The organism is Paramesorhizobium deserti (assembly GCF_001558695.1).
In the GTDB taxonomy this organism is placed as follows: domain Bacteria; phylum Pseudomonadota; class Alphaproteobacteria; order Rhizobiales; family Rhizobiaceae; genus Paramesorhizobium; species Paramesorhizobium deserti.
Genome location: NZ_LNTU01000001.1, coordinates 1425001 through 1479410 on the forward strand (window position 1 = coordinate 1425001; position 54410 = coordinate 1479410).

General features: G+C 58.8%; 57 protein-coding genes, 1 tRNA gene, 2 rRNA genes and 6 pseudogenes (1 of these 66 running past the window's edge). 37 read left to right on the plus strand and 29 right to left on the minus strand.

Annotated features, from left to right (window positions below; all coding sequences use genetic code 11):
• From ATN84_RS06770 to ATN84_RS06780, 3 genes are all read left to right on the plus strand, one after another.
• Window positions 1–696 (plus strand): 23S ribosomal RNA (locus tag ATN84_RS06770) (it extends 2108 nt beyond the left edge of the window).
• A 258-nt stretch (window positions 697–954) separates the two neighbouring features.
• A 5S ribosomal RNA gene (rrf, locus tag ATN84_RS06775) occupies window positions 955–1069 on the plus strand.
• A 153-nt stretch (window positions 1070–1222) separates the two neighbouring features.
• Window positions 1223–1299 (plus strand) — tRNA-Met (locus ATN84_RS06780).
• A 71-nt stretch (window positions 1300–1370) separates the two neighbouring features.
• On the opposite strand, the gene ATN84_RS06785 is transcribed toward ATN84_RS06780, so the two are convergent.
• From ATN84_RS06785 to ATN84_RS27445, 4 genes are all read right to left on the minus strand, one after another.
• On the minus strand, window positions 1371–3068 hold the full coding sequence (locus ATN84_RS06785; protein WP_068880738.1) for a recombinase family protein: 1698 nt from the start codon (window positions 3066–3068) through the stop codon (window positions 1371–1373).
• A gap of 16 nt (window positions 3069–3084) precedes the next feature.
• Window positions 3085–3465 (minus strand): helix-turn-helix domain-containing protein, encoded by a 381-nt coding sequence (locus ATN84_RS06790; protein WP_068880739.1) that lies wholly within the window; start codon window positions 3463–3465, stop codon window positions 3085–3087.
• Window positions 3455–3778 (minus strand): type II toxin-antitoxin system HigB family toxin, encoded by a 324-nt coding sequence (locus tag ATN84_RS06795; protein WP_068880740.1) that lies wholly within the window; start codon window positions 3776–3778, stop codon window positions 3455–3457. The genes ATN84_RS06790 and ATN84_RS06795 overlap by 11 nt, the downstream gene beginning before the upstream one ends.
• A gap of 95 nt (window positions 3779–3873) precedes the next feature.
• The gene (locus ATN84_RS27445; RefSeq protein ID WP_068880741.1) at window positions 3874–4083 is read right to left on the minus strand and encodes a hypothetical protein; all 210 of its coding nucleotides are present in this window, start codon (window positions 4081–4083) and stop codon (window positions 3874–3876) included.
• A 478-nt stretch (window positions 4084–4561) separates the two neighbouring features.
• Here ATN84_RS27445 and ATN84_RS06805 point away from each other — a divergent pair, with 478 nt between their 5' ends.
• The 5 genes and pseudogenes from ATN84_RS06805 to ATN84_RS06825 all read left to right on the plus strand — a co-directional run bounded on the left by ATN84_RS06805 (window position 4562) and on the right by ATN84_RS06825 (window position 9456).
• A complete protein-coding gene (locus ATN84_RS06805) occupies window positions 4562–6955 on the plus strand; it encodes a ParB/RepB/Spo0J family partition protein (RefSeq protein ID WP_068880742.1) in 2394 nt (797 codons plus the stop codon).
• Between the two features lie 117 nt (window positions 6956–7072).
• Window positions 7073–7429, plus strand: coding sequence for a hypothetical protein (locus ATN84_RS06810; protein ID WP_068880743.1), 357 nt, complete (start codon window positions 7073–7075; stop codon window positions 7427–7429).
• A pseudogene (locus ATN84_RS06815) lies at window positions 7426–7799 on the plus strand (DUF2958 domain-containing protein). The gene ATN84_RS06810 and the pseudogene ATN84_RS06815 overlap by 4 nt, the downstream one beginning before the upstream one ends.
• A gap of 72 nt (window positions 7800–7871) precedes the next feature.
• Window positions 7872–8117: a hypothetical protein gene (locus ATN84_RS28065; RefSeq protein ID WP_342027670.1), complete on the plus strand. Its 246-nt coding sequence runs from the start codon at window positions 7872–7874 to the stop codon at window positions 8115–8117.
• Between the two features lie 1027 nt (window positions 8118–9144).
• Window positions 9145–9456 carry a DUF736 domain-containing protein gene (locus ATN84_RS06825; RefSeq protein WP_068880744.1) on the plus strand — a complete coding sequence of 104 codons (312 nt, stop codon included), beginning with the start codon at window positions 9145–9147 and terminating at the stop codon, window positions 9454–9456.
• A gap of 135 nt (window positions 9457–9591) precedes the next feature.
• Here the strand turns inward: ATN84_RS06825 and ATN84_RS06830 are convergent, their stop codons facing one another.
• The 3 genes from ATN84_RS06830 to ATN84_RS27230 are packed head-to-tail and all read right to left on the minus strand — an operon-like array spanning window position 9592 to window position 10351.
• Entirely contained in the window at window positions 9592–9975 is a 384-nt protein-coding gene (locus ATN84_RS06830; RefSeq protein WP_068880745.1) for a type II toxin-antitoxin system VapC family toxin, read from the minus strand.
• Window positions 9972–10172 carry a type II toxin-antitoxin system VapB family antitoxin gene (locus tag ATN84_RS06835; protein ID WP_068880746.1) on the minus strand — a complete coding sequence of 67 codons (201 nt, stop codon included), beginning with the start codon at window positions 10170–10172 and terminating at the stop codon, window positions 9972–9974. Before ATN84_RS06835 ends, ATN84_RS06830 begins: the two co-directional genes overlap by 4 nt.
• Before the next feature lie 14 nt (window positions 10173–10186).
• A complete protein-coding gene (locus tag ATN84_RS27230) occupies window positions 10187–10351 on the minus strand; it encodes a hypothetical protein (RefSeq protein WP_161939556.1) in 165 nt (54 codons plus the stop codon).
• 243 nt (window positions 10352–10594) lie between these two features.
• On the opposite strand from ATN84_RS27230, the gene ATN84_RS06840 reads away from it, so the two are divergent.
• The 17 genes and pseudogenes from ATN84_RS06840 (at window position 10595) to ATN84_RS06915 (ending at window position 22049) form a co-directional block, all read left to right on the plus strand.
• Window positions 10595–11437: a DUF932 domain-containing protein gene (locus ATN84_RS06840; protein WP_068880747.1), complete on the plus strand. Its 843-nt coding sequence runs from the start codon at window positions 10595–10597 to the stop codon at window positions 11435–11437.
• A 368-nt stretch (window positions 11438–11805) separates the two neighbouring features.
• A complete protein-coding gene (locus tag ATN84_RS06845; protein WP_068880748.1) occupies window positions 11806–12084 on the plus strand; it encodes a DNA -binding domain-containing protein in 279 nt (92 codons plus the stop codon).
• Window positions 12085–12251: 167 nt separating this feature from the next.
• Window positions 12252–12326: pseudogene (locus ATN84_RS28115) on the plus strand (transcriptional regulator domain-containing protein); the annotation flags it as partial.
• Between the two features lie 49 nt (window positions 12327–12375).
• On the plus strand, window positions 12376–12999 hold the full coding sequence (locus ATN84_RS06850; RefSeq protein ID WP_068880749.1) for a DUF2285 domain-containing protein: 624 nt from the start codon (window positions 12376–12378) through the stop codon (window positions 12997–12999).
• 113 nt (window positions 13000–13112) lie between these two features.
• A complete protein-coding gene (locus tag ATN84_RS06855; RefSeq protein ID WP_068880750.1) occupies window positions 13113–13391 on the plus strand; it encodes a helix-turn-helix transcriptional regulator in 279 nt (92 codons plus the stop codon).
• The gene (locus ATN84_RS06860; RefSeq protein ID WP_082766108.1) at window positions 13391–14251 is read left to right on the plus strand and encodes a replication initiator protein A; all 861 of its coding nucleotides are present in this window, start codon (window positions 13391–13393) and stop codon (window positions 14249–14251) included. Before ATN84_RS06855 ends, ATN84_RS06860 begins: the two co-directional genes overlap by 1 nt.
• 271 nt (window positions 14252–14522) lie before the next feature.
• Window positions 14523–15002: a DUF2840 domain-containing protein gene (locus ATN84_RS06865; protein ID WP_068880751.1), complete on the plus strand. Its 480-nt coding sequence runs from the start codon at window positions 14523–14525 to the stop codon at window positions 15000–15002.
• Entirely contained in the window at window positions 14999–15559 is a 561-nt protein-coding gene (locus tag ATN84_RS06870) for a S26 family signal peptidase (RefSeq protein WP_068880752.1), read from the plus strand. The genes ATN84_RS06865 and ATN84_RS06870 overlap by 4 nt, the downstream gene beginning before the upstream one ends.
• A gap of 35 nt (window positions 15560–15594) precedes the next feature.
• Complete coding sequence (locus ATN84_RS06875) at window positions 15595–15921, plus strand: DUF736 domain-containing protein (RefSeq protein WP_068880753.1); 327 nt, start codon at window positions 15595–15597, stop codon at window positions 15919–15921.
• 59 nt (window positions 15922–15980) lie between these two features.
• On the plus strand, window positions 15981–16934 hold the full coding sequence (locus tag ATN84_RS06885) for a lytic transglycosylase domain-containing protein (protein ID WP_244490986.1): 954 nt from the start codon (window positions 15981–15983) through the stop codon (window positions 16932–16934).
• The gene (locus tag ATN84_RS06890) at window positions 16931–17143 is read left to right on the plus strand and encodes a hypothetical protein (protein WP_068880756.1); all 213 of its coding nucleotides are present in this window, start codon (window positions 16931–16933) and stop codon (window positions 17141–17143) included. Before ATN84_RS06885 ends, ATN84_RS06890 begins: the two co-directional genes overlap by 4 nt.
• Window positions 17144–18892: a relaxase/mobilization nuclease domain-containing protein gene (locus ATN84_RS06895; protein WP_068880757.1), complete on the plus strand. Its 1749-nt coding sequence runs from the start codon at window positions 17144–17146 to the stop codon at window positions 18890–18892.
• Window positions 18893–18938: 46 nt separating this feature from the next.
• Window positions 18939–19223, plus strand: a complete 285-nt coding sequence (locus ATN84_RS06900) for a type II toxin-antitoxin system ParD family antitoxin (protein ID WP_244490987.1) — start codon at window positions 18939–18941, stop codon at window positions 19221–19223.
• A gap of 1 nt (window position 19224) precedes the next feature.
• Window positions 19225–19359: pseudogene (locus tag ATN84_RS28070) on the plus strand (type II toxin-antitoxin system RelE/ParE family toxin); the annotation flags it as partial.
• Between the two features lie 37 nt (window positions 19360–19396).
• Window positions 19397–19525: a hypothetical protein gene (locus ATN84_RS28075; protein WP_342027673.1), complete on the plus strand. Its 129-nt coding sequence runs from the start codon at window positions 19397–19399 to the stop codon at window positions 19523–19525.
• A gap of 119 nt (window positions 19526–19644) precedes the next feature.
• Window positions 19645–21642, plus strand: coding sequence for a conjugal transfer protein TraG (locus ATN84_RS06910; RefSeq protein ID WP_068880758.1), 1998 nt, complete (start codon window positions 19645–19647; stop codon window positions 21640–21642).
• Between the two features lie 5 nt (window positions 21643–21647).
• Window positions 21648–22049: a CopG family transcriptional regulator gene (locus ATN84_RS06915; protein WP_068880759.1), complete on the plus strand. Its 402-nt coding sequence runs from the start codon at window positions 21648–21650 to the stop codon at window positions 22047–22049.
• A 505-nt stretch (window positions 22050–22554) separates the two neighbouring features.
• Here ATN84_RS06915 and ATN84_RS06920 read toward each other — a convergent pair.
• Window positions 22555–22923 (minus strand): Dabb family protein, encoded by a 369-nt coding sequence (locus ATN84_RS06920; RefSeq protein WP_068880760.1) that lies wholly within the window; start codon window positions 22921–22923, stop codon window positions 22555–22557.
• A 760-nt stretch (window positions 22924–23683) separates the two neighbouring features.
• Between ATN84_RS06920 and ATN84_RS06925 the strand changes: the two are divergent.
• Together ATN84_RS06925 and ATN84_RS06930 are read left to right on the plus strand one after the other, a co-directional pair.
• A pseudogene (locus ATN84_RS06925) lies at window positions 23684–24183 on the plus strand (IS5 family transposase); the annotation flags it as partial.
• 2 nt (window positions 24184–24185) lie between these two features.
• Window positions 24186–25407: pseudogene (locus ATN84_RS06930) on the plus strand (IS3 family transposase).
• A 569-nt stretch (window positions 25408–25976) separates the two neighbouring features.
• Here the strand turns inward: ATN84_RS06930 and ATN84_RS26650 are convergent.
• The 8 genes from ATN84_RS26650 to ATN84_RS06960 all read right to left on the minus strand — a co-directional run bounded on the left by ATN84_RS26650 (window position 25977) and on the right by ATN84_RS06960 (window position 32545).
• Window positions 25977–26897: a hypothetical protein gene (locus ATN84_RS26650; protein WP_153020107.1), complete on the minus strand. Its 921-nt coding sequence runs from the start codon at window positions 26895–26897 to the stop codon at window positions 25977–25979.
• Window positions 26898–26938: 41 nt separating this feature from the next.
• The gene (locus ATN84_RS26655; protein WP_153020108.1) at window positions 26939–27292 is read right to left on the minus strand and encodes a hypothetical protein; all 354 of its coding nucleotides are present in this window, start codon (window positions 27290–27292) and stop codon (window positions 26939–26941) included.
• A gap of 147 nt (window positions 27293–27439) precedes the next feature.
• Window positions 27440–27772 carry a hypothetical protein gene (locus ATN84_RS26660; protein WP_153020109.1) on the minus strand — a complete coding sequence of 111 codons (333 nt, stop codon included), beginning with the start codon at window positions 27770–27772 and terminating at the stop codon, window positions 27440–27442.
• A 43-nt stretch (window positions 27773–27815) separates the two neighbouring features.
• On the minus strand, window positions 27816–28169 hold the full coding sequence (locus ATN84_RS26665) for a hypothetical protein (RefSeq protein ID WP_153020110.1): 354 nt from the start codon (window positions 28167–28169) through the stop codon (window positions 27816–27818).
• Between the two features lie 398 nt (window positions 28170–28567).
• Window positions 28568–29638: an ABC transporter substrate-binding protein gene (locus ATN84_RS06945; protein ID WP_082766109.1), complete on the minus strand. Its 1071-nt coding sequence runs from the start codon at window positions 29636–29638 to the stop codon at window positions 28568–28570.
• Window positions 29639–29668: 30 nt separating this feature from the next.
• Window positions 29669–30472 (minus strand): ABC transporter permease, encoded by an 804-nt coding sequence (locus tag ATN84_RS06950; protein WP_068880763.1) that lies wholly within the window; start codon window positions 30470–30472, stop codon window positions 29669–29671.
• A gap of 52 nt (window positions 30473–30524) precedes the next feature.
• Entirely contained in the window at window positions 30525–31403 is an 879-nt protein-coding gene (locus tag ATN84_RS06955) for an ABC transporter permease (protein ID WP_244491011.1), read from the minus strand.
• A gap of 23 nt (window positions 31404–31426) precedes the next feature.
• The gene (locus tag ATN84_RS06960) at window positions 31427–32545 is read right to left on the minus strand and encodes an ABC transporter ATP-binding protein (protein WP_068880765.1); all 1119 of its coding nucleotides are present in this window, start codon (window positions 32543–32545) and stop codon (window positions 31427–31429) included.
• A gap of 231 nt (window positions 32546–32776) precedes the next feature.
• Here ATN84_RS06960 and ATN84_RS06965 point away from each other — a divergent pair, with 231 nt between their 5' ends.
• From ATN84_RS06965 to ATN84_RS06985, 5 genes are all read left to right on the plus strand, one after another.
• Window positions 32777–33469 (plus strand): GntR family transcriptional regulator, encoded by a 693-nt coding sequence (locus ATN84_RS06965; RefSeq protein WP_068880938.1) that lies wholly within the window; start codon window positions 32777–32779, stop codon window positions 33467–33469.
• A 106-nt stretch (window positions 33470–33575) separates the two neighbouring features.
• A complete protein-coding gene (locus tag ATN84_RS06970; protein WP_068880766.1) occupies window positions 33576–34934 on the plus strand; it encodes an aspartate aminotransferase family protein in 1359 nt (452 codons plus the stop codon).
• Window positions 34931–36646: an acetolactate synthase catalytic subunit gene (locus ATN84_RS06975; protein WP_068880767.1), complete on the plus strand. Its 1716-nt coding sequence runs from the start codon at window positions 34931–34933 to the stop codon at window positions 36644–36646. Before ATN84_RS06970 ends, ATN84_RS06975 begins: the two co-directional genes overlap by 4 nt.
• A complete protein-coding gene (gene fabG, locus ATN84_RS06980) occupies window positions 36646–37419 on the plus strand; it encodes a 3-oxoacyl-ACP reductase FabG (protein WP_068880768.1) in 774 nt (257 codons plus the stop codon). Before ATN84_RS06975 ends, fabG begins: the two co-directional genes overlap by 1 nt.
• 24 nt (window positions 37420–37443) lie before the next feature.
• Entirely contained in the window at window positions 37444–38160 is a 717-nt protein-coding gene (locus ATN84_RS06985) for a winged helix-turn-helix transcriptional regulator (protein WP_068880769.1), read from the plus strand.
• On the opposite strand, the gene ATN84_RS26670 is transcribed toward ATN84_RS06985, so the two are convergent.
• Entirely contained in the window at window positions 38136–38369 is a 234-nt protein-coding gene (locus ATN84_RS26670; protein ID WP_153020111.1) for a hypothetical protein, read from the minus strand. The two genes, ATN84_RS06985 and ATN84_RS26670, sit on opposite strands and share 25 nt — an antisense overlap.
• 405 nt (window positions 38370–38774) lie before the next feature.
• Between ATN84_RS26670 and ATN84_RS06990 the strand changes: the two genes are divergently transcribed.
• A complete protein-coding gene (locus tag ATN84_RS06990; protein ID WP_068880770.1) occupies window positions 38775–39014 on the plus strand; it encodes a type II toxin-antitoxin system VapB family antitoxin in 240 nt (79 codons plus the stop codon).
• Window positions 39014–39430, plus strand: coding sequence for a type II toxin-antitoxin system VapC family toxin (locus ATN84_RS06995; RefSeq protein ID WP_068880771.1), 417 nt, complete (start codon window positions 39014–39016; stop codon window positions 39428–39430). Before ATN84_RS06990 ends, ATN84_RS06995 begins: the two co-directional genes overlap by 1 nt.
• A gap of 151 nt (window positions 39431–39581) precedes the next feature.
• Here the strand turns inward: ATN84_RS06995 and ATN84_RS07000 are convergent, their stop codons facing one another.
• On the minus strand, window positions 39582–40493 hold the full coding sequence (locus ATN84_RS07000) for a nucleotidyltransferase and HEPN domain-containing protein (protein ID WP_068880772.1): 912 nt from the start codon (window positions 40491–40493) through the stop codon (window positions 39582–39584).
• Between the two features lie 277 nt (window positions 40494–40770).
• Between ATN84_RS07000 and ATN84_RS07005 the strand changes: the two genes are divergently transcribed.
• The 3 genes from ATN84_RS07005 (at window position 40771) to ATN84_RS07015 (ending at window position 44114) form a co-directional block, all read left to right on the plus strand.
• On the plus strand, window positions 40771–41469 hold the full coding sequence (locus ATN84_RS07005) for a winged helix-turn-helix transcriptional regulator (protein ID WP_068880773.1): 699 nt from the start codon (window positions 40771–40773) through the stop codon (window positions 41467–41469).
• A gap of 147 nt (window positions 41470–41616) precedes the next feature.
• Window positions 41617–42870 (plus strand): 8-amino-7-oxononanoate synthase family protein, encoded by a 1254-nt coding sequence (locus tag ATN84_RS07010; RefSeq protein WP_068880774.1) that lies wholly within the window; start codon window positions 41617–41619, stop codon window positions 42868–42870.
• A gap of 251 nt (window positions 42871–43121) precedes the next feature.
• Window positions 43122–44114, plus strand: a complete 993-nt coding sequence (locus ATN84_RS07015; RefSeq protein ID WP_153020112.1) for a LysR family transcriptional regulator — start codon at window positions 43122–43124, stop codon at window positions 44112–44114.
• A gap of 7 nt (window positions 44115–44121) precedes the next feature.
• On the opposite strand, the pseudogene ATN84_RS07020 reads toward ATN84_RS07015, so the two are convergent.
• From ATN84_RS07020 to trbB, 11 genes and pseudogenes are all read right to left on the minus strand, one after another.
• A pseudogene (locus tag ATN84_RS07020) lies at window positions 44122–44353 on the minus strand (DUF2274 domain-containing protein).
• Window positions 44350–45576, minus strand: a complete 1227-nt coding sequence (locus tag ATN84_RS07025; RefSeq protein WP_068880776.1) for a TraB/TrbI/VirB10 family type IV secretion system protein — start codon at window positions 45574–45576, stop codon at window positions 44350–44352. The pseudogene ATN84_RS07020 and the gene ATN84_RS07025 overlap by 4 nt, the downstream one beginning before the upstream one ends.
• Entirely contained in the window at window positions 45573–46574 is a 1002-nt protein-coding gene (gene trbG, locus ATN84_RS07030; protein ID WP_082766111.1) for a P-type conjugative transfer protein TrbG, read from the minus strand. Before trbG ends, ATN84_RS07025 begins: the two co-directional genes overlap by 4 nt.
• A 38-nt stretch (window positions 46575–46612) precedes the next feature.
• Window positions 46613–47302, minus strand: a complete 690-nt coding sequence (gene trbF / locus ATN84_RS07035) for a conjugal transfer protein TrbF (protein ID WP_068880778.1) — start codon at window positions 47300–47302, stop codon at window positions 46613–46615.
• Window positions 47299–48696 carry a P-type conjugative transfer protein TrbL gene (trbL, locus tag ATN84_RS07040; RefSeq protein WP_068880779.1) on the minus strand — a complete coding sequence of 466 codons (1398 nt, stop codon included), beginning with the start codon at window positions 48694–48696 and terminating at the stop codon, window positions 47299–47301. The genes trbF and trbL overlap by 4 nt, the downstream gene beginning before the upstream one ends.
• Window positions 48689–48994, minus strand: a complete 306-nt coding sequence (trbK-alt, locus tag ATN84_RS07045; RefSeq protein WP_068880780.1) for a putative entry exclusion protein TrbK-alt — start codon at window positions 48992–48994, stop codon at window positions 48689–48691. The genes trbL and trbK-alt overlap by 8 nt, the downstream gene beginning before the upstream one ends.
• A 13-nt stretch (window positions 48995–49007) precedes the next feature.
• Window positions 49008–49793: a P-type conjugative transfer protein TrbJ gene (trbJ, locus tag ATN84_RS07050; protein ID WP_068880781.1), complete on the minus strand. Its 786-nt coding sequence runs from the start codon at window positions 49791–49793 to the stop codon at window positions 49008–49010.
• Window positions 49790–52345 (minus strand): conjugal transfer protein TrbE, encoded by a 2556-nt coding sequence (gene trbE, locus ATN84_RS07055; RefSeq protein ID WP_068880782.1) that lies wholly within the window; start codon window positions 52343–52345, stop codon window positions 49790–49792. Before trbE ends, trbJ begins: the two co-directional genes overlap by 4 nt.
• Window positions 52346–52358: 13 nt before the next feature.
• Entirely contained in the window at window positions 52359–52640 is a 282-nt protein-coding gene (locus ATN84_RS07060) for a VirB3 family type IV secretion system protein (protein WP_068880783.1), read from the minus strand.
• A complete protein-coding gene (locus ATN84_RS07065; RefSeq protein ID WP_068880784.1) occupies window positions 52637–52993 on the minus strand; it encodes a TrbC/VirB2 family type IV secretion system protein in 357 nt (118 codons plus the stop codon). Before ATN84_RS07065 ends, ATN84_RS07060 begins: the two co-directional genes overlap by 4 nt.
• The gene (gene trbB / locus ATN84_RS07070) at window positions 52990–53967 is read right to left on the minus strand and encodes a P-type conjugative transfer ATPase TrbB (RefSeq protein ID WP_153020113.1); all 978 of its coding nucleotides are present in this window, start codon (window positions 53965–53967) and stop codon (window positions 52990–52992) included. The genes ATN84_RS07065 and trbB overlap by 4 nt, the downstream gene beginning before the upstream one ends.
• Between the last annotated feature and the right edge of the window lie 443 nt (window positions 53968–54410).

The window sequence follows — 54410 nt, forward strand, 5'->3', positions numbered from 1 at the left end:
ATGTCTAACTGCGGCCCGTCATCCGGGTCCAGGACAGTGTATGGTGGGTAGTTTGACTGGGGCGGTCGCCTCCTAAAGAGTAACGGAGGCGCGCGATGGTGGGCTCAGAACGGTCGGAAATCGTTCGTCGAGTGCAATGGCATAAGCCCGCCTGACTGCGAGACAGACAAGTCGAGCAGAGACGAAAGTCGGTCATAGTGATCCGGTGGTCCCGTGTGGAAGGGCCATCGCTCAACGGATAAAAGGTACGCCGGGGATAACAGGCTGATGACCCCCAAGAGTCCATATCGACGGGGTTGTTTGGCACCTCGATGTCGACTCATCGCATCCTGGGGCTGGAGCAGGTCCCAAGGGTATGGCTGTTCGCCATTTAAAGCGGTACGTGAGTTGGGTTCAGAACGTCGTGAGACAGTTCGGTCCCTATCTGCCGTGGGTGTAGGAATATTGACAGGATCTGTCCCTAGTACGAGAGGACCGGGATGGACGTATCTCTGGTGGACCTGTTGTGGCGCCAGCCGCATAGCAGGGTAGCTATATACGGACGGGATAACCGCTGAAGGCATCTAAGCGGGAAACCCACCTGAAAACGAGTATTCCCTTGAGAGCCGTGGAAGACCACCACGTCGATAGGCCGGGTGTGGAAGTGCAGCAATGCATGCAGCTTACCGGTACTAATAGCTCGATCGGCTTGATCGTTCTCATTATCAATGCTCATCGCCTAAGCGATGAGCATCAGTTTTGTCTTGTCCTCGCGCCGTAAGCCCTTCGGGCTGGCTCCGGACGGGGCGCGACGGCCAGTCGGCCTTGCGAAGCTGAAGCTTCGGAGGCGATTGTCCGGAAACGATGGAAAAAAGCAGAAAGAAATAGAACCAGCTTCTCATTTTACCCGCATGATCTTATCCGAAAAGTCTGCAACTTTTTGGAATCATGCGTAATGACTTTGCGCTTTGCCGACCTGGTGGTTATGGCGGAGCGGCTGCACCCGATCCCATCCCGAACTCGGCCGTGAAACGCTCCAGCGCCAATGGTACTTCGTCTCAAGACGCGGGAGAGTAGGTCGCTGCCAGGTCTGCTAATCGCAAAGTCAAGAAAACCATCTTCTCATCACAGCAGGCAATCGTCGCTTATGCCTCATGCATAAGCCCCGAATTGCCAGACAATCAGTTCTCGCATAGTGCCATAACAGCATTCAAATCATGCTTCGACTATGCAAACGCTTTATCGCGGGGTGGAGCAGCCCGGTAGCTCGTCAGGCTCATAACCTGAAGGCCGCAGGTTCAAATCCTGCCCCCGCAACCACTGATACCGACACTCCCGTTGCGAAAGCGCCGGGAGTTTTGTTTTTTATAGCATTCGGTAGCTCGTCAGGCTCATAACCTGAAGGCCGCAGGTTCAAATCCTGCCCCCGCAACCACTGATACCGACACTCCCGTTGCGAAAGCGCCGGGAGTTTTGTTTTTTATAGCATTCCCAATGGCTTGCCGCTCGACCCAGTTCAGGATTGTGCCGAGTTCGCCATAAAGCATCGCATCGATCTCGCCACGCTTCGGGCCAGGACGAAGCACGATCTTCTCGATCAGCGCCCGCAGCGCTTCCGCAGCCTCGGTTCGCTCTTCCGGCCGGTTCAACGCCTCCGTCAGCCGGCCGACCTTCTTCGCATAGATCGCAGCCGCGCTCGGCAGAATGTCGGGCTTGTCGTCGGGCGCCTCAGCGAGAAGGGCGGTCAGTTCCAACTTACGCGCCTCCAGCTTCTCCATTCTCTCTTTCAATGTCAGGGGAGGAGCGCCGGCCAGGATGGCATCGACGGCCTTCTCCAAGTCCCGCTCGATCTTCTGCAATTCCACCTTCCAGGCATCGCCGTTCGAGCGCCGCTCGCGGTTGAGGCGATTGACCTCGTCGGCATAGGCGCGCATCGCCTCGGCAGCCACGTCCGGCGACATCATCCGGTCCTTAAGGCCGGTGAGCACCCGCCGCTCCAGCTCCTCGCGTGCGATTGTGGCGCCGTTCGAACAGGTGCCCTTGCTGACATGGTTCGAGCAGGCGAAACGATCCGCGCCGCGCAGCGAGTAGGGGCCGTCGCAGCATCCGCAGAAGATCAGTCCGGAAAGGAGCGACTTCGCACGCCGCACACCGGCAAGCCGGTTCTTTTGATGGTGTCCCCGGACGGCCTCGGTGACGTTCGCATATTTGTCTGCGATCTCGTTCTGGCGCGCCCGTACCACCTGCCAGAGTTCGTCATCGACAATGCGCAGGTGCGGTACCTCCGTGACGATCCATTCGGATTGCGGATTGAGCCGCGACACGCGCTTGCCGGTCGACGGATCCTTGATATAGCGCAGCCGGTTCCAGATCAGGCGGCCGATATAGAGTTCGTTGTTGAGGATGCCGGTGCCGCGCTTCACATGGCCGCGGATCGTTGTGTCGCTCCAGAGCTTGCCCCCCGGACCGGCAATGCCTTCATCGTTGAGCTTTCTGGCGATCGTACGCGGGCCGATGCCGGCGGCGAAATCGCGGAAAATGCGCCGCACCACCTCGGCTTCGCGTGGATCGATCTCGCGGTCACCGCGGATCGGCTCCCCGCGTGCATCCACCTGCTTCACGACCTTATAACCATAGCACAGCCCACCGCCCGACTTGCCGTCTTCGACACGGCCGCGCTGGCCGCGATGGGTCTTGGCGGCAAGGTCTTTCAAGAAGAGCGCGTTCATCGTGCCCTTCAGCCCGACATGCAGTTCACTGATCTCGCCTTCCGCCAGCGTCACGATCGGCACGCCGGCGAATTTGAGATGCTTGAACAGGCTGGCCGTATCGGCCTGATCGCGGCTGATGCGGTCCAGCGCCTCGGCCAGCACAATGTCAAACTGGCCAGCCTGTGCATCCTGCAAGAGCATCTGGATACCTGGCCGCAGGATCACGGTGGAACCGGAAATCGCTGCGTCCTTGTAGCAACCGACGACTTTCCAGCCCCCGCGTTTTGCTTGCTCCCGGCAAATACGAAACTGATCCTCGATCGAGGCTTCGCTCTGATTGTCGGAGGAGTAACGAGCGTAGATCGCAACGCGGGTCATCGGCTGTCCTTTCGCGTCAGGCTGCCTTTTCGATACGGCTTGGCCGGATCAGCACTTCGGCCGATATGCCAAGGCGGTCATGCAATTGCCGGATCATCTCGATGGACAGGCCACGCCTGCGATTGAGGATTTCCGATGTGCGGTTGCGGGTTCCAAAGATCGGCTCGAGATCCTTGCGTGTCAATCCCTGCTGCTCCATCCGGAATTTGATCGCTTCGATCGGATCCGGTGGGTCCATCGGATAATGCTTCGCTTCATAAACCTCGATCAGGGTCGCCAGCACATCGAGACGGTCACCGTCCGGTGTACCGCTCTTGGCACCCCACAAGCGCTCGACTTCGGCAAGTGCAGCGTCATAATCCGCTTCGCTGCGAATAGGCTTCAGGTCAGTCGCCATGCTTCACCTCTGTTACATCGATCCTGTCATATGCCTTGTGTGTGCCGATCCATTTGATCCAGACGATACCTTTCTCGAAATCGACCGACACCACGAGGCGATAGTCATTGCCCTTGATGTTGAAGACGATCCGTTCGGCGCTGACGATGCTCGCCGTGGCGTAAAGCCGCTTCACATCGGCGGAACTTGCCCATTCCGCCTTGCTGACCTCATCAAACCAGGCATCGAGCGTCGCCTTGACGGCCGGCTGATCTTTTTGCCCTGCGAGGCTTTCGACAAATTCCCGCAAGCTTCGACGGGCAATGATCCTCATGAAACGACCCTATAACGATCCCATTCAGGGATCAATGGCAATGTAAGAATATTCTGGCAGGCAATGCCTGTATCGGGATGGGAATAAGCAATCGCTTACGACACCATGTTCCGCGTTCGGGCATTATTCGAGCGACGCTCCAACGCCGTTTTCTCTTGAAACAGCTCCCGCGCCATCTGCCGGCCGATCAGGCGGGCGAGGGCGATGATCGCCTCATCGGCTATTCGCCCCCGAACCGCTTCCTCTTCCAACAGGTCGGAGGGCGGAAGGACGTCGATCCTGATCCTGTCACGTTGCGGTTTCATGGCGTCCCTGGCTCGTATGAGAGTGTTAGCGAAACCATCGAGACTCGATCAGCCCGGAAAGACAACAGGGCGGGCCGCATCGCGCGGCAAAGAGGATACTCCGAACTACAATAAGGACGGTCTGATTGGCCGGTCTAGACCTGCCCGATGAAATCCACGCCTTCCTCATGAAATAAGGAGCGCTTCGCGCACTTTGTTCTGATCGGCCGCGGCTGAAGCCTTGCCGCTCATGAGGGGAAACCAAGGGGTCTTAACCCCTTTCTCCCCTCAAGTTCCGCCTGCGCATGGCAGGGTCGCCTGCTTCTCAGGACGGCCCACTTCTTCCGCCGCCATCATTTCCCAATCCGTCCCGCTCGCCGCGCAGCCCGGCCACGCTCGCCGGCACTTGTCCCCTTCCATCCCCGCGCGCTCACGCGCCCCCGGAAGGCATGTCGGGGGACATGCCTTCGGCATTTGACTTAAGGAAAGGATAGGAACAATGGCAAGGACTGCAAAGAGGACGAAGGCCGTCACTGTCGCGACGGTCGAAGATGCGGCGGAGGTGGTGGCGGCATTGCCGGCGCCGGAGCCGGAAGCCGCCATGACGGCGGAAGTCGAAACCGTGGCGGATGCGGAAGCCGCGACCGGCACGGAAATCTTCATTCCCCTCAACAAGCTAAAGAAGTCGCCGCGTAATGCGCGCAAGACCCCGCATAGCGAGGCGCATATCGAGGCGCTGGCGGCCAGCATCGCCGCCAAGGGGCTCTTCCAGAACCTTGTGGTGGAACCGGAAGTGAACGAGGCAGGCGAAGCAACCGGTTTCTATTTCGTGACCATCGGAGAGGGTCGCAGGCAGGCGCAACTTTTGCGCGTCAAGCGCAAGGAAATCAAAAAGACGGAAGCCATCCGTTGCATTCTGGATACCGCCAACGACCCGCAGGAAATCAGCCTTGATGAGAACGTGACGCGGGCGAACATGCATCCCGCCGACCAGTTCGAGGCGTTCCGTGAACTCGCGGAAAATCGCGGATGGGGAGCGGCGGAAATCTCGACCCGCTTCGGCGTCTCGGAGCATGTCGTGAAGCAGCGGCTTCGCCTTGGCGCGGTCAGCCTCAGGCTGATGCAGCTTTACCGTGATGAAAACCTGACGCTGGACCAGTTGCAGGCGTTCGCGATCACCGACGACCATGCGCGGCAGGAACAGGTTTATGCCGGTCTTGGCTACAATCGCGAGCCGTGGATCATTCGTCGCGATCTGACCCGGACCCATGTGCAGGCGAACGATCGTAAGGCCATCTTTGTCGGTCCCGAAGCCTATACGGAAGCGGGCGGCTATATCGTGCGCGACCTTTTTAGCGAAGATCGCGGCGGCTACTATGATGATCCAGCGCTTCTGGACCAGCTTGTTCTTGCCAAGCTGGAAGGCATTGCCGCCGACATTCAGGCGGAAGGCTGGAAATGGGCGGAAGCCTTTATCGACTTCCCCCACACCCATGGTTTGCGCCGTGTCTATCCGCAGGCAGTGGAATTGTCGGAAGAAGACGAAGCCGCCTATGCCGCAGCGAGGAAAGAGTTTGATCAACTGACAGCGGAATGGGAGAACACGGACGACGAGCTGCCCGCCGATGTGGACCAGCGTTTCGCGGAACTTGAAGCGGAAATGGAACGCATTGAAGCGGAGCGGGAAGGATACGGGGCGGACCAGATTGCCGGTGGCGGCGTGCTTGTTTGCCTCAATCATGACGGAACCGCCCGTATCGAACGTGGCTTTGTTCGGCCCGAAGACGAGGCGCCGGAACCGGAGGAAGACGAAGACGTGGACGGCGGCGGCGAAACCGTCATTGACGGTATGCGCGTCGATGAGGATGGCGAAATCATCGAAGACGGTTTCAGTCCGGACCCTGATGGACACGATGACGAGCAACCGGAAGGAGACGCAGGGCAGCCGATTTCCGATATTCTCACCCGAGATCTGACGGCACACCGGACGCTTGGCCTTCGTCTTACGCTTGGGGAACAACCGGATATGGCCTTGATTGCCGTCACCCATGCGCTCGCTGCACAGACATTCTATCTCGGCGCGAATGCCCATGCCCTCGAAATCCGCCCGATCAGCGCCTATCTCGCCAGCCATGCGGACGGCATCGAGGATACGGCGGCGGCGAAGATGCTGGCGGATCGTCATGCCGGATGGGCTTCGGACATGCCGCAGAACGTGGCGGACCTTTGGGACTTTATTGCCGGTCTGGACCCCGTGAGCGTTATGGCGCTGTTCGCGCATTGCGCATCGTTGACTGTCAATGCCTTGAAGCTGCCGTGGGAGCAGCACAGGCGCAACGCTTATATGGCCGCTGACAGGCTGGCGACCGCGCTTGCACTGGATATGAGCCAGCATTGGACGCCGACCGTCAGCGCCTATCTTGGCCGCGTGGCCAAGACGCATATCCTTGCCGCCATGGGCGAAGCCCTTGGCGACGAGGTGGCGAAACGGCTTTCGGGCATGAAGAAGCAGGAGATGGCGGAAGCTGCCGAGCAGTTGCTTGCCGGAACCGGATGGCTTCCGCCGTTGCTGCGCACCGAGCCGTCCGCAGGGCTGGACGTTCCGCAGGTGGAAGCCGAGGCCGACACCGTTGCGACCGTGCCGGAAGCGCCGGAAACGGCCGAACCGGAGGAACCCCGCGACCTGGAAGCGATGGCTTTCGAGATGCCGGACCCCGACGAGGAAGCCCCCGACCCGGATGCGCCGGAAGCCGATGAGCCGATCCCGGACACGCCGGACCCTGATGCGGACCTGCCCGCTGAACCGGAGACGGCCCCGGTTGGTCCGGACCCCGATGCGGAAGACGGTGGCGAGGACGTTGACGGCGACATCTTCCACGACGCTGCCGAGTGAACCGTCATGGCCGGAGTCGCCATGCGGTTCCGGCCTCTCCCGACAGCACGAGGACAAGTCCGGCCGCGCCGCAACGGCGCGACCGGAACCTCGACCCGGATCACTGGAACCACGACAATGAAAAGCTACTCCGAGCAGCGGGCAATGCTGGCCCGCATGGTGAAGGCTTGCGCGGAAACCCGCAATCACCTTTCCATCATCGAACGGCAGATCAGGAAGCGCGCCGAGCGCATGACGATCACCGCTCGCGTCAAGACCCGCCAGTATGGCCGTATGAAGTTCACATGGACCCCCGCCGATGAGCGTCAGTGTCAGGAGAACGCCGCGCAACTCCGCTTCGAACGGCGCGGCGAGGTCGACGCGCTGACCCGAAAGCTGGAGCGGCAGAAAGGCGCGATCCTCGCCTTTCGTGTCCGCTACCGGATCAACGAGGACGCCGACCTAAGGGATCAAGCAGGGGAGGCGGCGTCATGACAAGGCGATTTCCCCGTACCGAAACCCTGATCCCCGACGATCTGCGCGCTGCCCTGATCGCCAATGGCCGCGCCAGCGAGGAACAAGAGGATTTCGATCCGCGCCCTGTCGTGAAGCTGTTCACGCCGGACGGTTCCGCCACATGCTGATTACCGAAGCATACAAGGAACCGGATGGCGATTTTCGCCTGTTCGGGCTTTGCGATCTCGGGTTTGGCAGTCCGGAACTTGGCTACGTCATGCTGTCCGAAATTGAGGATGTGCGCGGCGGGCTTGGCCTGCCGGTCGAGCGCGACCTGTTTTTCAAACCGGCCCACCGCCTCAGCTACTACACGAGGATGGCCAGCCATGCCGGAAGGATTGTCACCTGAAACACGTTCCGGCGCGTCGGATCCCGATGTGCCGAAGCGGGTCAGTCTAAAGAACCGCAGGGAGACCCCGGAATGATTGCGCTGCTTACATTGTCCGTGGTGTTGATCGTCGCCATGTGTTCACTCGCCTACATGCTGGCGACCTATGCCGTGCCGTTCCTGTTCGCCGTCATGGTAACACGCTTTGCCTTCGCAACCGGAGCCGGGTACCCCGGCGCGGGCATTGTCGGCCTGTTCGCGGGTGTGGCATCGTACGGTTTCTTGCCTATCGCCACGCCAAGTTGCGCTTGCCGGAATTGCGTCTCCCCATCGTCCTGATATTCGGATCCCCGCTGCCATCGCGGGCTTCGCTCTTGTGGATGGTGTCGCTCGCGAAGCCGTACCTTCCAAAGTCTGGCGGAAAGCCTTTTCCCTCATCGGCGGCGCGTTTGTCGGCCTGTCGGCGCTAGCGAGGCTGGCCAATCCCGTTATGTTCCGTGAAGATCGCTGATTGCGTATCCGGGTTTTCCCGAATGGCATGGTATAGGCTGCAGGGAAGATATGGGCGTTGCCCTGTGGGCCGGGCCGTCGGCTTCACCCCCCGGCTTCCATTCCTAACGCAAGGGATGGCGGCGGCGGACATTCGCCCGGAAAAGCCCCACGTCCACGTGGCCGGACCGATGGCCTGTTCAGTCGATGGCACAGCAACATGAAACAGATCAGGGCAGTTCCCCGCTTTCCGCTCCCCGGCCATGCCCGCTATCCAGGGCGACCGAAGAGCAGAACAAGGAATCGTCCAGCTTCACCGAGAAGCAGGGATTGCCCGCGCTGGAGAGGCCGGCTCGTTCCATGCCGCCCCAAACCCGGCTGCTCCTGCAAACAGCAAGGGCGGATGTCCGGCCCGCTTTCGTTTTCACCTCGTGACGACCGTGGGGGAACTTCACCGACTTGACGTTGAGGTTGAGGGGGCTTGCACGGGGAGCCAGCCAAGCCGTTGTCGGCGCGAGAAAAAGTGCTGACCGACAGCAGCCACGCCATGATTTCCTTTTTCCGCGGACCGGACCACGCCCACCGCGATCTCGATTGATTTGGTCTGACCGAAGACCGGCGACGCAAGCGCCGCCTCGATCTCAATCCTGCAACGTCCGGCGACAACTTTTTTCCGCCGCCGGCCAGAAGGCCGGCTTTGCATCGCGAGACAAAAAAGCTGCCACCGGCCGCCCTCCATTTCATTCCGGCCCTAAGGACCACCCCATTGCGCAAGCGCAACGGGGACCCCGGTGGGTGCAGGCCGATCGTCCCCGGTCCATCGACCATCATCGAGACCGCGATGGGCGCGGCCCGATCAGCAGAAGGAAATCATGTCATGGCTACTATCGGCACTTTCTCCCGCACCGACAACGGCTTCGCTGGCTCGGTGAAGACCCTCAACCTCAACGTCAAGTCGGTGAAGTTCTTGCCCGTCGAAGGCGAAACCGAAAACGGGCCGGACTTCCGCGTGTTCGCCGGAGCCACCGAATTCGGAGCGGCATGGAAGAAGCAGTCCACCGCAGGCAACCCCTACCTCTCGGTGAAGCTGGACGATCCCTCATTCCCTGCTCCGATCTATGCGAGCCTGGTCGAGACGGAAAGCGAGGAACTGGCCCTGATCTGGTCGCGCCGCCGCGCCATGAACTGAACAGGCCATCGGCCCGGCCCCGTGAAAGCGGGGCCGCGCCATGCTCATGCCCGCCGCCGCCATCAATCATACGGAGCGCTTCGCGCGCTTTGTTTGATCGGCTACGGCTGACGTCTCGCCGATCATTTCAAAAGGCTAGTTTGTCGTGGTTGCAGATATATGCAAGTTCACGCCTGCTTTTTCAGCAGCCAGTTTCAGGCGCTTGTCGCGCGTCCACAGGCTGGCCCCTTGGTCGAGCAGAACAGACGCCAACAGATGGGCATCGGTATAGCCGATCCCCATGCTGAACAAACCATGACAGTCTATCATTGTCAGGATTTCATCATGTGTCGCGACTGGCGCTTGTCGCTGCACTGCCAGAAATCCGAGCACATTTGCCTGGTCTCGCAGACTGCCAAGCGCAAGTTCACCTGTTACGAACGGATGGCAAAACAGCAAGTCATCCTCGATAACCCTGCGCAACTCCGCATCGGAGTGGCGGAAGTGATCTATCCAGATCGACGTATCGACGAGGATCACCTTGCCACTGCGTTCCGGCGGCGCGGCGCAGCTTGGGCGTCGGGCATCGTTCCGCCCAGCGCGATCAGGCGCTTTCCAGATTCGACGCGCACGAGAGTTTCCAGCGCCTTGCGAATAACGCTCGACGTTTCCTTGGTGCCGGTCAAGGTCCGGGCCTTTTCCATGAGGCTGTCATCGATGTTGATAGTAGAACGCATCGGCTCGTCTCCGTCTAAGCATCATAAATGACATCGTTTGATGCTGATTTCAACGCCTGTATTGAAGTCAACGCAGAAACAACACGCACTTCGCTGCATTCTTGGCCAACGGCCATCATTACAGGGAGCGCTTCGCGCGCTTTGTCCTGATCGGCCGCGGCTGATGCCTTGCCGATCATGTGGGGAAACCAAGGGGGACTTTCCCCTTTCTCCCCACAAGCGCCACCTGCGCATGGCGGGGCCGCCCGCTGCGCAGGGCGGGTCATGGCTTTCATAGCCTTTATTTTCCAATCCGCCCCGCTGGCGCGCAACCCGACCACGCTCGCCGGCACTTGTCCCTTCCATCCCGCGCGCTCACGCGCCCCCGGAAGGCATGTCGGGGGACATGCCTTCGGCAATTACGGAAAAAAGGAATAAGGACCATGAATTACCATCTCGCTACACGGTTTGGTCGCAACAGCCACCAGATCAGCGGACGCGAAGCCCTCGACAATGAGGCGCTTTACCGGCACGTTCCGTCCATATTCGCCCGCGAAGCGCATGACAGCCGGTCGGAGCGTTACGTCTATGTCCCCACCATCGATATCGTGGAGGGGCTGCGCCGGGAAGGATGGTTCCCGTTTTTCGCCGTGCAGGCGGTTCCCCGCGATGGTGACCGTATGGGACACGCCAAGCATATGCTGCGTTTACGCCGCGACGATGGGATCGGTAAGCCGGAGGCGGCGGAAGTCATCATCGTCAATTCGCATGACGGCACTTCGAGTTACCAGATGTTTGCCGGAATGCTGCGTTTCGTTTGCACAAACAGCTTGGTCGCAGGCGAGCGTTTCGAGGAAGTCCGCGTTCCGCACAAGGGCAACATCCGGCATGACATTATCGAAGGGGTCCATACGGTCGCGGAGGATTTTCCGCGCCTGATCGACGCCAGCGAGGCGATGAAGGAAATCACGCTTACGACAGATGAACGCCATGTATTGGCGGAGGCGAGCCTTGTCGCCCGCTATGGCGAAGAAGAAAGCCCGATCCGCCCGGACCAGATCACAACGCCGCGCCGCCGGGAGGACAACGGACAAAGCCTCTGGATGACCTTCAACACCATTCAGGAGAACATGATAAGGGGCGGCTTGCACGGGCAGCGGCGCAATTCCGAAGGCCGTATTCGGCGCAGCCAAACCCGCGCCATCAACGGCATTGATCAGAATGTGACCCTCAATCGTGCGCTCTGGACGCTGGCCGAAGGAATGCAGAAGCTCAAGACCCGTTGACTATAAAAGCCGTGGAGCCGGCTTTCCGGCTCCACGCCTTTACTATCTCGCAGGCTGTTCGCCGTCCGTCGAACCGGATCAGCGCGGCCGCCGCTCGCCGGGCTGCGCCCGGCTCGCGATCCACTGCCCGACAGGCTCATTTTTTAAAGGACGTCTCTTATGGTGAATCCGACGCAGATTGACCGCCATGGAATCTTTCAAGTCCACGGCTGATGGGAAGCGGAGCAAGAGCCACCGCACCAGGAATGATAATCCTATAAGTACATCCGCCATAATACACGAGCGGCGTGTGAGGCCACGATGCGGTCTTTAAAACAACGCCACATTCTTATGACATGTTGCGAAACAGACAGGGGGAGGGAACGACGATGCAGAAACCTGAGCTTGATCCAGACGTTGCCGACAGCGCGCCGGATTCCCCAATCCTCACCGGCTATGATGAAGCGCATCTTGTCACCTATCTGCGCCTGCTCGACGCGGCGGACGACAATGCCGAATGGCAGGAGGTTGCCCGTATCGTGTTGCATATCGATCCGAAAGCAGAGCCGGAACGCGCACGGCGCGCATGGGAAAGTCATCTGGCACGGGCGCGCTGGATAGCGTCAAGCGGTTACAAACATCTGTTGCGAGGCGGTGCTCCCAACTAAATTCGTTTATCAGAAGGTTTTGCTGATATTGTATCAGTGGTTTGCGCAATAGCGATCTGGTTTTCCAATAATTACGTCTCCAATACTTCCGACCTTACTTTGTCCAATAGTAGTAGGAGTCTGGAATGTCCGAGTATGATTGGAAAAATCCCGCCGCTTATGCCTACATGAACGATCACGATGCGGAAGGGTTTGCTTGCGAATTTCTGCATCGTAATGAAGATTTCCACAAGGAATACAAAACGGCGTCTTCCGACGGTCGCGTAACCGATGCGTTTGCGGCAAAGTGGGGTGTTCGATTTTGCCCCCAAGGCCGATATTCGAAGGGAGCCGGTGTTCTGGACCTTCGAAGTCTTTCCTCGTGTTCTTCATCTCGCAATGACAAAGAAGGCCCTGTGGCCGTCCAGTTCGATCCCCATTGCGCGCCTGCCGGATGCCGATTGCCGCCTCGTCGGAAATGACCTTCATATATGCTGGCAGCCGGAAAACTATCCGCACAGGCTGATTGTCGTCAACGAATGCGGTGAGGCATGCTTCAATACCGTTCAGTTGCCGGTGGATGAAGCTTTCGACACTCGGCTCCACGCGGCGGGCCGCTTCTGGCGCCAGTTGAACGGGCGCGCTTCCGGTCCCGACTATGGGGCATTGCCGCCTCACAGCCGCAGGCTTGCCATCCTCACCTTGCGGATATTCGACGGTCGCAAGGCCGGCGCAACCTATCGCGAAATCGCCAATACATTGCTTGTGAACGAAATAATCCAGTCACGGGATTGGCGCGACCATCCCCTGAAACATCGCATTCGCGAGTTTCTCCGCAAGGCAGATCGCATGATTTATGACGGCGGATATCACGATCTGCTGTTCTATCCGCATCGGCGCGGCAAGCCTCGGGGCGGCAGGATCATCAGGGGGTAGGAAAGCACTGCCCCCTGTTTTTTGACATCCCTTTCGTGCCGGCTCTTCCGGCACCGTCCTTTTCGTAGGCCCCGACAGGTCGGGGCCGCATCGGAACGAGACGGAGCCGACATATGACAGAAGTCAGGAAGGAAGCCCCACAGCGGTTCCTCACCACCAAGGAAGCCGCCTTTGTCGTAGGAATCTGCAAAAGGACGCTCGAAAAGCATCGTACCTATGGCACCGGCCCGAAATACCGCAAGATCGGCGGTCGCGTGCTTTACGACATTGACGATCTGCGCGCATGGACCGAGATCGGCGCCCGCGTGTCCACCACCGATCCGATTGACGATTTTATTCGTCCAGCAAAGAGGCACGCAGCGCTTGCGCCGCGTTATGCGGGCAGGAAGTGATGCGCGATTCGATGGTGGGATCGCCACAACGCGAACTGTTTCATGCGCGGCCCGGCCCATTCGTACCGCGCGATGCGCAGGATCTCATGGCATGGCCGTTCTTCTCACTGGCCAAGTCGCGCCGCGTGACGCCGATCGATTTCCACATGGGTGATGTGTCAATCCGCGTTGAAGCCACGGCAGAGCATGGCATGGCGACGATCTGGGACGCCGATATTCTGATATGGGCGGCGTCCCAGATTGTCGATGCGCGTGACAAAGGGTTGCGAACCTCGCGCTTCATGTTCGCCACACCATACGAAATCCTCTCTTTCATCGGTCGTTCCGATTCAGGCGTGAACTACAGCAGGCTGAAAGCGGCATTGGACCGCCTGCAATCGACCACCATCGTTACCTCGATTCGCCAGCCGGACGAACGCAGGCGGCATCGCTTCTCGTGGATTGCCGAATGGAAGGAGCGGCTGGATACGGCAGGCCGGTCCACAGGCGTCGAACTGATCCTTGCGGATTGGTTCTATGCCGGCGTCATCGACGATGCGCTGATCCTGACCATCGATCGTGCCTATTTCGATCTGACAGGCGGGCTTGAACGCTGGCTATATCGTCTCGTGCGCAAGCATGGCGGTCGCCAGTCGTTCGGCTGGAGTTTCGATCTTGAGCACCTTCACCTGAAATCCGGCAGCATGTCTCATTTCCGGCGCTTCCATTTCGAGTTGCGCGCCATTGTCGAGCGACAATCTTTGCCCGGCTATCGCCTCGCGCTGGCTGATGATCCGGTCGGACGCCAGCGGCTTACCTTCCGTCCGGAGCAGCTGAAAGGGGCCATCCGACCACGTATGCGGACAGGAGACCGGCAATGAGCATCACTGCAACTGCCGTGTCGCTGCTGTTCGGTGGACAAGTTGTGGACGGAGCCGATCTATCGGGAACGCTCGAGCCCGTACCATCAGGAACGGGGTTCCCGATCTATCGGGAACGATGCCCCCTTGTAACCGACGGATTCCAAAAGCAGAATCCGGCCCTTTCTAACATTACTAACATCGAATCCTTCGGATTCTTCCTAACGTACCCTCCTGAAAATCACAGTTGTGGAAGAGCATTCGTGTCGCCTTTCGTCGGGAGGGCGAGCCTATGAAGGCAGGTACTTCCTCTCCTCGCACGCTGGTTCATCTGACATGGCGCGAGAAACGGATCGAGCAACGCATCCATTTCGGCCGGGTCGCGGCCGAGCAGCGCATCGACCGCCATCGCCGCGTCGTCAGCTTCGATCCGGGCGCCATCTTCGCCTTCGTCAGATGGGCAGCGAATGATTACGGCACCGTTGTTTCCCGTATCGATATTCTGCGCGCCGTCGCACCGGGAGAAAGCTACCAGACCGTGCCGTTGGTCGACCCTGGCGGTGAAATCCTGTTGCGCGCACATGGCTGGCCAAAGGTCGAAAAAGTGTTGAACGCCATAGACGCCATCGAGCGGATTGGTGTTGATCCGGTCGACGTTTCGCCGGATCACTGGCGGCATATTCACAACCGCCTGATCGTCAACGAGCCATTCAGCGGCTATAGCCGTGAGCAGCATCGCGCATGGTTGCTGCGGCGGGAGTTTCAGCCATGACCGCGCGCCACATGACACTTCTCGCAATGCTGGTCGGTACGGCGCTGATCGCTCTGCCGGTCTGGAACGCTCCCACCATTCGCTTGATCTGGAATGCATCGGCCAGCGTGCCGGTCGGCCTCTACCGGATCGTTCCCGCTGACCAGCTCGATGTCACCGATCTGGCCGTCGTCATGCCGCCCGACGATCTGGCCGGCTTCCTCGACGAGCGCCGCTATCTGCCGAAGGGCCTGCCGCTTCTCAAGCGCGTGCTGGCTCTTGCCGGAACCACCGTCTGCCGGAACGGCGCGGAGATCACCGCCTACGGCATGACCTACGGGAAGGCCCGCGAACGCGACGGCCAGGGCCGTCCGCTGCCCGTCTGGCAAGGCTGCCGGACGCTTCGCGCCGGTGAAGTCTTCCTCATGAATTGGGACTGTCCCGACAGCTTCGACAGCCGCTATTTCGGGCCGCTTCCTCTCACAACCGTTGTCGGCCGGGCGATCCCGCTCTGGACCGCCGACGATCCCGATCCGGCCGCCGAAAGCTCGCGCGAGCCGGTTTCCGACGAGCCGTGACGGCTCGTTTTCTCCAACAGTAGGAGTTTCCCGCAATGGCCCAGATAGGCACCTTCACCCGCAACAATGACGGCTTTTTCGGCCGCATCCGCACGCTCACCCTCGACGCCGAAGTGACGATCCTTCCCATCGATGAGACAGATGCCGAAAATGCGCCGAACCACCGCATCTTCGCCGATGGCCTCGAAGTCGGCGCGGCGTGGGATCGCACCGGCGAGCGCGCGGGCGCGTATCTTTCCGTCACCATCGACGATCCTTCCTTTGTCGAACCGATCCGTGCCCGTATGTTCGAGTCCGACACTAGGAAGGACGTCTGGAATCTCCACTGGACGCGCAAGACGCGGCGCGACGGTGAGGCGTGACGTTCATGCGCTGCCATTCTTCCCGCGAACCTTCAGGCTCACTCCCCTTGATCGATCGAGTGCCGATCACTCCCCTCGACCCGATCGCCCACCGGGCGGCCGGCGCGCGCAGCGGCGGTCAAGGGCGACGGCCGATTTTCCGGATAACGGACAGGTCTCACGACGATGCCCGTCCGGAAAATCCTGGCCGGCGGCGAAGCCTTGCCCTTGGCCAAAGCGAGCACGATGGCAGTCTGATGGACAATCGGGGCGGCGGACTTTGCGCCGCCGTTCCGGCGTTTGTGGCGCTTCTGATCGCCGCTACCATGAACGTCCCACCGTCATGCGCGGGAATGGCCGATCCTCTGGGGAACGATCAACCGTCGGCGCGTTCTGTCGTGGCCGCCGCATCGTCCGATCCGTGGGCCGGTCATATCACCGAAGCGGCGAAGCGTTTCGCCATTCCTAAGCGCTGGATACGCGCCGTCATGCGCGCCGAGAGCGATCATGATCCACACGCCATCTCGCCAAAGGGCGCAATGGGCCTGATGCAGATCATGCCCGCCACATGGACGGAATTGCGCGCCCGGTACGGCCTTGGCAACGATCCCTATGATCCCCGCGACAACGTTCTGGCGGGCAGCGCCTATCTCGCCGAGCTGTATGATCTCTACGGCTCGCCTGGTTTCCTCGCCGCCTACAATGCCGGTCCCGGCCGCTGCGAAAAGCATCTGGTTTCCGACGTTCCATTGCCGGCCGAGACGGTCGTCTACATGGAGAAGATCGTGCCGCTAATCAACGAACATGCCGCCGTTGCTTTTCGCGCGGCTGATCGTTCGACACGCGCTGGATGGTCCGTCGCGCCGCTTTTCGTCGGGCGTGCAGCGGTTCCCGTTGGCGGCAATCAGACAGCAGGCGATCATCCTTCCGACCAACAGGCCGGCATCGGCATGATCATCGATCTTTCGGCGCTCGCGCCGCCGTCCGAGGGCCTGTTCGTGCGCAGGTCTCAGGGGCAGGGGAAGCGGCCATGATTTTCACCATTCAAGGCATGACGGGGCAGATAGGCCAGCGGGAAAGGGAAGGCAGGATAAAGGCAGCAGGGTGCGGACGGTCGGGGTGTGGATTTCATCGTGATTTCAAAGGCTTATTTTCAATCTCACAGGGTGTTGCCTGCCTGGCACCCTTCTGCATCCTGCAACTATCTGTTTTTGCTCAGTTCTTACAGGGTTTTGGGGGCTAAATGGTCAAGGATGATGATTTTCGGGTTCGTCCGGGCCGTATTCGTTCCCGTGGCAGCCAGCGGGGCAAGCCATTCATCGCGCAAGTTCTTGCAGCGTCCCATCGTGCGGGAGGACCATCACCGGCACGCTCGGACAGCGCCTCATCTTCCAAGGGACCGCGCCGAAGCATGGGACGGGGCAGGGCGGCGACTCTGGCCGCCAGCCGCTTTCTCAACAATCGCTCGCGCGGCGTCGTCATCAAGGCCCGCGTCGTACGCAACACGAAAGGCGTCCGTTCGATGGCGGGGCATGTCGCTTATCTTCGCCGCGAGGGCGTCAGCAAGGATGGCGTGGCTGGCGGGCTCTTCGACGCTGATCATGACGATGTCGACGGTCACCGCTTCGCGAAGCGTTGCGGCGACGACCGGCATCATTTCCGTTTTATCGTTTCCCCGGACGATGCGATTGAGCTGGGAGACCTGAAAACCTTCGCCCGCGATCTCATGGCGGAGATGGAGAAGGATCTTGGCACGCAGCTCGATTGGGTTGGCGTCGATCACTGGAACACCGAGCACGCCCATCTGCATATCCTTGTGCGCGGTGTCGCCGACGATGGAGAAAATCTGGTTATCGACCGCGACTATATTCGCGAGGGAATGCGCAGCCGCGCGCGCGACATTCTTACCCAAGAGCTTGGGCCGCGTACCGATCTTGATATTCGCAGGTCGATCGAACGCCAGATCGAAACCGAACGCTGGACACAGCTCGACCGGGCGCTTGTTCGGCAGGCATCCATCGAGAACGGCATTGTCGATCTCCGGCCCGACCCGGATAATCGGCCTGACGAGTTTCATGTGTTAAAGGTCGGCCGCCTTCGCAAGCTGGAAAAGCTTGGCCTCGCCCAACTGGCCGGTGAGGGGCAATGGATTATCGACGACAAGGCCGAGGCGACATTGCGGGAGCTTGGCGAGCGCGGCGACATCATCAAGCGAATCCACCGCGGACTGACCGAAAGCGGAATCGAGTGGGCAGCGTCCGATTATGTTCTGGCCGGGGAGGTGACCGAATGTATTGTCGGCCGATTGGTGGCGCGAGGGCTAGACAATGAACTATCCGGTTCCGCCTATGCTGTAATCGACGGCGTTGACGGCCGTATCCATCATGTACGGCTGCCTGATCTCGATGCGGCCGGTGATTGCGCCCCCGGCTCCGTTGTCGAACTGCGTTCCTATGGAGATCGCGGCGCCCGCCGTCGCATGACGCTGGCCGTCCGTTCCGACCTGTCGATAGAAAACCAGATACAGGCCGATGGCGCCACCTGGCTCGACCGCCAGCTTTTCGGTAATGCCAATGCCGATCTGGCCGACAGCGGTTTCGGAGGCGAAGTGAAGGCAGCGATGGAAGCCCGTGCCGAACGGCTCGTCGAGGAAGGGCTTGCGGGCCATGGCGATGACGGCATTACCTTCCGCCGTAACCTTCTTTCGACCTTGCGCCGGAGAGAGCTTGAGCGCGTTGCCGCAAACCTGTCCGCCGAAACAGGACTGTCATGGAAACAAGCCGAAGCGGGCGACCATATCTCGGGTCTCTATCGCCAGCGCGTGACGCTTGCTTCCGGTCGGTTCGCTATGATCGATGATGGTCTTGGCTTTCAGCTTGTGCCATGGGCGCATTCGGTCGAACCGTATCTGGGCCGTCAGGTCAGCGGTATTGCCCGGAACGGGGGTGGTGTCGATTGGAATTTTGGACGCAAGAGAGGAATCGGCCTTTAAATTGGTGATGCGGACTCGCGGATGGCAATGGAAACGTGATATGATTATGTACGATCAGATCATACAGGAGGACCTCATGGCTCGTAGTTTCACACTCGGAGATCACTTCGATAAATTCGTGGATGCGCAGCTCCAGACCGGGCGTTTTAATAATGCCAGTGAGGTTATCCGCGCCGGACTGCGGCTGCTGGAAGAACAGGCGGAAGAACGGCAATTGCGTGTCGAGGAAATTCGCCGTTCCATCGAGGAAAGCCGGGCCGGTGGCAAGACCATTCCGGCGGACAAGGTATTCGATGCGCTGGAGGCCCGCATAAAGGGCATGGCCGGCTGACGTGGTTTCCTGTTCCCTTCATTTTGCAGCCCTTGCCGAACAGGATCTAACCGAAATCGCTCTTTACATCGCGGCCGATAATCCGGCGCGTGCATTGTCATTCACGGCCGAGTTGCGCGCTCATTGCAAGACGATTGCCGATAATCCGGAAATCTATCGCTTACGCGAGGAATATGGCCAGGGGTGTGCGTGTCGCCGTTCATGGACGCTACCTGATCTTCTACGCCGAACGCGAATCGGGTGTTGTGGTGATCGAACGAATCCTGCACGGCGCCCGTCATCTCGACTGGCTCGATCTGTAAGGCCCCGAGCGAAAATCGCCTGTCTTTGTAGGTCGGAGCGCGAAGCACGATAAAAGCTCCTTGAAAGGGTGTCCGTTAGGCATCCTCTATGTCTCCCGCCATTTTTCGCGGGAGAAGCCTTGTCTGCCACCAAGATCCTTTGGGGTCCAATACTGACAGTCCTCATCATTGTGCTCGCCTCCATCTGGAGCGCGACGCAATGGACCGCGTGGCGGCTTGGTTTCCAGCCCCAGTTGGGCGAACCGTGGTTCGAGATCGGCGATATGCCTGTCTATTCGCCGCCGGCAATTGTCTGGTGGTGGTTCTTCTACGACGCCTACGCTCCTGATGTGTTCATGACGGGCGGGATCATCGCCGCGTCCGGAGGCTTCGTCGCCATCGCTGTCGCAATCGGCATGTCCATATGGCGAGCTCGCGTGGCGAACAATCTCGCCACCTACGGTTCGGCCAGATGGGCGAGCGAACAGGAAATCCGTGGCGCTGGTTTGCTCGGCCCGGATGGCGTGGTGCTCGGCCGCTATCGCGGCGAATATCTCCGTCATGATGGTGTTGAGCACATACTATGTTTTGCCCCGACGCGATCCGGCAAGGGCGTCGGCCTGGTCGTGCCGACGCTGCTGACATGGCCGGGAAGCTGCATTGTCCATGACATCAAGGGCGAGAATTGGGAACTGACGGCTGGCTGGCGTTCCCGCTTCGGCCGCGTTTTGCTGTTCGATCCCACCAATCCGGATTCCGCCGCCTATAATCCCCTGCTGGAAGTGCGTCCGGGAGATGCGGAAGTGCGCGACGTGCAGAACATCGCCGACATTCTCGTTGATCCGGAAGGCATGCTGGAACGCCGCTCCCATTGGGAAAAGACGTCCCATTCGCTGCTGGTCGGCGCGATCCTCCATGTTCTCTATGCGGAACAGGACAAGACCTTGGCCGGTGTCGCTTCCTTCCTGTCCGATCCGAGGCGGCCTATCGAATTGACCTTGCGCGCCATGATGCTGACCAATCATCTTGGCGAGGCTGGTCCGCATCCCGTCGTCGCTTCCGCTGCGCGCGAACTGCTGAACAAGAGCGAGAACGAGCGATCAGGCGTCTTGAGCACGGCCATGTCTTTTCTTGGGCTTTACCGCGATCCTGTTGCGGCGAAGGTCACGTCACGCTGCGACTGGCGTATAGCCGATCTCGTATCGTCCGAAAAGCCGGTCACGCTCTACCTCGTTGTACCACCATCAGACATCAGCCGCACCAAGCCGCTGATCCGCCTGATCTTGAACCAGATCGGGCGCAGATTGACGGAGGACCTGCATGCGAGGGACCGCCGCCACCGCATGTTGATGATGCTCGATGAATTTCCGGCCTTGGGAAGACTGGATTTCTTCGAGAGCGCGCTTGCCTTCATGGCAGGCTACGGGATCAGGGCTTTCCTCATTACCCAGAGTCTCAATCAAGTCGAGAAAGCATATGGGGCCAACAACAGCATTCTGGATAATTGCCACACCCGCGTAGCCTTTTCCACGAACGACGAAAGGACGGCCAAAAGGCTCAGCGACGCGCTCGGCACCGCCACCGAAATGCGGGCGATGAAGAACTATGCCGGTCATCGGCTTTCGCCGTGGTTGGGGCATCTGATGGTGTCGCGGCAGGAAACCGCCCGCGCGCTGCTGACGCCCGGAGAGGTGATGCAGCTCCCGCCAACCGATGAAATCGTGCTCGTGTCCGGCCTCTTTCCCGTCCGCGCCAAGAAAGCCCGATATTTCGAGGACAGGAGGCTGTCGGAGCGCATCCTTCCACCGCCGGCGATTTCGCCAGCTCATCCGGCCAGCGGCGGTTCCGACGATTGGGCGGGCCGCGTCGCATCGGCTCGTTGCGAACCGCCCGCATCGACCGGCGCGGCGCTGTCGGCCACATTGGACGAGAGCGATCCGGACAATTCCGGCATTCGCAGGGAACCCGAATTGCCGCGCCATGAGGACATCGATCCGCGCCAAGCGCCGCAAAACGAATTCGAATTGCTGGAGGACGATCCCGACGACGAGGTGATTCATTCCAGCGCCTTGCGTCGCCAGATGCTTGGCGTGGCGCGTCAGGTCTCGCTCGATCCGGATGATGGATTGGAGTTGTGACCGCCATGAAGCAGCAGCTTTCTGTATACCTCGAACCCGATCAGCTTCGTGCTCTCATCGCCTATGCCGACCGGCACAAGGTCTCGAAATCTGTTGTCGCGGAGGCGGCCATCGCCTCCTTCCTGTCGCCTGACACCGCGGAACGGCAGGAAGCGGCCATCACTCGCCGTCTCGACCGGCTGACCCGCCAGCTGCAGCGCTGCGAACGTGACATTGGTATCTCAGTCGAAACGATCGCGCTCTTCGTTCGCTTTTGGCTGATCTCCACGCCGGCGCTTCCAGAATCCTCGCACGCTGCCGTCCGCGCCAAGGGGCTCGAACGTTACGAGAGCTTTGTCGAGGCTCTCGGCCGGCGACTTGCGAAAGGGCCGCGTTTACAGCAGGAATTACCGGATGATGAGGAATGATCAAACCCGCAGTTGCCGGCAGAGCCCAGGAAATCGTCCGCCAACCTGCGGCCTTCGCCAGAGATTTATGAAGGAATGAGAAACCAGTTTGGCGACAAAGCACCCCGGTCACTTTAGGACCGACATACCTATGGCCGCTGATAGCCTTGCAGCAAGAGGATAAAATATTCTCGGCTTGTTGGTGCAGGTATCGTCACTCATCGATGTTTTATTATTGGTGCTGGGTTGCGATATTGGCCCCCCGCCGCGTCGGTCAAGCCCTTCTGCCAGAAGACAATGAACCGAACTTCAGATTCAAGTGACTAGCGCTCGGTATCGCGTTCGAAACGGCCGCAGCCTTGGCCGGGAATTTGCCTTCACCCGCAGCATCGAGCTTGGACGAGACCGGGGACACATGGCAATGGTCCTGTTGAGGCGTGCCCGGTTTCTACAATTCCACCATCGGCTTGGAAAGGGTGCGTTCCGGAAAAAAACGAGTTCAATACCCAAGAGAATGAGAAGCTTGTCAGACCTCTACTGAATCGAACACGCGGATCTTCACCCAGTTCGGATTGCTCTGCGGGATGAAGTAGTTCACATGCGCGTCGGACATCTGATATTCGTCATGCGCCTGACGGTCGGCCCATACCATGTGGAAGGCGACGTCGAAATTATCTTCGTTGTGGAGATAGGCGACCTGCTTGTGACGCGTAAGGCTATGCGCCAGCACCGTTGCGAAAAAGGATAGCTCACCGGGGTGATTGGTCAGATATTTTCTTCCCAACTCCAGCTGCTTCGCAACGGCGGCAGCACTCTTGTCCTTCAGCGTGATGTAGATGGAATGATGAATATGACCATTGGCATGCGTGCTTGATGTGGTTTTCTTAGCTGCCATGACAGGGCTTATGTCAGATGTAGAGTTCATATGCCATCTCTTTCAAAGAAAAGGATCGGAAGAATGCGAAGCATTAAATACTTATATAGCTGTTTTTTATTTCAGTCATAGAAAGTTTATTCGCAAAAAAATGCAGATGATTGATCCATAATATTAAAATTATTTGCATATCATGCAATAGCAATATTAATAATATATTTATGCTATCGGATTGTATCTTCGCTAAAAGTGGGGCCTGGGATTGCGAGCAGCATATTAGCTGCCCGGAAAGGGGAAGCCTTGTCTGCTTCGGGGAGAATGTCGGAACAAAGACAGGCCTTCAAGGCCATGCCGCTTCGCCGGTGGCGCTTCGCACCAGCGGGCGTAGATCGCGCCCTTCAAATCAGGTCTCCCGTCATCAGGAGCCGTTTGAGCCTTGCTTGGTTCTTTGCGCCTCGAATTCTGACGCCACTGCCTGCACCGTAGACGGGCGAGTTGGACGAGGTGGGGATCCGGCTCGCCGCGCGGCGTGAAGGTCAACTCTGGCGCATCGAGAAGCATCGCTTCGAGCTCGCTTCGCGAAACCGCAGTCTTCGATATGCGTGCTTCCTGGGTCATACTCAAAGAATTCACGCCGAAACCGCAAAAACAACTGAAATCAAAGGCGAACAGGCGGCATCAGCAGGCGTGGATGCGCGCATCACGGAGCATATCAAGCCCTGTTTACAAAGTGGCTTCCCGAAACAGCGGAAGCGTTCAAGACTGCTTTTTAGGGGGCGGTTTGGCTCGCGGCGACCTGACGGATTTGGAACGGCGGTTCATCGAGAGGCTTTTGCCAACGGAGCGCGATAATCGACGATATCTGGACGGCATGCTGCATGTTCTGTGGGTCGGCTGCCCCTGGCGCGACACGCATGAGTGCTACGGAAGTGGAATTCCGTTTATGTGCGCTTCCGCCGCTGGGCTGAACAAGGCGTCTGGGATGCTCTCCTTGAGACCTTCGTTGAGTTGGGGTTGATCAACGACTGGCAGCACATGATCGACAGTACCACAGTTCGCGGCCATTCTCAGGCTGCGGGCGCTAAAGAGGGGGCTTATAAGGAAGCTTTTGGTCGATCACGCGGCGGCTTTACGACGAAAATCCACGCCCGCGCAGACGGTCAAGGACGCCCTCTCGGCTTCATCCTGACCGGCGGGGAGGCTTCGGATTATAACGCCGTTCCTGATCTGCTGACGATACCGGTCAGCAAGCTGAGACTGTTTCTCGCCGAGAAGGGGTACTTATGTCTAACGAGTATCGACGCATTGAAGTGATCACGGGTGACGTTCGCCGCGGACGGTGGACAACCGAGCAAAAGCTGCAGATCATTGAGGAGAGTTTCGAGGCGGGCGAGACGGTATCGTCGACCGCTCGTCGTCATGGAGTTGCGCCCAATCTCCTTTATCGATGGCGCAGATTGTTAAGCGAGGGAGGTGCCGCCGCCGTGGATTCAGACGAATCCGGTCGTCGGCAATTCCGAGGTCAGGAAGCTCGAAGAGCGCGTGCGTGAGCTGGAGCGCATGCTCGGCCTAAGACACTGGAGGCGGAGATTCTCCGCGAAGCTCTTTCCAAAGCGAACTCAAAAAAACAGATATCGCGACCGATCTTGTTGCCGAAGGACGCTTCCCGATGAAGTCGGTGGCTGATGTCCTGGGCGTCTCCCGTTCCAATCTCGCTGAACGTCTCAAAGGCATATTCAAGCCTCGCGGACCATACCTCGAAGCTGACGATGCCGAGTTGCTGCCAACCATCCGCAGGCTGGTCGATGCACGGCCGACTTACGGCTATCGGCGGCTCGCCGCCCTTCTTGATCGGGAAAGGCGAGCCGCCGATCAGCCTGTCGTCAACGCCAAACGAGTTCACCGCATCATGGGTCATCATGGCATGTTGCTGGAGAAACACACAGCGGTGCGCAAGGGTCGCCTCCCGCCTCCACGACGGCAAGGGTCATGGTCATGCGCTCGAACCTGCGCTGGTGCTCGGATGGCCTGGAGTTCACCTGCTGGAACGGTGAGGTTATCCGGCTCGCGTTCATTATCGACGCCTTCGACCGTGAGATCATCGCCTGGGCGGCTGTCGCTAACGCCGGAATATCCGGCTCCGATGTCCGTGACATGATGCTGGAGGCCGGTGACAAACGCTCCGGCGTAACCCGAGCGCCGCATGCCATCGAGCATTTGTCTGATAACGGTTCGCCTTATACTGCGCGGGAAACTCGGCTGTTCGCCCAGGCCCTTAATCTGACGCCATGCTTCACACCCGTCGCCAGTCCGCAGGCAAACGGCATGTCCGAAGCCTTCGTCAAAACCCTGAAGCGAGACTATGTCCGCATCTCAACACTTCCGGACGCGGAAACTGCGCTCCGGCAGATCGATGGATGGATCGAGAACCATAATGAAATCCATCCCCATTCCGCCCTGAAAATGGCTTCGCCTCGCCAGTTCATCAGGGCTATCTCAACCTAAGCCGACTGTCCGGTGAAACGGGGAGCACTCCAAGGACGCTTTGGCCAATTTATCCTATGACGTCGGCCAACCTGCGGCCTTCGCCAGAGATTTATGAAGGAATCGGAAACCAGTTTGGCGACAAAACACCCGGTCACTTTAGGACCGACATACCTATGGCCGCTGACAGCCTTGCAGCAAGAGGATAAAATATCCTCGGCTTGTTGGTGCAGGTATCGTCACTCATCGATGTTTTATTATCGGTGCTAGGTTGCGATATTGGCCCACCACAATCGTTCTCGACCCCAATCGCAAACAGCTCGTGAACCGTCGGCGCCATGTTCGCGGTTGTTACGGGCGTCCTGAGACGTGCAGCCAGAGCTTCAAGATATGCCATTTGGTCACCAATCATCAAAGGAGTGGCTGCAATATCGCGGGTGAAAGTTGTAGTTCGTGCCCAGCCCAACGTAATCATGCCTGCTGTATCAAAAGGCTCCTCTGATGTATCATTGGGGTGATTCAGGCCTAATGCATGGCCTACTTCATGGGCCAAGGTCCGAAAGACCAACGCATCTGCTATAGTTTGCCGGTTATCCGTACCAAATATTTGGACAAACCTCTGAAACTGCTCCAAGATATGCCATTTGGTCACCAATCATCAAAGGAGTGGCTGCAATATCGCGGGTGAAAGTGGTAGTTCGTGCCCAGCCCAACGTAATCCTGCCTGCTGTATCAAAAGGCTCCTCTGATGTATCATTGGGATGATTCAGGCCTAATGCATGGCCCATTTCATGGGCCAAGGTCCGAAAGACCAACGCATCTGCTATAGTTTGCCGGTTATCCGTGCCAAATATTTGGACAAATCTCTGAAATTGCGCATCCGTATGATGCCTCGTCGGCAGCAAAACAATCCCTGGTTGGCGAAAATTTACATACATGTACTCCTCAAGCGCTTCGTCTGGAAGTATCGGCGTTGTTATAGCCGATGACGCATCGTCAGGATCATCCCCAATCATGGCGCGTTCCTGGGCTGCATTCGCTGTGCGAATTGGCAAATTTCCCAGAACAGCTTGTTGCGCTTCGTCTGGAAGTATCGGCGTTGTTATAGCCGATGACGCATCGTCAGGATCATCCCCGATCATGGCGCGTTCCTGGGCAGCATTCGCTGTGCGAATTGGCAAATTTCCCAGAACAGCTTGCTCGGCCAGCCTGACACGCACAGGTATACGTGCCGCTGCCAACTGATCATCCCACATTTGCGCCACTCGTTGCGCAATTGGATGAACATCAACAGGAATAGGGAGACCATCCCCGAAAGCTATATTTACAAATTCCGCAAATACCCCAATCTCTAGCAAATTACCGAACTGTGCCGCCGGGCTATAAATTCGACCATTATATGTTTGAGAGAGCACTTGCGTGAACACGTCAGGGGGAAGCTCAGGAGGATCTTCAGCCAATGATACAGATGAGTAAGATAGAAGAATTACCGATAGAATTGCCCTCTTCATAGTAAATATCCAATCTTAGGAGTTACTTTAAATTACACTTTTCAAGGACGCCAAGGCGAAACAGCAATCCCTGCACCAACCAACTGATTTGTATAGCATCGCATTATTTTAATTTTTGCTTGCGATACCATCGCGGTAAGCAACATGGAATAAGTCCCCTTCCCGATATCGTCATTTACCTGTTTCTTGACGGAAATTGTTGTCAATGAATCCGAATTTTCTGGATTGAAATTAAATGTTATATTTTGATCTGTATTGTCATCTACGCCTAGATAAACAGAAGTTACATATCCAGTCTTGTTAAGATTTGTATCACAGTTTCCAGCAAGAGCGTGTGCGTGATTAGCCGTTGCCACAAAAATGAGAATTCCAAGAATTATTTTTCCTATCTTCACAATTAATCTCCTTTCAAAGATCAGAATCTCACAATAAGTAAATTTAATATAATGAAATATATTTGTCTATTCATTGAATATTATTAATATTTTTTTGGATAAACAGTTTATAAAAGCATATATGATATCTTACAACGCTATGTGTATTTACTTATTGTTGATACGCATCAAAGCCTGTGTGATGGAGCGCGCAGAAATAGATACCTCGCTCGAGTAGAAGCAAGGCCCCTCTCCAAAACCTGTCAGCAAACGAACATCAACAGGAATAGGGAGACCATCCCCGAAAGCTATATTTACAAATTCCGCAAATACGCCAATCTCTAGCAAATTGCCGAATTGTGCTGCCGGGCTATAAATTCGACCATTATATGTTTGAGAGAGCACTTGCGTGAATACGTCAGGAGGAAGCTCAGGAGGATCTTCAGCCAACGATACAGATGAATGAGATAGAAGAATTATTGATAAAAGTGCCCTCTTCATAGTAAGAATCCACTTCTTAGGAGTTAATTTAAATTACAGATTTTCATGGACGCCAAGGCGAAACGGCAATTCCGGCACCAACCAACTGGTTTGTATAGCATCGCATTATTTTAATTTTTGCTTGCGATACCATCGCGGTAAGCAGCATGGAATAAGTCCCCTTCCCGATATCATCATTGACTTGTTTCTTGACGGAAATCGTTGTCAATGAATCCGAATTTTCTGGATTGAAATTAAATGTTATATTTTGATCGGTATTGTCATCTATTCCTAAATATACGGAAGTTACATATCCAATCTTGTTAAGATTTGCATCACAGTTTCCGGCGAGAGCGTGTGCGTGATTAGCCGTTGCCACAAAAATGAGCATTCCAAGGATCGTTTTTCCCATCTTCATAATTCCTCTCCTTCCAAAAATCAGCACCGCCACCATATAAATGAACTTAATATAGCGAAGTATATTTGTCTATTCGTGGATTGTTATTGACGATTTTTGGATAAATAGTTTTTAAATACTTATATGATATCTGACAGCGCTATGTGTATTTACTAATTGTTAACACGCATCAAAGCCCACGTGGTGGAGCGCGCAGAAACAGATACCTCGCTCGAGTAGAGCAAAGCCCTTCTCCCAAGCCCGGTCCAGCAAGCCAACGTAAAGAAGGCAGCGTCTCGCCGATTTTGAGATGATCGAGCGCAACCCCATCAAGAACCTCGGCTTTTCCAGTGGGGTTCCATACAGCTGATCGGCCTCGCGGCGGGTGCCGCCGATCAATGTGCGGAACATGTCGATTGCTAGCGAACCCAGTTGTTCCATCGCTGCAAGAGGCTGGCGGCATTGGCATTGATCCATTGCGCGTCCGGAACAACGATATAATCGCGAATGTCGTCGGCATTTGGCATGGAGCGGCGCGCTTTTTCAGACATCATGGCGATGGCGTCCGTGCTAGGCGGCGTACAGGACAACACTTCGCAGGCTTCGGCTTGCGCAGCCAGGGAGTTTAGCCAGAACGCAATCAGTTTCAGCGCATTGTCATGATGAGGTGCGCCTTTGACTAACGCGATCCTGTCGCCTACCAGGAACGAGGCCTTGTAGGACCACCCGATGGGGAGGCCCTCATTTTGCATGGCCTGGGCCCGCGTCAGCCATATCTGTCCGAGCGAATAATCTCCATTGCGGAAGCCCTGAACGCTCTGGTCGCCGGTCTTCCACCACAAGGTTACATCGGATCGAATCTCGTCGAGCTTCCTGAACGCGCGATCGATGTCCAGCGGGAAGAGCGCATCCTTGGCAACCCCGTCCGCGAGCAGTGCCGCGGCAAGAACGCGCCAGGGGTCGTCGAAATTCGGAAAAGCCCTGCCGCCGGGAAAACGCTTCGTGTCCCACATGTCGGCCCAGCTCTCCGGATGGGGCGTGCCTGCGTCATTCGTCCGGTAGGCAAGCAACGTGGCTGTGGACTGGAGGAGAACGCCGCCTCTCTCGCAGGCATTCGCGGCGAGGTCCTTGCGTCCGGAAAATTGCTTGCAGAAATCCGTAAGGTCCTCGGTAATCTTGCTGTGCGCTTCGGAAGCGGCCTGGATTTCTCCGTCGAGATAGAGATCCCACGTGACGTTTCCCGTTTTGACCATGGCCGTCGCCTTGGCACGCATCTCGGCGTTCGTGGCGACGACCGTGACGACCTCAATCCCGGTTTCCTTAGTAAACGGATCAAACCAGGCTTCTTTCAGCGCCCGATCATAGGCGCCGCCCGTCGAAGCGATTACGATGCGTTCTCCGGCAAGGGATGTTTGCCCAAAATTGAAAAGGCCAAGGAACGTTATTGTCCCGATGAACAGGCGCGTTGCAATAGACGTACGTTTCAGCATGTCGGTTCCCTCTCGTTGTGGTCTTGTTGATTAGCGTTGGGTTCGTGCTTGCGTGAGCGTATGAGCAAGACACATCAGGCCGATCGATATGGCGACCATGAAAGCGGAAGCGGCGGCGATGACCGGCGTCAGGTTGAAGTCGATGTCCTCGAACATCTTGCGTCCGATCGATTTGCCGCCGATATCTGAGATAAAGAAGGCCACGGTTGCCTCGTCGAACGAGGCGAGGAAGGCGAAGGCCGATCCCGAAGCGATGCCGGGCGCGATGTTGGGCAGCATGATCCGGAAAAAGCTTTGCAACCGGCTGGCGCCACAGTTAAGAGCGGCAAGCTCCAGCATGGGGTCGAGACGCTGCAGGGCCGCTATGACCGTTATCAGGACATAAGGTACGGCAAGAACGGTGTGGGCGATGAGGAAGCCGGTGAAACTGCCGGTCAGTTGCAGCGGTGAGAATACGAGGTAGAGCGCGACACCCAGGACGATATGCGGGACAATCATCGGTCCGAGCGATAAAGCCTGCAAGGCGTTGCGGCAGGGCAGATCGCCGCGCACCAGCGCCAAGGCAGCCATGGTTCCGATAATCGTGGCGGAGACGGTCGTGGCAAGGGCGATCTTGAGGCTGAACCAGGTGGCCGCCATCCAGTCCGGATCGGAGAAATACGCCACATACCATCGCAGGGTCAGGCCATCGGGCGGAAACCGGATGTAGTCGGTTTGGCTGAGCGACATCGGAATGATGAGCAGCGTCGGCAGAACCAGAAAGAACAGGATGCTACCGATCGATAAAGCCGCCGCCAGCTTCGCGATGGAGCGGGCGAGTTGGCTGTTGCTCATGGCTTTGGAGACTTCATCTGGGGCGATAAGGTGTGACGGAGGGGAATAGCGGTCAATGAACACTGCCGAACCCTTTTTGAACTGAAAGCGTTTTGCGAAACAGGATGACGACTAGAAGCGTCATGATGAGGAGAACCGTGGATAGCGCCGCCGCAAATGGCCAATCGACAAGAACGGTGGTTTGTTGGCCGATCAGCGTCGGCATGAGCATCGAGCCTGGACCGCCGACGAGCGCGGGCGTGATATAAAAACCCAATGCCAATACAAAGCAGATGGTCGCTCCGGCAAAAACCCCCGGCAGGCTGAGCGGCAAGGTGACGAGGAAAAATGCTCTGGCCGGCCCCGCGCCAAGATTGCGCGCAGCCCGGATGTAATCGTCTGGCAGCGTACGAAGGACCGAAAAGATCGGCAAAATGACGAACGGCAACAGGACGTGGGTCATTGCCAGGGTCACGGCACCCTGTGTGTAGAGCATCTTAATCGGCTGATCGGTAAGCCCGGTTGCTATCAGCAGCGTATTGACGATACCGTTTCGTTGTAAAAGAACGATCCAAGCGTAAGAGCGGATGAGGACTGAGGTCCACAAGGGAACAAAGACGCAGGCCGCGACGATGAAGGCCGTGCGCTTGCGTGCGCGCGCCATCGCGTAGGCGACGGGATAGCCAAGCAAGATGGCGGCCATTGTCACACTTAACGCAACCGCGGCGGTGGTCAAAAGCACGTCGGCGTAAAGAGGGTCATCGAGAAGCCTCCCATATGTTGCCGTGATGCCTTCCGAAAAGCTCAAATCCACAAGTTTCGCCAGCGGATAAAGAAAACCGATGGCGAAGACGGCCAGGAGCGGCATCACGAGCAGCCAGGATGCAGCTGGGCTGAAAACCCGTGCCGACCGCGGCTTGAACAGGGAGGCAAAGCCTGGCAGGGCTTTCATCGAAGTGAGAGAAGAAGAGGTTCTCATGCCGCGCGCCGCTCCTCACCGGTAAAGGCGAGCATCGTTGCGCCATCGAGTTTCACCTCTACAAGGTCGCCGCGTGTAAGCCGCGCGATCTCGCCCGCCGGCCTTTGGACGCGCAGCACCACGTCGGCGCGATCCTTGAGCCGGACCAGCACGATTTGCGCCGAGCCTACGAAAATGGAGGTTTCAACGACGCCGGCGAGCGTCGACGAGTTGTTCTTGTCCCAATGCCCCAAGGCAATGTGTTCGGGACGCACCGCCAGCCGAAGGACGGCGCCCACCGGTTCTCCGGGCGACCGTGTGCCGGACCTTCGGTCGACTTCGATCACCGTGTCTCCCGGTAGCCGAACGACGTCCTTGCCTGCCCTTTCCGCGATCTTCATGGCCGGCACGAAATTCATCGTCCCGATAAAGTCGGCGACGAAGGCGCTGATGGGCTGGCGGTAAAGCTGTTCGGGCGTATCGACTTGCTGCAGGCGTCCCTGATGCATCACCGCAATGCGATCGGACATGGTGAGCGCTTCTTCCTGGTCATGCGTGACATAGATGACGGTTGCCCCATGCCGTTCCTGAATGCGTTTGATTTCAAACTGCATGTCCTCGCGCAGCTTCTTGTCGAGCGCTCCGAGCGGCTCATCCATCAATATGACCGGCGGGTCGAAAACGAGTGCGCGGGCAACGGCGACGCGCTGTTGCTGGCCGCCGGAAAGCTCGTTCGGATATCTTCCGCCATAGTCTTCAAGCTGAACCAGGAGCAGCATCTCTTCCACGCGCGTCTCCAGGGCTCGCCTGGTCAACCGGCTGCGCATTTTCAGAGGGAATGCGATATTCTGCCGGACCGTAAGATGCGGAAAAAGGGCGTATTTCTGAAATACCATGCCGATATCCCGCTTGTTGGGAGCCAGCGTTGTGACGTCTCGCTCGCCGATCCGGATGGTGCCCGCACTTGGCATTTCGAAGCCGGCGATCATCGTCAGAAGCGATGTCTTGCCGGATCCCGACGGGCCAACGATGGAAATGAATTCGCTGGGAGCAACCTGAAGATTGAATTCGCGAACGGCCCACGCCTCGCCATATCGTTTCTCAATGCTCGAAAGAATAAGTTTCTGTCCAATCAAGCCCCTACCTCCTTTTCCATGAATGGCGCGTGTCCACGCGAACGCTGTTTGATAATTTCCCCATTTTGGCGGACGCGCCCATCGGTTGCGGCGCGCAAGCGAAGGCTTGCCGCCCGTGACACCGGTTCGGCGCGCTGTTAGATTGTTTGATGCGACAACTACTTTGCAAAAACTTTGCAATATATTTTTGTTGCATCAAATATCGACGCTGTCAACACGCATGGGATGAAAATGACAACGGAACAGATGCAAGGAGTAGAATCCGGCAAGCAGGCGGGCGGCTTGGGTGATGCGGCCTATCGGGAAATGAAAGAGCGTCTGATCCGTGGGGTATACAGGCCGGGACATAAGATGACCGTGCGCGCCGTGGCGGAGGAGCTGCGGGTAAGCTCCACGCCGGCGCGTGATGCCATAAACCGTTTGGCGGCTGATGCCGCGCTGGTTTATGCCGGTCCAAAAACGGTTATCGTTCCGATTTTAACCGAGGTGGATCTTAAGGAAATAACCCTGATAAGGATTGCGCTGGAGGGGCTGGCGGCCGAACAGGCGGCGCAGCATGGGGAGAGCCAAGACATTGATGGGTTGGGAGAAATCCAGCAAAAGATCAATGCCGCGCTTGATGGGAAGGATTACCGCGCGGCGCTGTGGCACAACAAGGAATTTCACTTCCGCGTCTATCGCATGTCCCGCCTGCCTCATTTGGTGACGATGATTGAGGGGCTCTGGTTGCGGGTCGGGCCGTCCCTCTACAATCTTTATCCGGAATTCGCGGAAGAAAAATACGGGGTCCGCAATCACGAAATGGCAATGGAGGCGCTCTGCGAGCGTGACGGGGCCGCTCTGCGCGCGGCCTTCGAGAACGATATCCGGGATGGCTACAGGCGTCTGCGTCGTGCTGCGCGTGAGAGTGGTGCCGTTGAATAGCGATTATTTTGTTGCATGGGCTTGACGCGTACTCATTTTGTTGCAACAAAAATGTGAAGCTCACGCAAAGACGCGGGCTCGCATTCGCAGCAGAAAGCCGAAGCTCATGTATCTACACAAAACTCGAGGGAGCACGGGCACGACCATTCGTGCACGCTCCGCCCGCCTGTTCAGTCGCGCCCAGCATATCTTCCCGGGCGGCGTTACGCGCACGACCGTCGAAAAGGATCCCGTTCCGATCTATGTCGCGGCGGGGGAGGGGTGCCGCGTCGTCGATGTCGACGGAAACCGCCTGCTCGACCTCAACAACAATTTCACGACGCTGATCCACGGACACGCCTTCGCGCCCGTGGCGGAAGCCGTGGCCAAGGCGTTGCGGACAGGAACATGTTTCGCCAACCCGACCGAACATGAAATCGCGCTCGCCGAACTTTTGATCGGGCGGATACCGGCCATGGAGCAGGTCCGTTTCGTCAACAGCGGGACGGAAGCGGTGATGTTTGCCCTCAAGGCGGCGCGGGCCTTTACCGGAAGGACAAGGATCGCGCGGTTCGAGGGCGCTTATCACGGCGCCTATGATTGGGCTGAAGCCGGGCAGAACGGAACGATCCGCGCCGAAAACAGTGGACGGCGTCTGGCCAGGCCCGGTTATCGTGGCGCGCCACTGAGTGTGGCAAGAAATGTCCTGGTTCTCGACTTCAACGATATCGGGAGCCTGGAGCGTGATCTCGTTCCCCATGCCAGCGAGGTGGCCGCGATCCTGATCGATCCGATGCCAAGCCGGGCGGGGCTGTTGCGGCCGATGCCCGACTTCATCGATGCGCTTACCAATATCGCGCATGAGCACGGCATCCTGCTCGTTGCAGACGAGGTTCTCAACCTGCGGCAAGGTTATCACGGTGCTTCGCCTCTCTATGGCCTTGCGCCGGATATTATCACCGCCGGCAAGATCATCGGCGGCGGTTTTCCGATCGGCGCGGTGGGGGGATCAGCCGAAATCATGGCCGTTTTCGATGACGACGGGGCCCCGCCCCGCGTGCCCCAGGGCGGCACCTTCTCGGCCAATCCCGTGTCGATGATCGCTGGCAAGATAGCCATGGAAATGATGACACCGGAAATGTTCGCCGAACTTGACCGGCTGGGGGAGCGGCTGCGCAATCGGCTCACCAGGGCCGTTCAAAAACGGGACGCGCCATTTTCCATTTGTGGCGCCGCTTCGCTTTTCCGCATTCATCCGAAATGGACCACACCGCAACGCTATTGTTCGACACGTATGGACGCGAAAGAAACCGAATGCATGCGAGCGATGTCCCGGTCTTTCCTGAAGGAGGGAATTCTGTTGCCCTTTGGGGCAGCAGCCTGCCTTTCGACACCGATGACGGAAGCCGACGTCGATGAAATCGCCGATGTTTTCGATGCATTTCTGGAGGGTTACAGCCGTCAGGGTGGGGAGGATATCAAATGAGTTCATTCATGCTGGAAGGAACCGTCGCCGCGCGCATTGCCACGGCGCTTCAGCGTCACGGCGTGGAATTGATCTTCGGGCAAAGCCTGCCCTCCGCCGTCATTCTTGCCGCCGAAGCGCGTGGCATTCGCCAGATAGCATACAGGCAGGAGAATATGGGCGGCGCCATGGCCGATGGCTACGCGCGTCTTTCCGGCAAGGTGGGTGTCGTCGCGGCCCAGAACGGTCCGGCCGCAACCCTTTTGGTGGCACCGCTCGCCGAGGCGCTCAAGGCAAGCATCCCGGTGCTTGCCCTGGTTCAGGATGTCGAACGCGACCAGACGGACCGCAATGCATTCCAGGACTTCGATCAGATTGCGCTGTTTCAACCCTGCACAAAATGGGTCCGCCGCCTGAATGTCGCGGAGCGGGTTGATGATTATGTCGATGCCGCTTTCACCGCCGCGACGTCGGGACGGCCAGGACCCGTCGCGCTGTTGTTGCCGGCGGACCTCCTGCGTTCGACGGCGTCCTCGGCCGCTTCGCGTCGTCAGCACCATCTTGGACGCTGGCCGCTCGATCGCATCCGCCCGGCGGATTGCGATTTGGCTATTGCCGCCGAACACATTGCCAGTGCGCGCATGCCCGTAGTGGTGGCCGGCGGTGGTGTTCATTGCGGCGGCGCGGCCGATGCGCTCGCACAACTCCAGGAGATCGCTTCTCTGCCCGTCTTTACCACCAATATGGGCAAGGGCGCCGTCAACGAGTTCCATCCCCTGTCCGCCGGCGTATTGGGCTCCCTGACGGGGCTGCGGTCGCTTGGCTTCTATAGCCAGGCGCTCTTGCAGGAAGCGGATCTCGTCCTTCTCGTCGGCACGCGCACCAACCAGAACGGGACCGATAGCTGGCGGCAGATTCCAGCCGGAGCCGAGGTTATCCATATAGACATCGACCCTGTCGAGATCGGACGCAACTACGAGGCCATGCGGCTTGTGGGCGATGCGCGGGAAACGTTGCTGGCCTTATGCCGCGTGTTGCAGGGCGAGGACCTGACGCGGCGGCGTGCGCAACGTCCCGCCGTCAAGCATCGGATTGCCGAGTTCTGGCAAAGCTTCGAGGAAGCACGGCGCGTATTCTCCACATCGGACAACGCGCCCATTCGTCCGGAGCGGGTCATGGCAGCCCTGCAGCCGTGGCTGGAACAGGACATCACAGTGGTGGCCGACGCCAGCTATTCCTCCATGTGGGTTCTCGGCCAATTGCGCGCCCGGTGGGCCGGCCAGCGCTTCATCGCGCCTCGAGGGCTGGCGGGATTGGGCTGGGGGCTGCCATTGGCGCTTGGCGCCAAGACGGCAACACCGGACAAGCCCGTTGTCGCGTTAATAGGCGATGGCGGCTTTGCCCATAGCTGGGCCGAGCTTGAAACGATGATGCGCATGCGTTTACCGGTCACGGTCATTGTCCTCAACAACGGGATCCTCGGCTTCCAGCGGGATGCCGAAACGGTAAAGTTCGGCGGCTATACCTCTGCCTGCCATCTTGCAGCCGTCGATCATGCAGGCATTGCCGCGGCCTGCGGCTGTCCAGCTGTTCGCGTTGACGATCCGGATGAGTTGCCCGGCCTCTTCAAACGCGGAATAGAGGGCAGGGAACCACTGTTGATCGAAGTCATGACTGATCCCGAGGCTCATCCACCTTTGTCGCTCTTTGCCAAAATGGATGAGGCAGCCTAATGGAAACGCAAAAATCGAGAGTTGCCGTCGTGACCGGCGGCAGCTCCGGGATTGGTTTGGCAACAGTCTCCACCCTGCTTGGCCGTGGTCATAGGGTCGCATTTTTTGGCCAGAATGAGGAGCATGTCCGCACGGCACAAGAGGAACTGTCGGCGCGGTTTGGCGCCGGCAATCTCCTGGCGCGGACAGTCGATCTGGCAAAAGGCGCGCAGATCGACCAGTTCTTCCAGGCGGTGGAGGACCATTGGAGCGCTCCGGAAATTCTGGTCTGCAATGCGGGGATCTCGCCAAAGGGGCCAGCTGGACCGGTATCTTTCAGCGAAATGCCGCTTGCCGAATGGAATGCCGTGCTTTGTGTCAATCTGACCGGATCGATGCTCTGTTGCCAGGCGGTCCTCGCCAAAATGAGAGGAATGGGATTTGGCCGCATCGTTTTCGTCGGATCCATTGCCGGCCGCACGGTGCCCAAAGTAGCGGGGACGGCGTATGCGGCGTCAAAGGCGGCACTTGCGGGCCTCGCCCGCTCGCTTGTCGCAGCATCCGCCGGCCACGGCATAACGGTTAATGTCGTGGCCCCCGGCCGGATCATGACGGCGATGACCGGGCCGGCGGAGAGCGCCGTCAACCAGGCTGCCCTGGCGCGCATTCCGGCAAGGCGGTTCGGCACGCCGGATGATGTCGCCGCGGCCATTGGCTTTCTGGCTTCCGATCAGGCCGGATTTATCAATGGGGCAATTCTTGACGTCAATGGCGGAGAATTCGCTCCCCCATAGAATGCTGAGGAAGGACCGCCCGCCATGCGCGTGATCGTCCATTCAACGGATGTGCAGCTTTTTCTTCTGCTGCGTCATATCCTGGGATCGGAAGGATTTGCCGCTCATCTCGTCATGTCGCCCGACGAGGCAAAAGCGTTGTGCGGCAAGGAACCCGTCGGACTGGTCATTATCGATGGCTCACTCCCGGGCGTGGATGTTGCCGGATACTGCCATGCCATAAAGGCAATATCTCCTTTAATTGCCATGGCAATATTGTCGAACCGGCCGGTGGGGCCTTACCGGGTTCCGGAGTTGTCGGATTTGGTCGATCTCGTCATCGCTCACCCTTTCGATCCGGCCGTGTTGATAGGTTTTCTCAAGACCAGATGCAAAATCCCGCCGCTGAAAACGGGACGATCTGGCGAGACCGTTCTTCACTATGCGGACATCGAATTGGACATCGCCTCGATCAAGGTCAGGAGACGCGGTCGCGATGTCGCGCTGACCGCTCTGCAATTCAGGCTTCTGCGTTATCTGCTGGCCCACCCCACAATGGTTCGAAGCCGGGATGAACTCATCGCCGCCGGTTGGTCGGAAGGCGCCGATGTGGAGCCGCGGACGGTTGATATCCATATCGGCCATCTACGCCGGGCTCTTTCGCGGCACGGCCCGGATGTGATCCGGACCGTGCGCGGGGAAGGTTACGCGCTGGACGCTGATGCCGCTCGACAAAATCAGGCGTCACCGGGCCCATCTTGAAGCTGCAGGAAGATTTCCGACCAGAATTTGTACTCGTCTTTTTTGTCTTCGCACCATGCAGCAAGCGCGCAACAGGCGACTGCGGTTGGCGCGTTACTGCCGTAGAGCAGAATGGCGTCATCTTTCATTCTTTGTTTGACGCTTTCGCCATGGTCGGCATTTCTGTTTGCCGGAAACGGAAGAAGACGAGAAGCAGGATCATGAGACAAGCGAAACCTCCTGCGTCCGGGATTATAGACGGGAGTGTGAGCCGGACGTTGGAGCCTCTCGAAAAGAGTCACGTCAGCCGATGAGCGGCTTTGTTCGTGTCGTCCCTGGCGGTCGCTTGTCAATGCGATCAATCAGTAAGCATCATGACGGAAATCGTCAGGATGCGCAACAAAAGCTTTAATGAATAAAAAGCCTTAGATGGAATTTGATCGGCAGGTCATTCGGTTCAATTTGATGCGCGGTATAACGCGGCAGCGAGCAAAGCCGCTCCGCGGCAGACTTCAGCGAGCAGCGTGTCAGTTTCGGTGGGCGCAGATCCATATATCGTAGTCTGAACACGCCCGCTCTTGCTTCCAGCAGACAGCATATTATATTCAACATATGCTGCATATGGAAATTTCAATATGGCGATCTATGTTGACAACCCTCAGGTTGACGAGCTGGTGAACCGGCTGGTGGCACTCACCGGCAAGAAGAAGGTGGATGTGGTGCGGGAAGCTCTCGAAGAGGCCGTGGCCCGCCACCGGAAGAAGCCGAGCCTTCTCGAAAGCATTCGAGAATTGCAGGCGCAGACGAAAGCTGATGGCTTCAAGCGCCTGCCGGACGAAAAGGAATTCCTGGACGATCTGTCGGGGGACATCTGATGTTCGTGGACAGCTCGGCCTTTATGGCGATCTTGCTCGACGAGCCGGACGCCACCGATCTTCTGCTGCGCCTCCAGGAGAACCGGCGAAAACCCATCACGTCGCCGGTTGTACGATATGAAGTCGTGGTGTCGCTGGCGCGCAGCCGTGCAGAGGGTCGGCCGATCACGCAAGAGGATCTGGATTTGGCGACAGAGCGATTTGACGCGCTTTTGCAGCTGCTCGACTGCACTGAAATCATGGTGACGACGAAGATCGGCCGTCTCGCAGCCGAGACCGCCGCTATCTACGGAAAGGTTGCTGGGCACCCGGCCAGGTTGAACATGGGCGACTGCCTGAGCTATGCGGCAGCAAAATCGAGCGGCCTGCCTCTGCTCTACAAAGGCAACGATTTTGCGGAGACGGACCTTGGGTAAGATCAATGTCGCCATGATAGTTGTAGCGGCTCACTTTGACGATCGCGCCATCCGATCGGTTGCCGATCGCCTCCACAACGTCACCTGCAGGAAAAAGGTCTCGCCATAAGACCCGGGCATCAAAATGCCGGGAGATAGATTAGCACCGGCCTCAGGTCTCAGCCTGCCGCTTTAGCCTTTCGATATGCGCCTGACAGATCGTCTCTACCTGTGTGATCAGCGCGGCTACCCGTTCTGACAGCCAAAACAGCGCTTCCTGGCTGATTTCGTAGTGCCTCGAATAGCGCGCTTTAACGTAAGCTTCGTTGATGATGTTGAACCACGCAATATAGCGCTGCTGATCGCGCGGCCAGACATCTGCGAGATCCTGCACCTGATCTTCGGCGAGGCTGCGCAGGAATTTGATATTGTGGGAAGGCGGGCTGTAGTTGGTCAGAACCAGAAGCAGTGTCGCATAGGCCTGCTCGATCGACTGGTGAAGCAGGAAGGCCGCCTCTTTGAAATCCCCCTCTTGTGAATAGAAACGAGCACCTTTGGCAAATTTCTCTGCATGCGGCATGCGGTCCTGGAAATAATCGCCGGCCACACGCAAGGCATCCCGTGGCTTCGCGGGATGCGGATTGGCAAGCGGTTCGTCATCGAGCTCGTAAAGCACAATCCCGTCGCGGCGGATATCGACGAAGAAATACTGGCCCTGCTTCAGCGCCGTGTTCACCTCGCGGCGTGAATGCACTATGAAACTCACCGGCGTCTTGACGTCGGGGAGGCGCATCAGCCGGTCGGCGGCCTTGTTCCAGTAGGTGGCGAAGTCCGCCAGCTTGCGGTTGTTGACGATAACCAGAAGATCAAAATCAGAACGATACCCCTTCTTGGTGTGTGGCTCGTCAACGAAGGTGCCGCGCGCATATGATCCAAAAAGAACGATCTTCAGGATACGCCCGCGCTTCTTGAAATCGGCCGTGCCTTCTTTAAGGGCATCCTCGAATTCCTCGTGCAACACCTCGATCACACGGGCAAGCTCCCGCTGTTTAACGGGAGGCAGATGGTCGATGCCGGATTTCATCAATGAGGCGTGGTTTTTTGCGGGCATGGAGCATGCATAACCTTATTTGTATCGCGAATCTACAGCCTGCTTCAACCGTAGCTTGAAATCAAGATAATGTTGCATCAAAATTTTATGAACATAGCCGCATAACAATGTATTTTGTTTAAATGTTGTAGGATTGTAAAAGGATAATTCCATTTGACTCCGAAGTAACATCTTAATCGGCGGTAATTTTGATGCGACATTTTGGTGTGCGATGAGATGATCTGACCGAAGAAAAGAAGGGGCATATGTCATGAAACCGTTGGTGCTCATTTGTTCGCGCAATCCTGACCTCTTCCTTCTGTTCAGCCATATCCTTGTCGCGGAGGGCTTCAGGGCAAGGCTGGTCGATGAAAGCAGCCTGATTGAATCGGTCAAGGGACCTTCCGTATTATGTATCCTTCTCGATACCGAGAACAACGCGAGCGAGGCACTCCATCTGTGCGGCCTGGTCAAGGAAAATCGGGCAAGCGCGCACGTTCCCCTGGTGGCCCTCACGCCTGCCGGCGACCAGGATGGTTATCTGGATTTGCTGAAAGCGGGAGTGGACGAGTGCCTCGTCCGCCCGATTTCTCCGGCGAGAATACTCGGTTATCTGAAAGCGCTCGTTGCGGAAAGGCGGCACGGCGGGGGCCTGGATATCGAACGAAAGGAAAACTTCCAGGTTTGGGATCTCGACGTCGAGGCGGCAAAGCGCCTGATCCGGTACCGGGGACAAGAGATGCAACTCGGCCCGATCGAGTTCAAGCTTCTGTGCCGCCTCCTGGATGCGCCGGGACGTGTGTTCAGCCGGGCGGAACTCATCGAAGCGGGCTGGCCACCCAATTACTACGTCCAGCCGCGCACCGTGGATGTTCATATGGGGCGCCTGCGGCGGCTTCTCGAGCAGATGACCGGGCGCAGCATCATTCGCACGATACGCTCGACCGGTTATGCCGTGGAATTCAGCTGAAAATCATAATTCAGCAAGAAGACATATAGCGCGAACTATTCATTTATCGCCGAAATATGTTCGTTCAAATTTGTCGCGCGCTTTATTGAGAACCGGCGGGAGCGCCTTCAACGTCTGGTCCGCATTGTGATGGACCGGAGTTGAGATATGGAAAAGGAATCTCACGACCCCGTCGATGGTAACGCAAGAGCCGCTTACCGAAACACGGCAAGTCTTATTGAAACCTCATACATGCATTTTGATTCCGCGCACTATCAGGGCGTGATGGCGCTCTATGCGCATCCGTCCGCCGGACGCACGGTCCGGCTCAATTACAATGGAGAGACCGTCGTCGATTTCGTCCGTTGCTCCTATCTGGGCCTTGATAATCATCCGGCCATTGTCGATGGCGCGGTACGCGCCCTCCGTGAAGCGGGCGCTCTCCACTGGTCATGCGCCAGAACACGACTGAATTTTGCCGGACTTGGCGCGCTGGAAGAACGCCTCTCAGAGCTGTTCAATGCGCGGGTCATCACCTACACAACCGTACTCGCCGCGAACATGGGCGCCTTGCCTCTGATTGCCTCTGGTCATCTTACCGGCGGCGTCAAACCGGTGATGGTATTTGACAGATTGGCGCATGCGACGCTTGCCTATCACAAGGGTACGGTTGCCGCGGAAACCCAAGTGGAGACCGTTCAGCACAACGACATGGCAGCTCTTGAGCGTATTTGCCTGGAGAACGAGGCCGTTGCCTATATCTGCGATGGCGTTTACTCCATGGGTGGCAGCGCTGACATAAACGAGCTCGTCCGGTTGCAGGAAAAATATGGGCTGTTTCTTTATGTCGATGATGCCCACGGTGTATCGCTCTTCGGAGAGCGCGGCGAGGGGTTTGTCAAATCGCGGATCGGCGAGCTTGGCGAGCGAACCATTATTGCCACGTCCCTGGGGAAAGGCTTTGGAGCGTCAGGAGGTATGCTCATGCTTGGCACCGCCCTGCAGGAGACGCTTTTCCGCCGCTTCGCCATCGCTCATGCCTTCTCGGCATCCCTGGACACAGCGTCCATCGGTGCCGCCCTGGCATCGGCCGAGCTGCACCGCACGCCGGAACTCAGCCAGTTGCAGGAAACCTTGCAGCAGCGGATCGCCCTGTTCGACAGCCTTATTCACACCGCCCAGCACGGATCATCACTGCCCATCAGAACCGTTCACTTTGATGACGAACTTCTGGCCATCGCGGCGGCGAGGAGCCTTTTGCGGCAAGGGCTTTATGCCTCCGCTATTTTCTTTCCCACCGTCGCCAGAGGACAGGCAGGGCTGCGGATCTGTCTGACCTCGGCCCACAGCCAGGAAGAGGTCCGCGGCCTGTGTTCCGCCATCGACCGCATCAGACAGGAGATTCGCGCCGCTTATGGATAACGTATCGGACCCGCACCCGCGATCCCGCTTTTCATTCCAGGCAGATACGCGCTGAATGGGTGTTCTGGAAAGACTGGGAGGTTTGCCTGGATATAGTTGCCCTGCGCCTTCTAGAATATGCTTATGTGGCTGTTGATCATGCCGGCCCCGCGCCGAATGGGCGAGCGCGACACGTGGAACCACGGCAGTTGGCCTCGTTTCAGATCTCGCCAAATAGCGCAATCATACGGAGAGGGGTCATTGAGAGGACATTGGAACAGGAATGGTTTGGCGCTTCCATTCTATTTTGGAGGTGGGATGGATCAGTCAGCTTCAATGTTGAGGGGAGTGCCGTGCTGAACTACGTCCAGCTATTGCAGCTTCGCCAGGCCCTGATCGCCGCGGAGGAGGGGAGCTTCATTCGTGCTGGCAGGAGACTGAATACGCATTATTCCCAGGTCAGCCGAAGAATCCGGGCATTGGAAGACTCTGTCGGCATCACGATATTCCGCCGCAACGGTAACGGGGTGACACCGACTCCGGAAGGCGCCGATTTCCTTCAGGGCGTTCGCCGCGTGATTGCCGATCTCGAAAGCGTCCTCACTTTGGCCGACACGGCGCGCCGCGGAGCGAACGGAAGCCTTTCCATCGGCCTCTATGTGTCCATGCTGGAAGGTGAACTCTGCGATATTGTCCGACAGTTCATTGGCCTTCACCCCGAGATCGCCCTGCAATTTCTGGAAGCGCCGCGATCGGAATTGTCGGTTGCACTAAACAATCACGCAATCGACGTGAAAATTTCGACATCCCAAGCCAGTGCGGGCGATTCCAGCCTGCCGCTCTGGCGCGAGCGTATCCTTGCGGCGCTGCGCGCCGATCATCCTCTTGCGGATAAATCGGTTATCGCGTGGCAGGACCTTGCGATGGAACGGATCATTCTTCGTCGCCATGAACCGGGCAATGAGTTACGCGACCTGCTGCGCGCGAATATCGGCGCCCATGAAAGCCGGATTGTCCATCATGACGTAGGCCGGGATTCCCTGCTTGGGCTTGTCCGTAGAGGTGACGGAATTGCACTTGTCTATGAGGCGGATGCCGGCATCGGCCATCCTGATATAGTCTACCGGGAAATCCGCGGTAACGAGCGTTCCACGCGGGTCCGTTACCTTGCGCATTGGCGTTCCGACAATACGAATCCGGCATTGAAGAGCTTTCTCGGTCTGCTTCGCGAGCGTTATGTCGCGGTGGCTCACAATAGACCTTGAAGGCGTTTCACAGCCCGGCTCCTTCAGATCTCCTGGCTTTGGAAAAGCCTTTATCGGCCGCCATGAATCGCCGGAGCATCGGCGATGAGCTTGGACGGATCAGGCGATGTCGTGTCACCAGCGGTTTTGGCAAGGATGGCGGCATAGGCTTGCAGGTCGCGAAACACCTCCGCTGGAAGCTCGACGGTGATTTTTACTGGCTTGTCGTCCGGAATTGCTGAGAGCTTCAGCTTCGTCATATACGCTCCTTGGCCGTGCCCCACGGCTGTATTGCTAAATCCCGCTGAACAATCACGCGCACCGGAAAACCCGGCCTGATGGTAAGTGTCGGCTGAATGGTGAGCTGGCGGCGCACGATCTGCTGGCCGATGTCGGAAGCCGTATCCTGCGCGCTTTCGCGGATCGCCTTGGCGATTTCATTCTCGTCATTGCTGGAACCGATTTCCGTGCCGATGCCAAGTAGCGTGGATAGGGCAGCGGCTTTGAACAGTTGGCCCCAATGGTAGTCGACACCGTCCTCAAGACCGGAGAAGCCTTGGGGATCGCCACCCTGAAGGCGTTCTAGCACAATTGATGTGCCGTCCGGCATGATAAGCCGGTTCCAGACCAGGAGAACGCGAGACTGGCCGAACGCGACCTGGCTGTCGTACTGGCCGATCAGGCGGGAACCTTGCGGGATCAGCAGATGGTTTCCGGTCGGGCTGTCATAGACGTGTTCCGTGACCTGCGCGATAATCTGGCCGGGAAGATCGGATTTGATGCCGGTAATCAGTGCGGCGGCAATGACGGTTCCGGCCTGCACAACGTAGGGTGACGTCTTCTCCTGCACGCGGCCGGCGCTGACGGTGCGCCGGTCAGCCTCGGCGTTGACGAATGCCAGCTTGCGGTCCTGCATGTTCTGCGCCGAACCGGAATCGAGCGGCGAGGTTTCGGCGCGAAGAGGGCCCCCGGTCGCCGGATCAACGCCGGAGCCTGTCGGCAACATCGCGGATGCAACCTCGTGATTGCCCGTTGTCCTCTCTCCCCGGCTGTCGGTGAACAGCTTTGCCAGCCGCGCCGCTTCGATCTCAGCAAGGCGGCGCTGTTCTTCCGGATCGATGCGGGGCGTCTGGATATTCGGCGCGGCAACCGGCTTGCCCTGTTCCCGCGCCCGTAGGATCGGGCGGCCAAGATCGCCCGGAAGGGCAGGCCCGAGTCTCGGGATATTGGTGTAGTCCTTCGGCAGACCAGCCAGCCCATCGGCAGGCGTCTTATTATCGACGTTGTAGAGTTCCGTCGCGGACTGGCTGCCGCGCCTACTGGTGTCGAGCGCCCAGAACAGAGCGCCTGCAATGACGATGCCCGCCACGCCGCCGGCACCGATCAGGACTTTCCGTGAAAGCCGCGTGACACGCGGCGGTTCTGGCCGCAGGCGCAATTGCGCGGCAATGTCCGTTTCCGGTGATTTCGTCGTCCCGTTCATCGGTTGCTGCTCCGCGAGAAGAGAGCCGTCCGTTTCGCCGCCACCGGCCGGCCATCGGTGCGGACGATGCGAACACGCTTCTGCGTGTCCTTGTCGCCAAGGCGCAGTTCCGCGGCCGCGAACAGGCGGTCCACGACATAGTAGTTCTGGCGGGCGCGATAGTTCACCAGTTCGGAATTGCCCGATCCGCCGATGACAAAGAGCGGCGGCATTTCGCCCTGCCCGATGCCGGATGGAAACTCGATATAGACCTTGCTTCCATCATCGAAGGCCCGCAGCGGCCGCCACGGCGTGCTGTCACCCTCGATCCTGTACCGGAAGTTCAGCTTCGAGATGTCCACGCCGCTGGCAACAGGCTGAAGCTCCGCCGCCCACGCGTTCTGGCGGCGCAGCGCAATGAGCTGGTCGGCTGGATATTGCCATGAGACGGATGCCATGTAGGTGCTTTCCGTCGAGCGCAGTTCCAGGTGATAGGTGCGCCTGTCGGTGTTGATGACAAGGTTGGTCTGGAGATCCGGCCGCGTCGGTTTCACGAGGATATGGACCTGTTTAGTGGTACCCGTCCCGCTCTCGGTGTCGCCGATGATCCAGCGCGCCGTGTCGCCGGCCGCGACTGGGCCGGAGCCGACCAGGGTTTCTCCGGGCTGAAGCGCGATATCCGTCACCTGACCGGGCGCGGCATAGACCTGATAGAGCGCGCCGACGGCGAAGGGATAAACCTGCACGGCGTTGATGAAACCGTTGCGGATCGGCTGCATTCGGGCCGCCTCGTTGGCGGCGCTGATCCGCGCCTTCGGGTCGGCCGCTTCGGCGGTCTTCTTGCTGCCATCGGCCGGCTTCAACTGTCCGGGCAGCGGAAGCGTTTTGGGAACCTCGACCACCTTGACCGGCGCAACCGGATCGGTTGTCCGTATGGCCGGAGCCGCGTCGTCATAGTCGATTTCCGGTGGGATATATTTCTTCGCGCAACCGGCAAACGCGGTTGCCGATACCAGCATTACCGCCAGCACGAATGCTCTTTTCCTGTCTGCCCCTCTCACTGTCCCATCTCCTTTGACCAGTTGATTGCGTTGACGAACACGCCAAGCGGATTGGCGCGGAGTTTTTCAGCGGTGCGTGGCGGCTGGATCACGACGGTCAAGATGGCCGTCCAGCGTTCGGTGCCGGAAAGCTGGCCCTTCTCGTAGGTGCGCTCCACCCATGCAACGCGGAACGAATCCGGAGAGGCGCGAATGACGCTGGAAATCTCCACCGAGATTTGCGTCTTGCCGACTTTCGTGAACGGGTCGTTCGCCCGCGCAAAATCGTTGAGCGCGATCGCACCGCGATCCGTGGTAAACTCGTAGGCGCGAAGCCAGTTCTGCCGGACGATCACAGCGTCAGCCGGAATGCCGCGAACCTGTTCGATGAAACGGGCCAGATGCCAGGCGATCTGCGGATCGGTCGGCCGATAGTCGGCCACGGCGGAGGCCACGGCCTGTGCCTCGCCGAAGCGGTCGATCTGCACTACCCACGGAACCACGGTGCCGCGCGTGGACTGCCAGACGAGGGCAGAAGCGAATCCGGCCGTAAGGATCAGCGATCCGAAAGCCATGAGCCGCCAGTTCCTCGCCTGCACGCGGGCCGAACCGATCCGTTCGTCCCATGCCTGTCCGGCGCGCTGATAGGGTGTTTCGGGTTCGGGCGTGCGGGCATAGCGCACGGAAGGACGCTTGAAGATATTCATGTGCGATCATCCTGATTGAGGGAAACGGACATTGAACCGCCGCCGTAATCGCCGGAACGGACCGTGTGGGCGGCAGTGCTGACGCCATGGTTGATGGTGCTGTTGCGCTTCATCCGCTGCGCCCAGTCGGGCGCTGATGCGGATTGCGGAGAACTATTGGAGCCGGAAACGACCCTTGAGTATTGGGCCCTGGCATGGTTCGGATCATTGGCCGCGGCGCCGCAGCCGCCCGGATCGACCTCGTTCTTGCCGCCGGTAGCCTTCCATGCAGCGGCCTGACCGGAACGGTAGCTGGAGTGCAAGGATTCACCGGCGCGAGACGCCGCATCCCTGCCCTTGTTCATGGCAAGGCCGGTACCGGCCTGTGCGATCGCCGCGAAACCGGCAGCACCGCCGCCGGTCCCGGTCGATCCCGCCGAAGCATCGCCGAGACCGTAAGCGGTCCTGACGCCGCCGGCCAAGGCAGCACCACCACGGGCGGCTCCGCCGGCCCCGCTTACAGCGGCACCCAAACCGGCCTTTCCAGCCATGAAACCGGCAGCACCGATACCGGCGACGGCAAGGCCGGTCCCGACCGCCGCACCCGCGCCGAGCTGCGGCGCACCGGAGACAAGGCCGGTGGCCATGCCAGTGCCGAAGATCGACAGGCCCATGAGTGAGAGCGCGCCGAGCACCAGCGACAGAGCTTCGCTGATTGTCGGCTGTTCGGAAAAGCCGGCGGTGAACTCGCTGAAGAGGCCGGAGCCGATGCCGACAATCACGGCGAGAACCAGAATCTTGACGCCGGAGGCGACAATGTTGCCGAGCACCTTTTCGGCGAGGAACGACGTCTTGTTGAACAGTGCGAAGGGGATCAGCACGAAACCCGCAAGCGTCGTCAGCTTGAACTCTATCAGCGTCACGAAAATCTGGATCGCCAGGACAAAGAAGGCGATCAGCACAACGATCCATGCCACCAGCAACACGAATATCTGGATGAAGTTCTCGAAGAAGGAAATGTAGCCGGTCAGTTCGCCCACGGCGGTCAGGATCGGTTCGCCGGCGTCAAGGCCGACCTGCGCCACGCGGCCGGGCTGCAACAGTTCCGATCCCGACAGGCTGGAACCGCCAGCCTTCAGGCCAAGCCCGCTGAAAGACTCGAATACAATCTTTGCCAGGTTGTTGAAGTTGCCGATGATGAAGGAGAAGAAGCCGATATAGAGGGTCTTCTTCACGAGCCGCTGGATAATGTCCTCGTCGGCGCCCCACGCCCAGAACAGGCCGGCGAGCACAATGTCGATGACGATCAGCGTTGAAGTCAGGAACGCAACCTCACCGGACAGGAGGCCGAAGCCAGTGTCGATATAGCTGGTGAACGTCTCAAGGAAACGATCGATCACGCCGACATTATTCATGCCCAGCCTCCACGCTCGCCCTGGGCGGCGTCGGCCGATCCGGCCTGTTGAACTGGAAGAAGCGGTGGCGGTTCTCCGCCCATGCCTTGTGGCAGGCGGCGTCTGCGCGTGCCGCAGCGCCCAGGTCACGGCAACGAATGAGCTCGCTTCTGCTGGCGGGGTCGCCGCCCGGACGCGCGATGCGGGGGGCTCGCACATCGAACCTGTCTTCATCGTCATGCAGGGCCGTGATGGCGGCGGTCAGCCCCGCGCCGATGGCGAAGACGGCAATCATCCGGGCGGCGATCTTCAGGTCCATCGTCTGAAGCTCCTCAATCGTGGAACATGCGGACGCTCGACGACGAATAGGCAGTGCCGCTCATGAAGCGCGAGAACTGCTCGCGGGCCTGTTCCTGTGCCGCGGCCTGCCGTGCCTGTTCGAGCGCGCTGGCGCGACCCTGGGCTGCCAGCATGGCGGTGAGGTCGGAAATCTGCCTGGCCTGTACGGCGAGAAGCTGGTTGCCGGCTTGCGTCGCCTGAAGCACGCCGACTGAAGACTGGCTGGCGCTGACAAGCTCGCTGGTCTGTGCTCTCGTGCCTTCGATATTGCCGACTGCGACGGCGCCGACCTTCAGGGAATGCTCGAGGGCGGAAACGGACTGCTGCCAGCGCTGTTGCGCCGAAGAGACCAGTTGCGATGCGGTACGGTCACTGGTCGCGAAATCGCGATAGCTGGCGTTGAACTGTGTCTCGATAGTCTGGACATTGTAGGCGAGCTGGTCGGCCTCATCGAGAAGCGACTTCATTTCGGAGAAATTGCCTTCGATCTTCGACAGGAGCGAAGTCGGTAGACTGGTCAGGTTCTTGGCCTGGTTGATGAGCATCTGCGCCTCGTTGGCGAGAGACGTCACCTGATTGTTGATCTGCTCCAGCGCGCGGGCGGCGGAAAGCAGGTTCTGGGAGTAGTTCGTCGGGTCATAGACGATCTTCCACGCCAGCGCCGGAGCCGCCCCGAACGGGATGACGACCAGCGGCAGGGTGACGGGAAGCAGGATCGCGGAAGCACTCACGGCGCAGGCCAGAACGCGAGTATACGGGGAACGGGCGCTATTCCTCATAGCGGAAACTCCTCTTCGGGTGACGGATCGTTTGCGGCAGGGTCATTGCCCGCCCATGCAGGACCGTCCTCATTGGCGCTGGCCGGACGGGTTGTACCAGCCGTGCTGGTCGCACTGGCGGTGACGTTGGTGAGGTCGGGAATGAGATCGGCCGCCCAGCGCAGGCCGTTGGCCTCAAGCCACGCTTCGAGGAAATACGGCCTCGCGCCGTCCTTCATGAGTGCGTCGATCAGCGCATGGGCGGTCTTGTCGGATGCGGCGCAAAGCGTGAGCGCGATAGAACCAAGGCCAAGCTCGAACAGGCGGTTGCCGCGCCGGGACTGGCAGTAATAATCCCGCTTCGGCGTGGCACGGGCGATAATCTCGATCTGTCTGTCGTTGAGGCCGAACTGGCGATAGACGGCGGCGATCTGCGGTTCGACGGCCCGTTCGTTGGCGAGGAAGATGCGGGTTGGGCAGCTTTCGACGATCACCGGCGCGATCGGTGAAGCTTCGATGTCGGCGAGCGATTGCGAGGAAAAGATGACGGAGACGTTTTTCTTGCGCAGTGTCTTCAGCCATTCCTTGATCTTTACCGCGAAACCACCATCGTCCAGAGCGCGCCAGCCTTCATCGATAATGAGGAGGTCTGGGCGACCGCCGAAGCGGGATTCGATCCGGTGAAACAGATAGGAGAGCACTGCCGGGGCCGCTCCGGTTCCGACCAGCCCTTCGGTCTCGAAGGCTTGTACCGACGCGGAACCGAGCCATTCCATCTCCGCGTCGAGCAGATGGCCATAAGGACCGCCGATGCAGTAGGGGCGAAGCGCCTGCTTGAGGCTGTTTGATTGCAGCAATGCGGCAAGGCCGGAAATGGTCCGTTCCACGACCGGCGTGGAAGCAAGAGATGTGAGCGCCGTCCAGAGATGTTCCTTGACGTCGGGCGTGATCTCCACGCCTTCGCGGGCGAGAATATCAACCAGCCAGTCAGCCGCCCATGCCCGTTCCGGTGTGTCGTGAATTCCGGCCAGCGGCTGGAGCGACACAGTGTTGAGGAGCGCCGTGTCGCCGGTGAGCGCGCCGCCCAAATCCTGCCAGTCGCCGCCCATGGCCAGTGTTGCGGCCCTGATGCTGCCGCCGAAGTCGAAGGCGAAGACCTGGCTGCGCTCATAGCGCCGGAACTGTAAGGCCATGAGGCAGAGCAACACGCTCTTGCCCGCACCTGTCGGGCCGACAATCATCGTATGGCCGACGTCGCCGACATGCAGCGAGAAGCGGAACGGTGTCGCGCCATCGGTCCTGGCGTAGAACAGCGGCGGGGCGCCGAGATGCTCGTCCATCTCCGGACCTGCCCATACTGCGGATAACGGCATCATATGGGCGAGGTTCAGGGTCGAAATCGGCGGTTGCCGGACATTGGCATAGACATGGCCGGGAATGCTGCCCATCCATGCCTCGATGGCGTTGACCGTCTCGACGATGGCCGTGAAGTCTCGGGACTGGATGACCTTTTCCGCGAGGCGGAGCTTTTCGTCGGCAATACGGGGATCGGCGTCCCAGACCGTGACGGTAGCCGTGACGTAAGCCTCGCCTACCTGATCGGAGCCGAGATCCTGCAAGGCCGCATCGGCGTCCGCCGCCTTGTTGGCCGCGTCCGAATCCAGAAGAACGGATTGCTCGTTGGTCAAGACTTCCTTGAGGATTGCGGCGACCGACTTGCGCTTGGCGAACCATTGCCGCCTAATCTTCGTTACCAGCCGGGTCGCGTCGGTCTTGTCGAGCATGATCGCCCGCGTGGACCAACGGTACATGAAGGCCAGACGATTGAGGTCGTCGAGAATGCCGGGAAATGTGACGGTCGGGAAACCGATCACGGTCAGCGTGCGAAGATGGAACTCGCCCAGCCTTGGCTCCAAACCGCCAGCCAAAGGCAGATCGGCCAAAAGCGCGTCGAGGTGCATCGGCGTTTCGGGAACCCGGACACGATGGCGTTTCGTGGAAATGGTCGAATGGAGATAGGTCAGCGTCTCGCCGTCATCGAGCCACGCCGCCTCCGGCATAAAACCTTCGACCAGATGCAATACCCTGCCAGTACGGTCGATGAAGCCCTTGAGCAATTCCCACGGATCGAGACCGGAATGTTCGCGGCCCTCGTAAAGCCAGCCTTCCATCCGCGAGCTTTCTTCGGCGGGCGGCAGCCAGACGAAGGTGAGATAATAGCTGCTTTCGTAGAGCAACCCGGATTCTTCAAACTGTTCCCGGCGTTCCACGTCCAGCAGGGCCGATGCGGAATCGGCAAACAGGCTTGTCGGATATTCGGTCGCGGGATTGCGCTGCGCTTCCACGAAGATCGCCCAACCGGAACCGAGACGGCGTAGCGCGCCATTGAGCCGCGCCGTGGTGCCGATCAGTTCGGAAGGCGTGGCGCTGTCGAGATCGGGACCACGGAAACGGGCCGTGCGCTGGAAACTGCCGTCCTTGTTCAGAACGATGCCGGGTGCAATCAGTGCCGCCCAGGGCAGGAAGTCGGCAAGGCCGGCATTCTTCTTTCGGTATTCGGAGAGATTGAGCATCGCCGGTCGCCCCTTACACGCCCATGTGCGCCGGATAGCGCAGGTGACGGCGACCGACGTCTACGAATTGCGTGTCACGCCGTGCGGCCCAGACGGCGCCAAAATGGCCGATGGCCCAGATCACCAGCCCGGCGATCCAGAGGCGAAGACCAAGGCCAACCGCCCCAGCGAGCGTGCCGTTGGCGATGGCGGTGGCACGGGGAGCGCCGCCGAGCAATATCTGCTCGGTCAGTGCCCGGCGGACCGGTGCGAAGAAGCCACGCACCTCATCCCGTTCGGCAGGGAAGACCGTCATGCGATCAGCGCTCCGCCGCCAAACGAGAAGAAAGACAGAAAGAAGCTCGACGCCGCGAAAGCGATGCTCAAGCCGAAGACGATCTGGATCAGCCTGCGAAAACCGCCCGACGTATCGCCGAAGGCCAGAGCAAGGCCGGTGGCGATGATGATGATGACGGCGACGATCTTGGCAACCGGGCCTTCGATGCTCTCCAGAATCTGTTGCAGCGGTTCTTCCCAAGGCATCGAGGAGCCGGAAGCGTGAGCAGGTGCCGCCATCAGCGATGTGACGGACGCGAGCGCTGTCGCGTGCGCAAGTCGGGTGCGGAAACGGCGAGGGATGGAAGGTATGGACAGGGCAAGCGTGTTCATGCGTCTTCTCCTTTCGGGGGCGGTTGACGATCAGAAGGAGGTTGAGCTGAAAGGGTGCGGTAGTCGCCGGTGACGGGATCGATTCCGTCCATGAGGGCGATTTCGGAAAGGCGGCGGGCTGAGCTGCGGCCGGAGAGAACGGCGATCACGTCGATGGTGTCGGCGATCAGCGCACGCGGGACCGTAATCACGACTTCCTGCACGAGCTGTTCAAGCCGACGCAACGCGCCGATAGCGGTATTGGCGTGGATCGTGCCGATCCCGCCGGGATGGCCGGTACCCCATGCCTTCAGGAGATCGAGGGCTTCCGCGCCGCGTACCTCGCCGACCGGGATGCGGTCGGGCCGCAGACGTAGCGACGACTTCACCAGATCGGAGAGCGAGGCCACGCCGTCCCTGGTCCGCATGGCAACCAGGTTGGGTGCGGCACATCGCAGTTCCCGCGTGTCCTCGATCAACACCACGCGGTCGGCGGTCTTGGCGACTTCGGCCAGCAGCGCGTTGGTGAGCGTGGTCTTGCCGGTGGACGTGCCACCGGCGACCAGAATATTTTTCCGCTTTTCGACAGCGATGCGCAGAACGTCAGCTTGCGCCTGAGTCATGATGCCGGCGGTGACGTAATCGGAGAGCGTGAAGATAGCCGCGGCCGGCTTACGGATGGCGAAGGCGGCCGCCGTGACGACAGGCGGCAGGAGACCTTCAAACCGCTCGCCCGTTTCGGGAAGCTCGGCTGAAACGCGAGGACTGCCCGCATGGACTTCCGCGCCGACATGATGGGCGACCAGCCGGACGATCCGTTCGCCGTCCTCCGGCAATAGTGTATCGCCGGTATCGGCAATACCGTCCTTCAGCCGATCCACCCACAGGCGGCCGTCCGGGTTCAGCATCACCTCGACAATGGCGGGGTCTTCGAGGTGGCGAACGATCGAAGGTCCAAGCGCCGTGCGCAGCATCCGCACGCTGCGAGAGATCATGTCTCGGTCATGATGGTGATGGTGTGTCACGATGGTCCCCGTTTCTCGCGGCGAAACCATTCGTGTCGCCAACGGGGATGATTAAAAAAGGCAGGAAACCAGCCTTTACAACAAGCTAAGTAAGCCCTTCGTACTCCGACCTACAAAGACAGGCGATTTTCGGTTTTGTGTGTAGGATAGAGACGCTTCAGGAGCCAGAAACGTGTTGTTTTCTGAAGCAGCGGGGCACTTTCATGTGAAAAGAAATACGGGCTTGATGATGTGGACGGCCTCCCATCAAAGCCATCTGGAACGAGCCAAATAGATGACTGAAGCGGCTTATCGCAGGATTTTGCACAATGACCGCGACAGCCCGCAAGTCGCGCTTCAGCATGAACTCGCACTAGCGCTCGTGGACAAAGGTTGACTGCGGAATCCAATTTTGATTCAAGGCTGCCATTTGG

Bases quoted from the DNA above. Each gene is read 5' to 3' on its own strand.
- ATN84_RS06785 (WP_068880738.1), bottom strand. From the start codon at position 3,068: ATGACCCGCGTTGCGATCTACGCTCGTTACTCCTCCGACAATCAGAGC.
- ATN84_RS06790 (WP_068880739.1), bottom strand. From the start codon at position 3,465: ATGGCGACTGACCTGAAGCCTATTCGCAGCGAAGCGGATTATGACGCT.
- ATN84_RS06795 (WP_068880740.1), bottom strand. From the start codon at position 3,778: ATGAGGATCATTGCCCGTCGAAGCTTGCGGGAATTTGTCGAAAGCCTC.
- ATN84_RS27445 (WP_068880741.1), bottom strand. From the start codon at position 4,083: ATGAAACCGCAACGTGACAGGATCAGGATCGACGTCCTTCCGCCCTCC.
- ATN84_RS06805 (WP_068880742.1), top strand. From the start codon at position 4,562: ATGGCAAGGACTGCAAAGAGGACGAAGGCCGTCACTGTCGCGACGGTC.
- ATN84_RS06810 (WP_068880743.1), top strand. From the start codon at position 7,073: ATGAAAAGCTACTCCGAGCAGCGGGCAATGCTGGCCCGCATGGTGAAG.
- ATN84_RS28065 (WP_342027670.1), top strand. From the start codon at position 7,872: ATGATTGCGCTGCTTACATTGTCCGTGGTGTTGATCGTCGCCATGTGT.
- ATN84_RS06825 (WP_068880744.1), top strand. From the start codon at position 9,145: ATGGCTACTATCGGCACTTTCTCCCGCACCGACAACGGCTTCGCTGGC.
- ATN84_RS06835 (WP_068880746.1), bottom strand. From the start codon at position 10,172: ATGCGTTCTACTATCAACATCGATGACAGCCTCATGGAAAAGGCCCGG.
- ATN84_RS27230 (WP_161939556.1), bottom strand. From the start codon at position 10,351: ATGATCGGCAAGGCATCAGCCGCGGCCGATCAGGACAAAGCGCGCGAA.
- ATN84_RS06840 (WP_068880747.1), top strand. From the start codon at position 10,595: ATGAATTACCATCTCGCTACACGGTTTGGTCGCAACAGCCACCAGATC.
- ATN84_RS06845 (WP_068880748.1), top strand. From the start codon at position 11,806: ATGCAGAAACCTGAGCTTGATCCAGACGTTGCCGACAGCGCGCCGGAT.
- ATN84_RS06855 (WP_068880750.1), top strand. From the start codon at position 13,113: ATGACAGAAGTCAGGAAGGAAGCCCCACAGCGGTTCCTCACCACCAAG.
- ATN84_RS06860 (WP_082766108.1), top strand. From the start codon at position 13,391: ATGCGCGATTCGATGGTGGGATCGCCACAACGCGAACTGTTTCATGCG.
- ATN84_RS06865 (WP_068880751.1), top strand. From the start codon at position 14,523: ATGAAGGCAGGTACTTCCTCTCCTCGCACGCTGGTTCATCTGACATGG.
- ATN84_RS06870 (WP_068880752.1), top strand. From the start codon at position 14,999: ATGACCGCGCGCCACATGACACTTCTCGCAATGCTGGTCGGTACGGCG.
- ATN84_RS06875 (WP_068880753.1), top strand. From the start codon at position 15,595: ATGGCCCAGATAGGCACCTTCACCCGCAACAATGACGGCTTTTTCGGC.
- ATN84_RS06890 (WP_068880756.1), top strand. From the start codon at position 16,931: ATGATTTTCACCATTCAAGGCATGACGGGGCAGATAGGCCAGCGGGAA.
- ATN84_RS06895 (WP_068880757.1), top strand. From the start codon at position 17,144: ATGGTCAAGGATGATGATTTTCGGGTTCGTCCGGGCCGTATTCGTTCC.
- ATN84_RS06900 (WP_244490987.1), top strand. From the start codon at position 18,939: ATGTACGATCAGATCATACAGGAGGACCTCATGGCTCGTAGTTTCACA.
- ATN84_RS28075 (WP_342027673.1), top strand. From the start codon at position 19,397: ATGGCCAGGGGTGTGCGTGTCGCCGTTCATGGACGCTACCTGATCTTC.
- ATN84_RS06915 (WP_068880759.1), top strand. From the start codon at position 21,648: ATGAAGCAGCAGCTTTCTGTATACCTCGAACCCGATCAGCTTCGTGCT.
- ATN84_RS06920 (WP_068880760.1), bottom strand. From the start codon at position 22,923: ATGGCAGCTAAGAAAACCACATCAAGCACGCATGCCAATGGTCATATT.
- ATN84_RS26650 (WP_153020107.1), bottom strand. From the start codon at position 26,897: ATGAAGAGGGCAATTCTATCGGTAATTCTTCTATCTTACTCATCTGTA.
- ATN84_RS26660 (WP_153020109.1), bottom strand. From the start codon at position 27,772: ATGAAGAGGGCACTTTTATCAATAATTCTTCTATCTCATTCATCTGTA.
- ATN84_RS26665 (WP_153020110.1), bottom strand. From the start codon at position 28,169: ATGAAGATGGGAAAAACGATCCTTGGAATGCTCATTTTTGTGGCAACG.
- ATN84_RS06945 (WP_082766109.1), bottom strand. From the start codon at position 29,638: ATGCTGAAACGTACGTCTATTGCAACGCGCCTGTTCATCGGGACAATA.
- ATN84_RS06950 (WP_068880763.1), bottom strand. From the start codon at position 30,472: ATGAGCAACAGCCAACTCGCCCGCTCCATCGCGAAGCTGGCGGCGGCT.
- ATN84_RS06955 (WP_244491011.1), bottom strand. From the start codon at position 31,403: ATGAAAGCCCTGCCAGGCTTTGCCTCCCTGTTCAAGCCGCGGTCGGCA.
- ATN84_RS06965 (WP_068880938.1), top strand. From the start codon at position 32,777: ATGACAACGGAACAGATGCAAGGAGTAGAATCCGGCAAGCAGGCGGGC.
- ATN84_RS06970 (WP_068880766.1), top strand. From the start codon at position 33,576: ATGTATCTACACAAAACTCGAGGGAGCACGGGCACGACCATTCGTGCA.
- ATN84_RS06975 (WP_068880767.1), top strand. From the start codon at position 34,931: ATGAGTTCATTCATGCTGGAAGGAACCGTCGCCGCGCGCATTGCCACG.
- fabG (WP_068880768.1), top strand. From the start codon at position 36,646: ATGGAAACGCAAAAATCGAGAGTTGCCGTCGTGACCGGCGGCAGCTCC.
- ATN84_RS06985 (WP_068880769.1), top strand. From the start codon at position 37,444: ATGCGCGTGATCGTCCATTCAACGGATGTGCAGCTTTTTCTTCTGCTG.
- ATN84_RS06990 (WP_068880770.1), top strand. From the start codon at position 38,775: ATGGCGATCTATGTTGACAACCCTCAGGTTGACGAGCTGGTGAACCGG.
- ATN84_RS06995 (WP_068880771.1), top strand. From the start codon at position 39,014: ATGTTCGTGGACAGCTCGGCCTTTATGGCGATCTTGCTCGACGAGCCG.
- ATN84_RS07000 (WP_068880772.1), bottom strand. From the start codon at position 40,493: ATGAAATCCGGCATCGACCATCTGCCTCCCGTTAAACAGCGGGAGCTT.
- ATN84_RS07005 (WP_068880773.1), top strand. From the start codon at position 40,771: ATGAAACCGTTGGTGCTCATTTGTTCGCGCAATCCTGACCTCTTCCTT.
- ATN84_RS07010 (WP_068880774.1), top strand. From the start codon at position 41,617: ATGGAAAAGGAATCTCACGACCCCGTCGATGGTAACGCAAGAGCCGCT.
- ATN84_RS07025 (WP_068880776.1), bottom strand. From the start codon at position 45,576: ATGAACGGGACGACGAAATCACCGGAAACGGACATTGCCGCGCAATTG.
- trbG (WP_082766111.1), bottom strand. From the start codon at position 46,574: ATGCTGGTATCGGCAACCGCGTTTGCCGGTTGCGCGAAGAAATATATC.
- trbF (WP_068880778.1), bottom strand. From the start codon at position 47,302: ATGAATATCTTCAAGCGTCCTTCCGTGCGCTATGCCCGCACGCCCGAA.
- trbL (WP_068880779.1), bottom strand. From the start codon at position 48,696: ATGAATAATGTCGGCGTGATCGATCGTTTCCTTGAGACGTTCACCAGC.
- trbK-alt (WP_068880780.1), bottom strand. From the start codon at position 48,994: ATGGACCTGAAGATCGCCGCCCGGATGATTGCCGTCTTCGCCATCGGC.
- trbJ (WP_068880781.1), bottom strand. From the start codon at position 49,793: ATGAGGAATAGCGCCCGTTCCCCGTATACTCGCGTTCTGGCCTGCGCC.
- trbE (WP_068880782.1), bottom strand. From the start codon at position 52,345: ATGCTCAATCTCTCCGAATACCGAAAGAAGAATGCCGGCCTTGCCGAC.
- ATN84_RS07060 (WP_068880783.1), bottom strand. From the start codon at position 52,640: ATGACGGTCTTCCCTGCCGAACGGGATGAGGTGCGTGGCTTCTTCGCA.
- ATN84_RS07065 (WP_068880784.1), bottom strand. From the start codon at position 52,993: ATGAACACGCTTGCCCTGTCCATACCTTCCATCCCTCGCCGTTTCCGC.
- trbB (WP_153020113.1), bottom strand. From the start codon at position 53,967: ATGATCTCTCGCAGCGTGCGGATGCTGCGCACGGCGCTTGGACCTTCG.